This window comes from Burkholderia sp. Bp9140, assembly GCF_003853425.1.
Classification (GTDB): domain Bacteria; phylum Pseudomonadota; class Gammaproteobacteria; order Burkholderiales; family Burkholderiaceae; genus Burkholderia.
The window spans coordinates 56,988-114,658 of sequence record NZ_QTPQ01000014.1 but is presented as its reverse complement, the minus strand read 5'-3'; the positions used below and the strand labels follow the sequence as shown (position 1 = coordinate 114,658).

The window sequence follows — 57,671 nt, the reverse complement described above, 5'->3', positions numbered from 1 at the left end:
ACGTTCGCAATGCCGGAAAGAATCTCTTCGGCAGGCAGCTTGACTTGCGGATTCAGATGGATCGGATAGACGAAGTCGACATCGTCGTACCGGCTCGCCAGTTGCCTGATGGCATGGCAGATGTTCCGAATGCCGTCGCCGAAATTCTCGCGTCGATGCGCCGTGACCAGCACCATGCGGCGCGACGGGTCAAGCATCGGGAACGTTGCGCGCATCTGGCTTTGCAATGCGTCGTCACGTTCGAGACGTCGCGTCACGGCCAGCAATGCATCGATGACCGTATTGCCGGTGACGATGATGTTGTCGTCACGCACGCGCTCAGCAATGAGATTCTCGCGTGAAGCCTCGGTCGGTGCGAAGTGAAGATCGGCAAGCTGACCGGTCAACTTGCGATTCCCTTCCTCCGGCCACGGGGAATACATGTCTCCGCTACGCAATCCCGCCTCGATGTGTCCGACCTTGATTTTCAGATAGAACGAGGCCAGCGCACTCGCGAACGTCGTCGTCGTGTCGCCATGCACGAGTACGTAGTCCGGACGGAACGATTCCAGAACCGGCGTGATCTCGTTCACGATATCGCACGTGATCGATTGCAGCGTCTGTCCTGCCTTCATCAAGTTCAGATCGTAATCCGGCTTGATTTCGAAGAGGTCGAGGACCTGATCGAGCATTTGCCGGTGCTGTGCAGTGACGCATACGCGGCAATCCACACCCGACTTCCCCCTAAGCGCGTGCACCAGTGGCGCCATCTTGATCGCCTCCGGCCGCGTGCCAAACACGGTCAGAATTTTCATACTGTATTTTTTGCTTTTGTATAAGCCCGCTTCCGGGCAAACCGCCGAATTGCGCTCATATCAGTTCGCGCTGCGGCCCTCTTTTGCATTACGTAACGCGATCGCAACCGCGTTACGTAACGTCCTGCCTGTTACCACCAGAAGATCACCTTCGCCGCCACGGCCAGTTGATACAGGATTTGCGTAATCCCCCGGGTGATCTCAATATTCTTTGATTTCACCTTCGGCAAAACCATCAACTCGTCACCCGAAGCAATCTTCGTACCACTCTCCGCAATCTCAGCCTTGCCGTTCTGGTGAATCACGACGATCTTGCTGTTGTCGGCCTTCTGCGTATATCCGCCGACGTGCGAAATGTAGTCGTTCGCCGTCATGCCCGATTGCCACTCAACGGCATTCGGGAAGAGCACCTCTCCATGCACCATGACAACGCTCGTGCGCTCGGGAATATTGATGACATCCCCGTCCTCGAGAATCACGTCGCTCATCGTCTTTTCGTTGAGGACGACTTGCCCCTTGAACTCAGTCTTGCTGGCCAGCGCAGCAAACTTGGTAATCCCCTCGGCTTCCTTCGCGCGCAAATTCGCTTCCTCGCTCGTTGCGGAGGGAGCCGACAGTGCCGCCTCCTGCAGCTTCTGGAGCTCGACGGCCAGCATTTCCTTCTGCCGATCGGCGACCGACTTGCGGAACAGCTGGACCTCGTCGATGCGCGACAACGGATTCGCCCGGACTTGGGCGAGAACCTGCGCCATCGTCGCACCATAAGGCAATACCAGCGCGTGTTCGCCGGAATGAGCGCCCTCGACGCGAACCTGGATCGTGCCGGCGTAGCGATCCGCCGTAACGACGAGTTGATCGCCATCGTTTAACTTCACGTTCGTTGCGTCGGCAATCGGGTAGTACTCGGTCGTCTTTTTACTACCCTGGCGGCGCACGATGCTGACGTGCGTCGCACCGGGTTTGGGGCGCGCAATGGCGAGCGCCTGCTGCAATGAAATGATTGGTGCGCCGAATTCAAAATCGTAGGCGTTGTACACCTCGCCGCGCACCGAGAAAACGTGCTCGCGCGGCCCGACGACGACGACGTCGCCATCCGCCAGTTGAAGCTGGTCGATGACGCCGTTGAGCAGAAAGTCGTAGAGGTTGAAATGCTTGCGCACGATGCCACCGCGCTTGACCGTCACGTCGACGTAGCTGCCGCGCTCGACGTCGACGCCACCCGCCTTGTCGATATACGACAGGATGCTTTCGGACGCGATACCGCCGTACATGCCCGGCTGCTTGACGTATCCGGTGACATACACCTTGACCGGCTGCGCAACGTCGAGGCTCGCATAGACGTTCACGTTCGCCTTGTAGACCCTGCGCACCTCGGAAAGCACACGCCCGTTCAGGTCCGCGTTGCGCACGCCCGCAACGGTAACCGGGCCGACGTTCGGCACGAAGATATTGCCCTGCGGATCGACGATCAACTGACCGTCGAAGGCGAATGCGCCCCACATGCGCAGCGTGACCGTATCGCCGATGCTGACCTGATACCCCGGATTGAAGCCGGATCCTCGGCTGTTGTGGAACGTGCCGCCGAACAACTGCGAACCAAACATGTTGTTCGGCGCCTGCGGCATGACCGACACGTCGCCCGACGCCGGCGCCATTCCGCCCGGATTGCCCTGCTGCCGGCCAAGCTTCGCGTTCTGCATCGCCAGTGCCGCTGCCGCCAGCGACGCGTCGTCCGGGCTATAGCTGAACTGCTGAATATTGCCGGATGCCGAGCGGGATGATGTCGAGCCGCTGTCATTTGCGCCCGTCGAAATCCCGAACAGCGAGTCGGTCATTGCCGCCGACGCACCCACACTCGCGACGCTCAATACGAACATCGCCGATGCGATCCGGCTTCTTGATGAATTGGTCATGTTGATTTAATTGCACATGTCGACGGTCGGACGATTTCGCTACCCCGCAAACGACCGTGACATATACCCGCCAGTTTTGATTCAATGGAGTGTCGTGCGGCGCGAAACTCGCAACACGGCAACTATGGACAGCCCGCGTCAGGTCCGGTGATCTTCGATAATCGCCTGCGTCAATCTGACAACGCCGTACAACAGCAACAGTCCTACCGCGAGTGACGACAGGATGTGGAGCCTGCGCGGATATTCGGCCTCTTCCGGCAGGTTCGGCATCACGATCACCGAAAGACTCTTGGCCTTGTGAGCCGATTCGACCCGTGCCTTCTCGAAGGTCGACAATGAAACCTTGTACAGATCCGTCGCGAACTGCAGTCGCGCCTTCAGTTCCGCATATTGCGCGGCAGTGCGGTTCATCTTGCCGTCGCCGGGAGCACTCAACTTGGTCTTCTCGAGCGCAATTTGCGCGGTAAGCGAAGACAGCGCATTACGCTTGGCAACAACGGGCGGCGCATCTTCATTCATGTAGGTGAGCAGGTTGCGTAACTCCGCCTCAAGCTCCGCCTGCTTGACCTGCATTTCGGCCACCATGCGTCCGCCCGCTTCCGCGCTCGCAGTCGGATCCAGCATTCCCGTCTTGTTTTCAAACGCGATGACCGAATCGCGCGCGCTCTTCACTTCGTCGTACGAGCGATCGATTTCGTCCCGTGCGAACTGCATGTCGTTCCGCGCTACGCGATGCGACATCTCGTTCAGGAACGACTCACTCTCGGCCAACAGAATTCGATTGAATTGCTGTGCAAATTCCGGTGACATCCCCTGAGTGCGAATCGTCAGGATGCCGGCCTTTTCATCGATATTCACGCTGAGGCGCCGCAGATAGAACTTGAGCATCTGCTCGCGGGTCGCATGCGGTGACAGACGGTTCAGCCAGTCCAGGTCGACACTGCCGAACGCCTGCTTCAGGTTGAGTCGCGCGTCGACTTTCGCGAGCATGTCCGGCGATTCGATGTACTGCTTGAGAACGATCGCGTCGTCCCGCGCGGTTGCATCACTCGCGCCGCCCAGCAACGCCTGGATGTTCAGTCCCGAGGTGACCGACCTCCCGGCATCCTTCACCAGCACCTCCGACTCGCTGACGTAACGGCTGCGCGAGATCAAGCCGAGGTACAGGCCGCAAACCAGCAACGGTATCGCAATGAGAATCACGGGCAGGCGATGTTCACGCAGCCGCCCCAACCAATCAGACATCATTTGCTTGCTTATAGACTTCGATTGCCTCATTGACATCCGGGTAGTACGTTACTTTTCCGTCACCAATAAGCAATCCGACATCGCAGACCCGCCGAACCTCATCGAGACCGTGCGAAACGAAAATAAACTGACTGACCTCCCGCCGGGCCTCCATCAGCGCTTCACTCTTCTTGCGGAACACGGCATCCCCGACCGCAGTCACCTCATCAATCACGTAGTAATCGAAATCGAACGCCATCGACAGCCCGAAACCGAGGCGCGCACGCATGCCGGTCGAATAGCTGCGAATCGGCATGTCGAAGAATCGGCCAAGCTCGCAAAAGTCAGCGACAAACTTCACCTTGTCGTTCAGTTCGTGCTTGGCGGCGTACAACCGAGCGACGAACTTCACGTTCTCACGTCCGGTCATGCTGCTCTGGAAGCCGTTCGAGAGTCCGACCGGCCACGAAATGCGCTTGTTCGTAATCACGCGACCGCGATCGGGTCGATCGATCCCGCCGATAATGCTCAGCAACGTACTCTTGCCCGCCCCGTTCCGGCCGATCAGCCCGATGCTCTTCCCGGACGGGATCTCTACCGTCACGTCCTTGAATACGTAATGTCGACCGGAAGGCGTCCTATACGATTTCGTGAGATTTTCAATACGAATCATGATCGCAACAGAGACGGTTCGCGTGCCTTGTACAGGGCCAATCCGAAAAAGAAGATAAGGAACGTGCTAAAAGTCAGATACGTCAGACTTACCCGCTCGATGTTGTACTCGGAAACGACGCCGTGCCGCATCAACTCGAACGCATGAACGAGCGGATTCCAGAGCAACAATCCGCGATACTGCACTGGGATTGACGTCAACGGATACATGACCGAACTGATGAAATAAAGCGGCCGCATCAGCAACGGAATGATCTTTTCGCTTACCGCAAATTCATGGCCGATCACCATGAAAATAATACCGACGCCCAACCCGAGAATCGTCAGCAGAATCCAGATCGCGGCCAGTTCCGGGATATTGCTCAGCTCGACGGATTGCCCGCCCAGCGCAAGGATCAGGAGCAACACGGCAAACACGATGATGCTGATTACCAATTCAAGGACGGCACGCGCGATCAGCGTATCGATCGGATGAACGGGGCGATAGCTCAGCAGCCCGAGATTAGCCTCGAGCGCATTCAGCGACCGAAGCGTGATATTGAGGAACATGAAATACGGCACGAGCCCGCATATCAGGAACACCGGAAATGAAACAACCGGCATCGCATGTTTCGCGATCAACCCGAGAATGGCGAAGAGCACCAGCATGTGAACAACAGGCTCGAGAAACGCCCACAGGTAGCCGAGCCGCTGCTTGCCGAATCGTGTTTTCAGTTCGCGCAGGAACAGCGCATACACAACTCTGCGCTGAATGGAAAACGCTTTGCCCAGCGCACTGCCCCCAGTCGGCAGGCCTTCCATAATTACCCCGGTAACATTTTCTTGAATTGCATCGCGACGCGCACTGCTCAATGGCTTGCGACGCCTCCATAATGCCTCCGCGTGTCCACAATCGCGGCGCCGCATTCTAACTCGGATCGCTCAGTTCACCCGTAAATTTTTACGTTTTTAATCATCTTTACAACACGAGGCAGACTGGACGATCGATCAAACTTGCCATCCGATTTGATCCAAATGCGCCAAATCCGATAGTCCTCATGCGTGTCGATCCGATTGACACGGCGCTCGACACTTCACAACCAAACCGCTGAAACAGCAAAGCTGCGCGAAAAAGCAGCAGCTTCCTTCAACGAAAACGTTGCCGCGCGCAAAAGACCGAAAATGTCGGTACGCACCACGCGTGATCCGCTCTCAAACCCGACTGATACGGCCTCTCGATCTCGTAATATTTGGTAATCAACTTGAAGTGAAGCCGACTAATGCCATGTCTGCTCGAAGATGAAACGTCGTTTTAAATCACCGCCGACGACAGCTCGCTCGGCGTCAATGGCGCACCGAATCACGTCCGTTACAGCACCATGCGATGATCTCGGCATCGATTATTGGTGTGCAGTTTCGATACTGTCCGACATCCTGCCCGAGAATTTGCTGCCGCTTCCCCGGAGGTGCCATCCGGGACTTACGAACCCGGACGCTTGCCGCGTCCGGTTCAGCGCACATTCACTCGAACGTCGTCGGTTACCCTTGACTCACTATTGGTCGTGTCCATCTTTCCGATAGTCACGGCTTTCGGCATGTCGATCCCGGGACAGCGGCCCAGGCTTGCGCGGGCTGACCGATGTCGGGCTTGACACGATGGAGCCGTCGCCCTTCAACAATCCAACATCCATCGTCGTCATGTTCGGTTGCGCCACGTTTCGCACTCTCAGCGACGCGCTGGAGCTGACAAGGGAACAGTGGTTCAGATAGGACGGCTTGTCGTAGTTCGGGAAATTCCATGACAGCACCGTTGCCTGCGTCAACCGTCCGGTTGTATCGGTCAAAGTCAGTGCGAGATCGTCAATTTCGCACGCTCCGTGTCCGCTCGTCTGGCGAAACAGTTCGGTTGTCGACCCCGGCCCATAGAGGAGCGCGAGCTTGATACGACCGACTTTCAGGGTCGAGATATTTCCGTCGTAAAACTGAAAAACACCACCACCATTGGAGGCGGCCGTCAGCATGTACGTCCCTGTGACTTCGCCGATCTCGATCTCGCACGTTGTCGCCTTTTCACGCGCAACAGCCACCTGGTGGGCTTTTCGAGACGAGCGATTCTGAATCGAGTAATTTCCGATCTTCAGATCCCCCCCCTTGTCGACCGCGGCATAGCCCCACACGTCGCGCACGATCAACGATCCGATGGACACATCGCTTTCGCTGACGACCGTCTGCAGATTCAGGCCCAAATCATCTTCGAATATCGCGGTACCGACCTTGACCTTGCCGCCTGCGGCAATATCGTAAATGCCGTTGTTTCCGCATTTGTATGCGCGCAGGAGATTCACGACGACTTCGCCAGCCTGATTGACCCACAAAGCGGTCACGTTATTTCCCGTGACGCTGCCGAAAACGCATCCAGTAACGGCCCCGGTACTCAGGACCCGGGGCACCGACGGATTGGTGGCATGCGCCGCCGGCAGATTTTCTCCGTGCACGTCGATTCGGCAGTTATTACCGGTGACGAAAAGCACGCTCTGCATTCCCCCGCCAACCTTGACGTCGCTGCCGTAGATATTTTCTCCACGCACCCTGCCGTGTACGCCGTTCCCCGAAACCTTCACACCGACCAGCGAGCGTGTGTTGCCGTCGACATCGATATCGATGACGGATTGATCCGCGCCGATCACCAGCATGTTGCCGGCTTGCGGAAATGCACCAGACGCCTTTAGTCGGATCTTCAGATCGACCTGCCGGGAAAACGCGATCGGCTGCGATACGACATACGTCCGTCCCCGGCCATCTATTCGCAATGCGGCGGGCAATACGGCAAGCTTCAGCAATGCTTGCGTATCGTCGGTCACGCCATCGCCTTTTGCGCCGAAATCGACCGGATCCAGCGCCCGATCTGAATAGTCGGCTGCCGCGTCGCCAGTTGCAGCACCGGCCGGACGAGCAAATGCCGCCAGTACAGCGCTGCCACCGAACAGTGTATTCGCCAAGGTCGCAAGGATTTTTCTTCGCGTGTTGCCCATTTAATCTCTATCCCGGTTGAACCCTGCATCTCTCCGAATTGCAATCGACTGTCCCGGATCTCGCCCGCCAGCTATGCCAGTCGTTAAATCATCGACACCACGCAAGGCGCGCTTAAACGGCATTGAAACAGCCAATCGATCGTGCAAGATCAGAGTACAACACGAACGAGATAAATCGTGAATCGTGCACGCACCGAGATGCGCGACAACTCATGTGTCTGCGTTACAGGCGATTCGACCAATCGAACTGAGAGCAAACGTGCTACGAACGCGCCAGCCCGATTGTTTGACGAAGTTGCCAGAGTAAACCGGCTCGGTTATAAACGGTCCGACGTTTCCAAGGTCAGTCTCCCTTCACCTCACTGCGGAGCCCCCATGCCGAACCTAGCCACCGCCCAGCAATTCCTGATGACCCGCGGCCTCGACTTCGGCCTCAACCTCCTCGCCGCGATCGTCCTGTGGTTCATCGGCCGCTGGGCGATCCGCATCGCCACCCGCCTGCTCGGCAAGGTCGTGCGCCGCAGCGGCAAGGTCGACCCGACGCTGACCGACTACCTGACCTCGGTCGTCAGCGTGCTGCTGACGATCCTGCTGATCCTCGCGATCCTGCAGATCTTCGGCGTGCAGACCACGTCGTTCGCCGCGCTGCTCGCGGGCCTCGGCCTCGCGATCGGCACCGCCTGGGGCGGCCTGCTCGCGCACTTTGCCGCCGGCGTGTTCATGCAGGTGCTGCGCCCGTTCAAGATCGGCGACGTGATCAGCGCGGGCGGCGTCACGGGCACCGTGAAGGAACTCGGCTTGTTCGGCACGACGATCATCACGCCCGACAACATCGTGACGATCGTCGGCAACAACAAGATCTTCTCGGACAACATCGCGAACTACAGCGCGACGCCGCATCGCCGCGTCGACCTGACCGCGAAGATCGCGAACAGCGTCGACGCGGTCGATGCGATCAACCGCCTGAAGACGCAGATCCAGTTGATCCCGAACGTGATGAAAGTGCCGGCGCCGGACGTCGGCGTGCTGCAGTTCACGCCGGAAGGCCCGCTGTTGTTCGTGCGCCCGTCGACGCAGCCGGAGAACTACTGGCAGGTGTACTGCGATACCAACCGCGTGATCCTCGAGACGTTCCGCGACGCGCAATACCCGACGCCCGAAACGCCGATCTCGCATCGCAATACCTGAACCGCACGGACGAAAAAAAAGCGTGGCAGCTCACAGCCGCCACGCTTTTATTGCGAAGAAACGAAACCGTGCCGGCTCAGCGCCCGCCCGTCTTCGGCGCATTATCCGAGCGCCGCCCGCGCACCAGCTTCCACAGCGCGCCGAACGCGACCGGCACGATCGCCGCGCCGATCCCCACCAGCACGATCACGTTCAAATACTGGCGAATGAACGGGATATTGCCGAAGAAGTAGCCGAGCAGCACCAGCAGCAGCACCCAGACCAGCGCGCCGATCACGTTGAACAGCTGGAAGCGCGCGAAGCTCATCGACGACGCGCCGGCCACGAACGGTGCAAACGTGCGCACGACCGGGATGAAGCGCGCGAGCACGATCGTCTTGCCGCCGTGGTTGTCGTAGAACGAGTGGGTCTTCTCCAGCGCCGCGCGGTCAAGGAAGCGCTCGAGCACCGGGATATGGGTATTGAACACCTTCGGGCCGATCCAGCGGCCGATCACGTAGTTCACGGTGTTGCCGGCAATCGCCGCGACGAGCAGCAGCACGATCAGCGCGCCGACATTCATGTCGCCCGTCGCCGCGAACGCGCCGCCGATGAACAGCAGCGAATCGCCGGGCAGGAACGGCAACACGACGAGCCCCGTCTCGCAGAACACGATCAGGAACAACACCAGATATACCCACGCGCCGTATTGCCGGATGAAGTCGCCGAGGAACGCGTCGATATGCAGGACCAGGTTGACGAAATGAAGCAGCGTATCCAAATGCGATTCCTCGAAGGCGAAAAGGCCGGAACGGCCGGAGAATGCGGAAGCGCACCACCGGACAAGGCGGTGCGCGAGACGCAGTCATCATACCGAAAGTCCCTTAAGGCTCCGTGAAAAAGCGTAACCGACCACGGCGCCGGCACTCGCCCGCCGCCTCGCTATAATTCGGCCATGTCCGACATCACCGAAACGGCCGCGGGCGCCGTGCCCGCCCCCGCTCCGCGCCCGCTGCGCGCGATCCAGCCCCTGCCCGACCAGCTGATCAGCCAGATCGCCGCCGGCGAGGTCGTCGAACGCCCGGCGTCGGTCGTCAAGGAACTGCTCGAGAACGCGATGGACGCCGGCGCGACGACGCTGCGCATCGTGCTCGAGGAAGGCGGCGTCAAGCGCATCTCGATCACCGACGACGGCTGCGGGATTCCGCCCGGCGAGCTGCCGCTCGCGCTGATGCGCCACGCGACGAGCAAGATCCGCTCGCTCGAGGAGCTCGAGGCGGTCGCGACGCTCGGGTTTCGCGGCGAAGCGCTCGCGTCGATCGCGTCGGTGGCCGAGATGTCGATCACGAGCCGCACGGCCGACGTCGCGCATGCGACGAAGATCGACGCGACCACGGGCGCGCTGTCGCCGGCCGCCGGCGCGGTCGGCACGACGATCGAGGTGCGCGAGCTGTACTTCAACACGCCCGCGCGCCGCAAGTTCCTGAAAAGCGAGCAGACGGAGTTCGGCCACTGCCTCGAAATGATCCGCCGCGCGGCGCTCGCGCGGCCGGACGTCGCGATCTCGGTGCTGCACAACGGCAAGGCCGTCGAGCACTGGAACGCGACCGAACCCGCGCAGCGCGTCGCGAAGATCCTCGGCGACGGCTTCGCGACCGCGCACCTGCCGCTCGACGAGCAGGCCGGGCCGCTCGCCGTCTACGGCTGCGCGGGCTTGCCGACCGCGAGCCGCGGCCGCGCGGACCAGCAATACTTCTTCGTCAACGGCCGCTTCGTGCGCGACAAGCTGCTCACGCACGCGGTGCGCGCGGCGTACGAGGACGTGCTGCACGGCGACCGCTACCCGTCGTACGTGCTGTTCCTCGACCTGCCGCCCGAAGCGGTCGACGTGAACGTGCACCCGTCGAAGATCGAAGTGCGCTTCCGCGATTCGCGCTCGATCCACCAGTACGTCTTCCACGCGGTGCAGCGCGCACTCGCGCGCCATGCCGGCGCGTCGCCGGAAACCACCGCGGGTGGCCATGCCGCGCAACTCTCACCGGCGCCGGGCGGTCCCACGTCGTTCCTGAATACGCCGCTTGGCCAGGGCGCGGCCGCCGGCACGGGCGGCAGCGGTTTCTCGTCGCCGTCGTCGCCATCGTCGGCGGGCAACACGTGGATGCGCCAGGCACGCATGACGCAAGGCACGCTGCCGGTCGCGCAGCCGCTCGCCCTCTACGACGCGCTGTTCGGCCGCAAGGACACGGGCGCGGGCACGCCGGACGGCGCGACGATCGTCGCGCGCGATGCGGCGGATGCACCGGTCGCGCCGCTGCCGGGTTTCACGGCGACCCCGCTCGCTGCCGGCGCGCACGACGAGCAGCCGCTCGGCTTCGCGCTTGGCCAGATCCACGGGATCTACGTGCTCGCGCAGAACGCGCACGGCCTTGTGATCGTCGACATGCACGCGGCGCACGAACGGATCCTGTACGAACAGTTCAAGAACGCGCTGGCCGACCGCACGGTCGCCGTGCAGTCGCTGCTGCTGCCGATATCGATGACGGCGACGCCGGTCGAGATCGGCACGGTCGAGGAAGAACGCGACACGCTCGAATCGCTCGGCTTCGACCTCGCGGTGCTGTCGCCGACGACGCTCGCGATCCGCGCGGTGCCCGCGCTGCTGAAGGACGCAGACCTTCAATCGCTCGCACGCGCCGTGCTCGCCGACCTGCACGCGTTCGGCGGCTCGCGCGTGCTCACCGAGCGCCAGCACGAACTGCTCGGCACGCTCGCGTGTCACCACGCGGTGCGCGCAAACCGGCGCCTGACGCTCGACGAGATGAACGCGCTGCTGCGCCAGATGGAAGCGACCGAACGCGCGGATCAATGCAATCACGGCCGGCCGACGTGGTATCAGCTCACGCTGAACGATCTCGACCGCCTCTTCATGCGCGGGCAATGAGCGCTTCACTGCAATCCCCGCCAACGACGATCGCCTGCCTGCTCGGCCCCACCGCGTCGGGCAAGACGGCCGCCGCACTGGCGCTCGCCGCGCGCCGTCCGATCGAGATCGTCAGCGTCGATTCGGCGCTCGTCTACCGCGACATGGATATCGGCACCGCGAAACCGACGCGCGACGAGCGCGCGAGCGTGCCGCACCACCTGATCGACATCATCGACCCGGCCGATGCGTATTCGGCGGCCGAATTCCGCGCGGACGCGCTGCGCCTGATCGGCGAGATCGCCGCGCGCGGCCGCACGCCGCTGCTCGCGGGCGGCACGATGCTGTACTACAAGGCGCTGACGCAGGGTCTCAACGACCTGCCGACCGCCGATCCGGCCGTGCGCGCGGCGCTCGACGCCGACGCCGCGCGCGACGGCTGGCCCGCCCTGCATGCACGGCTCGCGCAGGTCGACCCCGCGACGGCCGCGCGGCTCGCGCCGAACGATTCGCAGCGGATCCAGCGGGCGCTCGAAGTGTTCCTGCTGAGCGGTCAGCCGATGTCGGTGCTGCTCGCCGCGCCGCGACGCGCGGACGACGAGGCCGCCGCGTACCGCTTCGTACCGGTCGCGCTCGAGCCGTCGGACCGCGCGGTGCTGCACGCGCGCATCGCCCAACGCTTCGACGCGATGCTCGACGCGGGCTTCATCGACGAGGTCGAACGGCTGCGCCGCCGCGAGGATCTGCATCTCGGCCTGCCGTCGATGCGCTGCGTCGGCTACCGGCAGGCATGGGAATTCCTCGACGGCGACACCGACTACCGGACCATGCGCGACAAGGGCATCTTCGCGACGCGCCAGCTGTGCAAACGGCAGATCACGTGGCTGCGCGCGATGCCGGAGCGGCTCGTCGTCGACTGCGTCGCGCCGGATTCGACGGCGCAGGCACTCGACACGCTCGAACGCGTGCTGGACGACCGCCTGCCGGCCTGATTCCCCGCATACGGTCCGGCCAGCCGCCCGGAAGCACTCACGCGGCCGCGCTCAGTGCGCGAGCGTCACGAGATTCGCGTCGCGCGTGAGCTGCCGGCGGCCATCCCGCTTGCGGAAGATCGTCAGCGTGTGGCCGGAGCGGCGCACGGTGTCGCCCCCCCCCCCCGGCGGCGTCACGTCGATCTCGAGGAAATTGCGCAAGTACGCCCAGTCGCCCATCACACGCAGTTCGTCGATCCGGTAACGGCCGTCGACCTTCGGCCCGTTGCCCGTCGCCGCGTTCGCGTCGCGCGACGCGGCCGCGAACGCCGCCTTGTCGAACGGCGGCTTGCCGGCCACCGCGAAAATCGCGTCGTCGGCGATCAGGTCGAGCACGGTCGCCAGATCGCCGCGCCGGCTCGACACGAACCAGGTTTCCACCAGGTCGCGAATCGCGCGTTCGTCTTCGGTCATCGTCGCTCCTCCTTCGGCGGCGTGCCGCTACACCAGGCCGCGCCAGAAAAAAAAGCCGCCCGGATCGACTCCGGGCGGCTTTCCTTGCTGCATCCTGCTTGCGGTGCGTCAGACCACGACCGTCTGCGCCTCGCCTTCACGGCTCGCACGCACGGTGCCGATCTTCCACACCTGTTCGCCGGCGGCCGTCAGGTCGGCGATCGCCGCGTCGGCGTCCGCCGCCGACACGATCACGGCCATCCCGATCCCGCAGTTGAACACGCGGTGCATTTCCGCGTCGGCGACGCCGCCGTGCTCCTGCAGCCACTTGAACAGCGGCGGCAGCGGCCATGCGTTCTGGTCGAGCTCGGCCGTGAGGCCTTCGCGCAGCACGCGCGGAATGTTCTCGACGAGGCCGCCGCCGGTGATGTGGGCCATGCCCTTCACTGACAGCTTCTGCATCAGCGCGAGCAGCGGCTTCACGTAGATGCGCGTCGGCGCCATCAGCGTGTCGGCCAGCGAGCGGCCGTGGAAATCGGCCGACAGATCGGGGTTCGCGCGCTCGATGATCTTGCGCACGAGCGAGAAGCCGTTCGAGTGGATGCCGCTCGACGCGAGGCCGAGCACGACATCGCCTTCGGCGATCGTGCTGCCGTCGATGATCTTGCTCTTCTCGACCGCGCCGACCGCGAAACCGGCCAGGTCGTATTCGCCGTCCGGGTACATGCCCGGCATTTCGGCCGTTTCACCGCCGATCAGCGCGCATCCCGACAGTTCACAGCCGTGCGCGATGCCCTTGACGACCGTGGCGGCCGTGTCGACGTCGAGCTTGCCGCACGCGAAGTAGTCGAGGAAGAACAGCGGCTCGGCACCCTGCACGAGGATGTCGTTCACGCTCATCGCGACGAGATCCTGGCCGACGGTGTCGTGTTTGTTCAGATGAAAGGCCAGCTTGAGCTTGGTGCCCACGCCGTCGGTGCCCGACACGAGCACCGGCTCCTTGTACTTCTTCGGCACTTCGAACAGCGCGCCGAACCCGCCGATGCCGCCGAGCACGCCGTCGCGCAGGGTTTTCTTCGCAAAAGGCTTGATCTTGTCGATGAGCGCGTCGCCCGCGTCGATGTCGACGCCTGCGTCGCGGTAGGACAGACCCTGAGCGTCGGGAGCGGATTTCGGAGGATTCATGGGGGAATGCGAGAAGGTCGGTAAAATGCGATTTTACCCGAAGCCGGCCCGTTGGCCGGAATTCCCAGCACCGAATCGTCAGGGATTGCATCTTGGTCGACACGTCCCCGTTTTCTTCGCTACGCGAGCCGCGCCGGAACCCGCGCGCCGCCGTGCGTGCGGCCGCGTGTGCAGGCACCGGAGCAGCCCCCCGCGCGTGCCCGGCGTTCGGCGCGCGCTTCATCAACCGACCCGCATTGTGACTGTTGTGTCCCGTCAACTGACGCTCGATCTCGGCACGCCGCCGCCGGCCACGTTCGACAACTTCATCATGAACGAGGAGAACGACGAGCTCATCTCGCGGCTCCAGAAGCTCGACCTCGCGCTCGCGGCGGGGCCCGTGCCGGACCGGTCGTTCTACATCTGGGGCGAGCCCGGCAGCGGCCGCACCCACCTGCTGCAGGCGCTCGTGAGCGATGCGTCGTACGGCTACGCGCGCTACCTGACGCCGCAGAGCCCGCTCGGCGCGTTCACGTTCGACCCGCGCATCGGCATCTACGCGATCGACGACTGCGACCGGATGAGCGACACGCAGCAGGTCGCGCTGTTCAACCTGTTCAACGAGGTCCGCGCGCACCCGTCGAGCGCGTTCGTCGCGGCAGGCCCCGCGGCGCCGCTCGCGCTCGACGTGCGCGAGGATCTGCGCACGCGCCTCGGCTGGGGGCTCGTGTTCCACCTGTCGCCGCCGTCCGACGCCGGCAAGATCGCCGTGCTGAAACTGGCGGCGAAGGAGCGCGGGATCGCGCTCACCGACGACATCGCCGCGTACCTGCTGACCCATTTCCGCCGCGACATGCCGAGCCTGATGGCGCTGCTCGACGCGCTCGACCGCTTCTCGCTCGAGCAGAAACGCGCCGTCACGCTGCCGCTGCTGCGCCGGATGCTGGCCCGCCCCGGCGACGACATCGCACCACCGGGCACAGGCCCGAACCGCTTCGAGTAAAATGCCCTTCCATGACTAATCTGGCACTCTTTGACCTCGATCACACGCTGATCCCGACCGATAGCGACCACGAATGGGGCCGCTTCATGGTGAAGCTCGGCATCGTCGACGCGGAAAGCTTCTCGCGTCAGAACGATCAGTTCTTCGCCGACTACAAGGCCGGCAAGCTCGACATCCATGCGTACCTGTGCGCGATGCTCACGCCGCTCGCGAAGTATTCGCGCGCGCAGCTCGCGCAATGGCACGAGCAATACATGCACGAGGTGATCCGCCCCGCGATGACGCCCGCCGCGCTCGAGCTCGTGCGCAAGCACCTCGATGCCGGCGACCTGTGCTGCGTCGTGACCGCGACCAACGAATTCATCACGCGTCCGATCGCGACCGCGTTCGGCGTCGACACGCTGATCGCGTGCGAGGTCGAAACGACCGACGGGCACCCCGACTCGCCGTACACGGGCCGGCCGACCGGCACGCCGAGCTATCGCGAAGGCAAGATCGTGCGCACCGAAGCATGGCTCGCGTCGCTCGGCAAGCACTGGGACGACTTCGAACACAGCTACTTCTACAGCGACTCGCACAACGACATCCCGTTGCTCGAGAAAGTCACCGACCCGATCGCGACCAACCCCGACGACACGCTGCGTGCGCATGCAAGCGACCGCGGCTGGCGCATCCTCGATCTTTTCTGAACGTCGTGATCAAAAAATTCATTCGCAAGCTGCTCGGCCAGGACGGCGCCGAACAAACGTCGCCCGTCGAGGCGCCCGCCGCCGACACGGCCCCTGCCTCGCGCCCCGCAAAGGGCAGCCGCGGCGCGAGCGCCAAAAAGCCGCGCGGCAATCACGAACCGACCGTCGTGCCGGCCAGCGTGCACCGGATCGACCCGTCGCTGATCTCGAAGAACGCGGTGCGCGTGACCGACACGCTGCAGCAGGCGGGCTTTCGCGCATTCATCGTCGGCGGCGCGGTGCGCGACCTGCTGCTCGGCATCGCGCCGAAGGACTTCGACGTCGCGACCGACGCGACGCCGACCGAGGTGCAGCGCCTGTTCCGCCGTGCACGCCTGATCGGCCGCCGCTTCCAGATCGTCCACGTGCAGTTCGGCCAGGAACTGATCGAGGTGTCGACGTTCCGCGCGCTGGTCGACGCCCCGCCCGAAGCCGCCGCGGCCGAGCCGCCGAAACGCCTGAAGCGCGACGAGCTCGACCGCCGCACGCACGCGGTGGACGCGAGCGGCCGCGTGCTGCGCGACAACGTGTGGGGCGAGCAGCACGAAGACGCCGCGCGCCGCGACTTCACGATCAACGCGATGTACTACGACCCGTCGACGCAGACGGTGCTCGACTACCACGACGGGATGGCCGACGTGCGCGCCCGCCTGCTGCGGATGATCGGCGACCCGGCCACGCGCTATCGCGAGGATCCGGTGCGGATGCTGCGCGTCGTGCGCTTCGCGGCGAAGCTCGGCTTCGAGATCGAGCCGCACACGCGCGAGCCGATCAACGCGCTCGCCGACCTGATCAACAACGTGCCGGCCGCGCGCCTGTTCGACGAAATGCTGAAGCTGCTGCTGTCGGGCCATGCGCTCGCGTGCCTGAAGCAGCTTCGCAAGGAAGGCCTGCACCACGGGCTGCTGCCGCTCCTCGACGTGGTGCTGGAACAGCCGCAGGGCGAGAAGTTCATCACGCTCGCGCTGAACAACACCGATGCGCGCGTGCGCGCCGGCAAGCCGGTGTCGCCGGGCTTCCTGTTCGCGACGCTGCTGTGGCACGACATGCGCCAGCGCTTCGAGCAATACACGGCCGAAGGCGAAATCCCGGTGCCGGCGCTCCATCGCGCGATGGACGACGTGCTCGACATGCAGACCGAGAAGCTCGCGATCCACAAGCGCTATTCGGCCGACATGCGCGAGATCTGGGGCCTGCAGCTGCGCCTGGAAAAACGCTCGGGCCGCAGCGCGATGCGGCTGCTGGAACACCAAAGGTTTAGAGCGGGGTATGATTTCCTCCTGTTACGCTGCGAATCCGGCGAGCTCGATGCGGAAGTCGGACAGTGGTGGACGGATTTCATCGAAGGCGACGCAGCCGCCCGCGAGGCCCTGCTCACGCAGGGCGGCTCGAAGGAAAAATCGCCCCGCAAGCGGCGCCGCCGCGGCGGTGCGCGAAACCGCAAGCCGGGCGAAGGCGCAGCCGAGCAGGCGCCGGACACCGCAGGCGGTTCCGACGACTGACGCGCTCGGCGGCGAACGACGTAGGAAGTGATGCCATGACGGTTGCATATATCGGACTGGGGGCGAATCTCGGCGATGCGCGCCAGACCCTGAAGGACGCGGTGGTGTGCCTTGCGCAGCAGCGCACCATCTCGATCCTCGGCAAATCGAGCCTGTATCGCACGGCGCCCTTCGAAGCGGGCGGCGACGATTACTACAACTGCGTCGTCAAGCTCGACACGACGCTGTCGGCCCGGGAGCTGCTCGCGCTCTGCCAGAAGATCGAACATCACTTCGGGCGCGAGCGCCCGTATCGCAACGCGCCGCGCACGCTCGACCTCGACATCCTGCTGTTCGGCACCGATTCGATCGACGAACCCGACCTGATCGTCCCGCATCCGCGCCTCACCGACCGCGCATTCGCGCTCGTGCCGCTCGTCGAAATCGAGCCGGCGCTCGACATCCCCGCGCGCGGCCGCGCCGATGCGTTCCTCGCCGCGGTCGCCGACCAGCGCGTCGAGAAGGTGCAGACCTGTCAATGCCTGATGCAGAAGGCCCTTGCCGCCGGCGCAGACGCCGACAAGAACCCCTGTCGATGAACACCACTCCGCTGACCGTCACCGCCCCCGACCTGCGCGCCCCGCATCGCTATCTCGTGATCGAAGGCCCGATCGGCGTCGGCAAGACGACGCTCGCGCGCCTGCTCGGCGAGCGCTGGTCGATGCAGATGCTGCTCGAACGCCCGCAGGACAACCCGTTCCTCGAACGCTTCTACCGCGATACCGCGCGCTACGCGCTGCCCGCGCAGCTGTCGTTCGCGCTGCAGCGCGCGCAGCAGGCGCGCGAACTGATCGGCGCGCTCGACACGGGCCGGCCCGTCGTCGCCGATTTCATGCCGCAGAAGAACGACATCTTCGCGCGGCTGAACCTGCCGGAAGACGAATGGCAGCTGTACCGGTCGATCGCGACCCACCTCGACGTGCCGCAGGCCCCCGCGCCCGATCTCGTCGTCTACCTTCAGGCGAGCCCCGAGGTGCTGTTCTCGCGCATCCAGAAGCGCGGGCTGCCGATGGAGCTGCAGATCAGCGACGCGTACCTGCGCTCGCTCGTCGACGCGTACAACGAATTCTTCTATCACTACGACCGCACGCCGGTACTGACGGTCGCAGCCGAACACCTGAACCCGCTGGATTCCCCCGAAGACCTCGCGCTGCTGGTCGAACGCATCGAGACGATGCGCGGCCGCAAGGAATTCTTCGTCAAGGGCGAAACGACGCGCTGACGCGTCCTCGCCCGTCGTTTTCACCATCGAACCGGATTTCCCATGACCTATCTCCAGGAATCGAGCCGGCCTGCCGTCACGGTGCCCAAGCTGCAGGCAATGCGCGACGCCGGCGAGAAGATCGCGATGCTCACCTGCTACGACGCGAGCTTTTCGTCGCTGCTCGATCGCTCGGGCGTCGACGTGCTGCTGATCGGCGATTCGCTCGGCAACGTGCTGCAGGGCCACACGACCACGCTGCCCGTGTCGCTCGACGACATCGCATACCACACCGCGTGCGTCGCGCGCGTGCAGCCGCGCGCGCTGATCATGGCCGATTTGCCGTTCGGCACGTACGGCACGCCGGCCGAGGCATTCGCGAGCGCCGTCAAGCTGATGCGCGCCGGTGCGCAGATGATCAAGCTCGAAGGCGGCGAATGGCTCGCCGAGACGATCCGCTTCCTCGTCGAACGCGCGGTGCCCGTGTGCGCGCACGTGGGCCTCACGCCGCAGTCCGTGCACGCGTTCGGCGGCTTCAAGGTACAGGGCAAGACCGAGGCCGGCGCCGCGCAACTGCTGCGCGACGCGCGCGCGGTCGAGGAAGCCGGCGCGCAGGCCGTCCTGCTCGAGGCCGTGCCGACCCTCATCGGCTCCGAGGTCACGCACATGCTGCGCGTTCCGACGATCGGCATCGGCGCCGGCGCCGACTGCTCGGGCCAGGTGCTCGTGCTGCACGACATGCTCGGCATTTTCCCCGGCAAGCGTCCGCGCTTCGTGAAGGATTTCATGCAGGGCCAGCCGACCATCCAGGCGGCCGTCGAAGCCTATGTGCGCGCGGTAAAGGACGGCTCGTTCCCCGGTCCGGAACACTCGTTCTGACGTGCGGCCGGCGGCTCGTTCGCCGGCGCCGTCCCGATACAAAAAAGCGCGGCGCCCTTCGCGGGGCGCCGCGCTTTTTTGATTGGATGCCGTGTTGCCGAATCTCGGCGGCGCCGGCTCGGGTTTGCGGCCCGATCGGTCATCGTGTCACTTCAATACCGCGTCGAGCGCGCCGCGCAATGCATTGGTCAGCAGCAGCGCTTCCGCGCGCGCAAGGTCGTCGCATATGACGACACGTTCCACCGCGCCGAACGCGCGGTCGTCGAGCAGCACGCCGCGCATCACGCCCGGCAGCACGCCGCTCGCCAGCGGCGGCGTCACCCACCGGCCGTCGAGCTTCACGAACAGGTTCGAGCGCCCGCCTTCCGTCACCTCGCCGCGTTCATTGACGAACAGCATGTCGAAGCCGCCGAGTGCTTCCGCCGCCTGCCATGCACGGTCGTATTCGGCACGGCGCGTCGTCTTGTGCAGCAGCAGCGCGTCGTCCGTGCGGGTCGGTGCGAAGCCGTGCGCGGACGCGAGCATCACGCCGACCGGCCCCGCAGGCAGCGGCTTCAGCACGGCTGCCGTGATGTCGACCGTGCCGTCCTTCGCGAGCGCGAGTTTCATCCGGTACGGGCCGTCGCCGTCGAGCGCCGCACAGCGCGCGCCGACCTCGCGGCGCAACGCCTCGGCGTCGAAGCGAAAACCGAACGCATCCGCGCTGCGCTGCAGCCGCGCAAGATGGCGCTCGAAATGCCGGATGCCGTCCGCACGCGTCGCGGCCGTGGTTTCGAACAGCTGGAAGCCGGGATCGGCGTCGGTCAGGAATCGCGCTTTCAATTCGCACTCCGCATATTCGTCGGCGGCGACGCTGTCGAGCACGATGCCCGCGCCGACGCCCATCGTGCCGCGCCGCCGGCCGGCAGCGGCCGTTGCCGCGTCGCGCGCGTCGATCGTCGCGGCGGCATCGACACCGACCGCTTCGAGCGTCAGCGTCCGGATCGCGACCGACAGGCAGAAATCGCCGCAGCCGGCCGCGCCGTCGGACGACGCATCGCCTGTCGACCGGTCTTCCTTCAGCGCATCGAGCCAGCCGATCGCGCCCGTGTAGAGGCCGCGCGGCGTCGACTCGATCGCGTCGATCAGTTCCATCGTCTTGTGCTTCGGCGCGCCGGTGATCGATCCGCACGGAAACAGCGCGCGCAGCATCTGCGCGAACGTGGTGCCGTCGCGCCAGCCGGCCTCGACCGTCGACGTCATCTGCCACACCGACGCATACGGCTCGACCGAGAACAGCGCCGGCACCTTGACCGTGCCCGTGCGCGCGATCCGCGACACGTCGTTGCGCAGCAGGTCGACGATCATCACGTTTTCCGCGCGGTTCTTCGGATCGTTCGCAAGAAACGCGGCCGCCGCCGCATCGTCGCGCGGATCGGCAGCGCGCGGCGCGGTGCCCTTCATCGGCCGCGCGCGCAGCACGTCGCCATGCCTCTCGACGAACAACTCCGGCGAGCACGACACGACCCACGCGCCGTCGGGCAGTGCGATCAGCGCGCCGTAACGCACGGGCTGACGCGCACGCAGCCGCCGGTACAGCGCCGGCGGCGTGCCGAACATGTCGAAATTCAGCCGGTACGTGTAGTTGATCTGGTACGAATCGCCCGCGCGCAGCGCGTCGTGCACCGCTGAGATCGCCGCGTCGAACGCGTCGCGCGACACGCTCTTCGCGACGTGCGCGACGCCCGCGATCGACGGCGGGCCGCCGCCATCCTGCCGCGCGAGCCACGCGTCGACTTCGTCGCGCGACAGGCGTTCGCAGCGCGCATACAGCAAAAAGCGCAGCGGGGCATGGCCCGGCTGCGCTCTTTCCAGATTGCGTCCGAATTCGTAATCGCCGACGACGACCGCATGCAGCCCGTCACGCAGATCCTGCGCCACCGCCGCATCGACTTCGTCGAGCCGTGCCGGATCCGTGCATACGCGTTCGCGCACGAAACCGGAATACAACCGGCTCGACCGCGCGGACGCGGTCGAGTCGCAATCGTCCAAGAGCGCGAACGACGCGCTCTCGTTGCCTTCAGTCATGCCGTTACTCGAAGAAGCTCTTCACCCGGTCGAACCAGCTCTTGCTCTGCGGGCTGTGACGCGCACCGCCCTCGGCCAGCGACTTCTCGAACTGCTTGAGCAGGTCGCGCTGCTGGTCGGTCAGCTTCACGGGCGTCTCGACCTGCACGTGCACGTACAGATCGCCCGCGATGCTCGAACGCAGACCCTTGATCCCCTTGCCGCGCAGGCGGAACGTCTTGCCCGACTGCGTGCCTTCCGGCACCGGGAACGACGCACGGCCGGCCAGCGTCGGCACCTCGATCTCGCCGCCGAGTGCGGCGGTCGTGAACGGGATCGGCATCTGGCAGTGCAGATCGTCGCCGTCGCGCTCGAACACCGAGTGCGGCTTGATGTGGATCTCGACGTACAGGTCGCCCGGCGGCCCGCCGTTGATGCCCGGCTCGCCGTTGCCGGCCGAGCGGATCCGCATCCCGTCGTCGATGCCGGCCGGGATCTTCACTTCGAGCGTCTTGGTTTCCTTCACCTTGCCCGACCCGTGGCAGTGCACGCACGGTTCAGGGATGTAGGTGCCGGTGCCGTGACACTTCGGGCAGGTCTGCTGGATGCTGAAGAAGCCCTGCGACATGCGCACCGTGCCCTGGCCGTGACAGGTCGGGCAGGTTTCCGGCTTCGTGCCGGGCTTCGCACCCGACCCGTGACAGACTTCGCACGACACCCAGCTCGGCACGCGGATCTGCGTGTCGTAGCCGTGCGCGGCCTGCTCGAGCGTGATTTCCATGCTGTAGCGCAGGTCGGCACCGCGATATACCTGCGGGCCGCCGCGGCCGCCGCGCGCGGCACCGCCCGCGGCCTGACCGAAGATGTCGCCGAAGATGTCGCCGAACGCATCCGCGAAGCCGCCGAAACCCTGGCCGCCCGCCCCACCCATGTTCGGATCGACGCCCGCGTGGCCGTACTGGTCGTACGCCGCCCGCTTCTGGCCGTCCGACAGCATTTCATAGGCTTCCTTCGCCTCCTTGAAATGCTCTTCCGCATCCTTGCTGTCCGGATTGCGGTCAGGGTGATACTTCATCGCAAGCTTGCGATATGCCTTCTTGATTTCGTCGTCGCTCGCATTCTTTGCGACGCCCAGAACCTCGTAGTAATCCCGTTTCGCCATATCGATTCACTGTGCCGTCGCGCGTCACGCACGCGGCGGCTCCTTTCGCCCGCAGTAAAGTCTCTCGACTCGTCTGGCGCTGCGCCGTCCGCGGACGGCTCGCGCAGCACCCGCCAAAAAACAAATGTGCCCGGAGGGCCGCGAAGCCCGCCAGGCGTGGAGTCGATCCGGCCATCCGGAAGGGAAAGACAGACCGCTGTTCAGCCGCGCCGCGCGCGTCTCGCGCGCGGCGTGCGGTGCCATGGCAACCCGGCTTAGTCCTTCTTCACTTCCTTGAATTCGGCGTCGACGACGTCGTCGGCAGCCTGCTGAGCACCGCCCGCGTGGGCCGCGCCTTCCGCTGCACCCGCCGCGCCGGCCGCACCGGCCTGCTGCGCCTGCATGTCGGCGTACATCTTTTCGCCGAGCTTCTGCGAAGCCTGACCGAGTTCCTCGACCTTCGCGTCGATCGCCGCCTTGTCGGCCGACGACTCTTTCAGGACGTCCTCGAGCGACTTCAGCGCCGCTTCGATCTTCTCCTTCTCGCCCGCGTCCAGCTTGTCGCCGTACTCGGTGAGCGCCTTCTTCGTGCTGTGGACCAGCGCATCGCCCTGGTTGCGCGAATCGGCCAGCTCGCGCAGCTTGTGGTCTTCCGCCGCGTTCGCTTCCGCGTCCTTGATCATCTGGTCGATTTCAGCGTCGGACAGGCCCGAGTTCGCCTTGATCGTGATCTTGTTTTCCTTGCCGGTCGCCTTGTCCTTCGCGCCGACGTGCAGGATGCCGTTCGCGTCGATGTCGAAGGTCACTTCGATCTGCGGCACGCCGCGCGGCGACGGCGGGATACCTTCGAGGTTGAACTCGCCGAGCAGCTTGTTGCCTGCCGCCATCTCGCGTTCGCCCTGGAACACCTTGATCGTCACGGCCGACTGGTTGTCGTCCGCCGTCGAATACACTTGGGCGTGCTTCGTCGGGATCGTCGTGTTCTTGCTGATCATCTTCGTCATCACGCCGCCGAGCGTCTCGATACCGAGCGACAGCGGGGTCACGTCGAGCAGCAGCACGTCCTTGCGGTCGCCCGACAGGACCTGGCCCTGGATCGCCGCGCCGACTGCGACTGCTTCGTCCGGGTTCACGTCACGGCGCGGATCCTTGCCGAAGAACTCCTTCACCTTTTCCAGCACCTTCGGCATGCGCGTCTGGCCGCCGACCAGGATCACGTCGTCGATGTCCGACACCTTGACGCCGGCGTCCTTGATCGCGATGCGGCACGGTTCGATCGTGCGCTCGACGAGGTCTTCCACCAGCGCTTCCAGCTTCGCGCGGGTGATCTTCAGGTTCAAGTGCTTCGGGCCCGACGCGTCCGCCGTGATGTACGGCAGGTTGATTTCGGTCTGCTGGCTCGACGACAGCTCGATCTTCGCCTTTTCAGCGGCTTCCTTCAGGCGCTGCAGCGCGAGCACGTCCTTCGACAGGTCGACGCCCTGCTCCTTCTTGAACTCGCCGATGATGTAATCGATGATGCGCTGGTCGAAGTCCTCGCCGCCGAGGAACGTGTCGCCGTTGGTCGACAGCACTTCGAACTGCATTTCGCCGTCGACGTCCGCGATCTCGATGATCGACACGTCGAACGTGCCGCCGCCAAGGTCATACACGGCGATCTTGCGGTCGCCCTTCTCGACCTTGTCAAGACCGAACGCGAGCGCGGCCGCGGTCGGCTCGTTGATGATCCGCTTGACTTCGAGGCCCGCGATGCGGCCGGCGTCCTTGGTCGCCTGGCGCTGGCTGTCGTTGAAGTACGCCGGCACCGTGATCACGGCTTCCGTGACCGGCTCGCCGAGGTAGTCTTCGGCCGTCTTCTTCATCTTGCGCAGCACTTCCGCCGAAACCTGCGGCGGTGCGAGCTTCTCGCCGTGTGCCTCGACCCATGCGTCGCCGTTGTCGGCCTTGACGATGGTGTACGGCATCAGGCCGATGTCCTTCTGGACTTCCTTCTCTTCGAAGCGGCGGCCGATCAGGCGCTTCACCGCGAACAGCGTGTTCTTCGGGTTGGTCACCGACTGACGCTTGGCCGGCGCGCCGACGAGCACTTCGTTATCATCCATGTAGGCGATGATCGACGGCGTCGTGCGCGCGCCTTCCGAGTTCTCGATGACCTTGACCTGGTTGCCTTCCATGATGGCGACGCACGAGTTCGTGGTGCCGAGGTCAATACCAATGATCTTTCCCATTTTTTCCTAATCTCCAGAAATGCTTGTTTGCTGCGCGAAACCCCGCGTTTTTGGGTGGTTTCGCGCGCCAGAATTCAACTCTGTTCCCGAAATGCGTCCGGCCGGTCCGTTTTCAAGACCCGCCAGGCGATGCGGATATTAAATTTTTTCAATCGCCGCCGGTAGCCGGATCGTGCGGACCGCCGTTGCCGTCCGACGGCGCGCCGGCCGCCGCCGCGATCTTCGCGCGCGCCGCCGACACCGCCGCCTGGAACTGCGCGAGGCCATGCCAGCCGGTCGCGCGGCCGAGCCGCTTGCCGCGGTGGAAAAAGAACCACGTCGGCACGCCGTGCAGGCCGAAGCGGCGCCCCAGCTCATGGTGTTCGTACACGTTGCAATGGAACCACTTCAGGCCCAGCGCGCGGATCGCGTCCGGCTGGGCGAGCAGCGCCTTCTTCGCGATCTCGCAGTTGAAGCAGTCGACGCCCCAGAAGAACACCACGGCGAGTGCATCGCCGGCGCCGGCGATCCCGGCGTCGAACGTGTCGGCGGCGAGCGCCTGCATGTCGAACGTGTCGAACGCGGCCGGATCGACGCCGGCGGGAACCATCGCGGCAGCCTTACTTCGGCTGCGCGACCGTGACGAGCGCCGGGCGCAGGACGCGGTCGGCGATCATGTAGCCCTTTTGCAGCACGGTGACGACGGTGTTCGGCTCCTGCTCGGCGGGCACCATCGAAATCGCCTGGTGCTGGTGCGGATCGAACTTTTCGCCGACCGGGTTGATCGCGACGACACGGCCCTTATCGAGCGCGCTCGTCAGCTGGCGCAGCGTCAGCTCGACGCCTTCGCGCACCTTCGCGATGTCGCCGGACGTGTCGCCGACGGCGGCCTCGAGGCTGTCCAGCACGGGCAGCAGGTGCTCGGCAAAGCTCTCGATCGCAAACTTGTGCGCCTTCGAGACGTCATCCTGCGCGCGGCGGCGCACGTTCTCGGTCTCGGCCTTCGCCCGGAGGAAGCTCTCCTGCAGCTCGGCGACCTTGGCTTGAGCGTCCGCGAGCGCCGCGTCGGCTGCTTCGGCGGCGGGAGCGGCGCCTTGCGCCGCCTGCTTCTCGCTGCCGATGTCTTCGGCCGATTGGGTAGCCGGGTTCTCTTGCGTGTTTTCCATGTCGCTGAAAGTCGATTAGAGGTTGAAGCCAAATCGGCAACCGCCGGACCGTATATCCGGCGGCACCGCACATTGTTGGGGCAAATAAGGGCGAAAACTGCAATTTCAAGAGGGTTATTCGCCGGCATTCGCCAATGCCGAGAAACAACCGCGCCGCATGCCGCCCGATTGCGCGCATTTGCCGCCAAATCGGCGGAAACGGCCTGTAACAACGCTTACCGGGCAAGTACTAGCCCGGCACAGGGCGCTGAACTACACTCCAGTGAAGCGTCGGAAAAGCGTGTTTACCCTAGCTGACCGCCGCCTGACATCCACCTGGCGCCGCATTCACCCGTCCCGAGAGGCGAGTACCGTGAAACTGACCTTTGCCATATCGGTGGTCGCGCTGGTACTGATTGCCGGCACCACCACCATCTGCCTGTCCGGAGCCGTCACCGACCGCACGACCGAATACGGAAGCGCGCGGGCGACGTTCGACCAGATGTTCAGCTCCCACCAGAAAATCTGTCGATGATGCGCCGGTCGCGCTTGGTCGGCCGGCCGTGCAGTTCCGCCGCCGGCTCGCGATACGTGCGGCGCCGTTCCAGTTCGGCGAGCCGCGCGACGCGCCCCGCTTCCATTTCCTGGTAAAGCGTCTGCGCGATGCTCGCGGGCCCGCGCACGTCGCAAATGCCCAGCACGGCAATGTGCCAGACGACACCATCGATCGCAATCTCGACCTCGTCGCCGACGCGCACGTCCTTCGCCGGCTTGACCGCCGCGCCGCCGATCTTCACGTGGCCCTTGTCGACCGCGTCGGACGCGAGCGAGCGCGTCTTGAAGAAGCGGGCCGCCCACAGCCATTTGTCGATGCGCAGCTTCGCTGCCGGGTTCCGTCGAAATCCTGTAGTTCATCGCGTTCAACTCACCGTTTCGGGCTGCGCGGCCTTCACCGGCCAGCCCTGCAGATTCTCGGCGACGATCTCGCCCACCGCGCCGATCCACGCGGGCGCGCCGTTCAGGCACGGAATCCGGTGGAACGCCTGGCCGCCGCCCGCGATGAACGCGTCGCGCACCTCCATCCCGATCTCCTCGATCGTCTCCAGGCAATCGGCCGTAAAACCGGGACAGAACACGTCCGCTCGCCGCACGCCGGCCTCGCCGAGCTCGCGCAGCGTCGGCGCCGTGTACGGCTGCAGCCACTCGGCCTTGCCGAACCGCGACTGGAACGTCACGCGGCACTCGAGCGTCGACAGCCCGAGCACGGCCATCAGCAGCGCGCCCGTCTGCTGGCACTGGTCATGATAGGGGTCGCCCAGGTCGAGCGTGCGTTTCGGCACGCCGTGAAAGCTCAGCACCAGCTTGTCGCCGGCCGCGAAATCGGGCCGGCCGTGCTGCGCCCAGTACTGGCGCACCTGCTCGGCCAGCGCGTGAATGTAGGCCGGATGGTCGGCGTACTGCCGCACCGTGCGCACTTCCGGCTGGTTGCGCATCCGCGCGAGCGCGGCGAACGCGGCATCGAATGCCGTCGCGGTGGTGGACGCCGAGTACTGCGGATACATCGGCATCAGCAGCACGCGCTCGACGCCGGCACGCTTGAAGTGCGCGAGCGCCTGTGCAATGTTCGGGCTGCCGTAGCGCATCGCGTAGTCGACCGTCACCTGATAGCCGTTCGAGGCCAGCAGGTGGCGCACGCCGTCGGCCTGGCGCTCGGTGTATACGCGCAGCGGCGAGCCCTCGGGCATCCAGACGGCCGCGTATTTCTTCGCGGACGCGCGGCCGCGCAGCGGCAGGATCAGCGCGCGCAGCAACACCTGCCAGACGACCTGCGGGATTTCGACGACGCGGGGATCCGACAGGAATTCGGCCAGATAGCGCCGCACCGCGCGCGGCGTCGGGGCGTCTGGCGTGCCGAGATTGATCAGCAGCACGCCGATGCGATGGGCAGCCGCGACGCTCGAAGGCGGCTCAAGATCGAAACGCATGGGCAGGAACGTGCTCGGGGCACGCAGTCGGACGGCCCTCAATTATAGCGGGCCGCCTCGCTCGGGTCGGCTGGCCGTTCGGCCGACTGGCGGCGCGCGCGGCGCCGCGGCACGATGGCGGGACGGTGTCGCTCCAGGTTACTGCTGGCTCAGCGTGAGCGACAGCAGGCGCGCGGTGATGTCGACGATCGGGATCACGCGGTTGTAAGCCATGCGGGTCGGCCCGATCACGCCGAGCGTGCCGACGATCTGGCCGTTCACCTCGTATGGAGCGGTGACGACGCTCATCTCCTCGATCGGCACGAGCGTCGATTCGCCGCCGATGAAGATCTGCACGCCCTGGGCGTGGCTCGACACGTCGAGCAGTTGCAGGAGGCCCGTCTTTTGGTCGAACACGTCGAACAGCTTGCGCAGCCGCGCCATGTCGGACGACAGATCCGCCACTTCGAGCAGGTTGCGCTCGCCGGAAATGAGCACGGTGTCCTCGGTGTCGGGCACCTCGGTGCTGGCCGTCACGGCCGCGTGCATCAGCGTGGTCATGTCGCCGCGCAACTGGTCGATCTCGTCACGCAGGCGGCGGCGCACCTCGTCGAACGACAGCCCGGCGAAATGCGCATTGATGTAGTTGGACGCCTCGGTCAGCTGCGACGGCGAATAGTCGCGCGGCGTCGCGAGCATCCGGTTCTGCACGTCGCCCTCGGGCGTGACGATGATCAGCAGGATGCGCTTGTCCGACAGGCGCATGAACTCGATCTGCTTGAACACGTGGCTGCGGCGCGGCGTCAGCACGACGCCCGCGAACTGCGACAGGTTCGACAGCACGCTCGCGGCGGCCGCCACGACCCGCTGCTGCGGCTCGCCGGCCTGCAGCGTGTTCTGTACCTGGCGCGCCACGGCTTCGGCGTCGATCGGCGCCTCGACCGTCAGCATCGTGTCGACGAACAGGCGGTAGCCGCGCGGCGTCGGCACGCGGCCGGCCGACGTGTGCGGGCTCGACACGAGGCCGAGCTCCTCCAGGTCGGACATCACGTTGCGGATCGTTGCCGGGCTCAGCTCGAGCCCGGAGTAACGGGACAACGTGCGCGAGCCGACCGGCTGACCGTCGGCGATATACCGTTCGATCAGGGTTTTCAGGAGGGTTCGTGCGCGAGGATCTAGCATGATGGAAAATTTTAGCGCAACCGCGCGAGCACGGCGAGTGGCCGCGGCCACAGTCGCGCGGGCTGACCGATCCGGCCCCGTCTGCGCACAGCCGGTTCTTTTCGTCAACGAGCTATGGTGTAATGCCGGCATGAAAACCGGTAATCAGTTCAACACCGTCGCGCTCGTCGGCCGGAGCAACACGCCCGGCATCGCCGAGCCGCTCGCCACGCTGGCTGGCTGCATCGCGAAGCTCGGCTTCGAGGTCGTGTTCGAAGCCGACACCGCGCGCGAGATCGGCATCTCCGGCTATCCGGCGCTCACCCCGGCGGAAATCGGGGCGCGCGCGGACGTGGCGGTCGTGCTCGGCGGCGACGGCACGATGCTCGGCATCGGCCGCCAGCTCGCGCCGTACAAGACGCCGCTGATCGGGATCAACCACGGGCGGCTCGGCTTCATCACGGACATCGCGGCCGCCGACATGCAGGCGCGCGTTCCAGTGATCCTGTCGGGCAAGTTCGAGCGCGAGGAGCGCTCGCTGCTCGAGGCCCGGATCGTGCGCGACGGTGAACCGATCTACCACGCGCTCGCGTTCAACGACGTCGTCGTGAACCGCAGCGGCTTTTCCGGGATGGTCGAGCTGCGCGCGTCGGTCGACGGCCGGTACATGTATAACCAGCGCTCGGATGGCCTGATCGTCGCGACGCCGACCGGCTCGACCGCGTATGCGCTGTCGTCGGCCGGCCCGATCCTGCATCCGCAACTCCAGGGCATCGTGCTCGTGCCGATCGCGCCGCATGCGCTGTCGAACCGGCCGATCGTGCTGCCCGACGATTCGAAGATCGCGATCCAGATCGTCGGCGGCCGCGACGTCAACGTGAACTTCGACATGCAGTCGTTCACCGCGCTCGAGCTGAACGACACGATCGAGGTGCGCCGCTCGAAGCACACGGTGCCGTTCCTGCACCCGGTCGGCTACAGCTACTACGCAACGCTGCGCAAGAAGCTGCACTGGAACGAACACGCATCGAACGAAGACGACAAGGCGTCCTGACGCACCCCCGCCCGACACCATGCTCCGCCACCTCTCGATTCGCGACTTCGTCATCGTCGCCGCGCTCGATCTTGAATTCGACAGCGGCTTTACCGTCTTTTCCGGCGAAACCGGCGCCGGCAAATCGATCCTGATCGACGCCCTCGCCCTCGCCCTCGGCGAACGCGCCGACGCGAGCGTCGTGCGCGCGGGCTGCGGCCGCGCCGACATCACCGCCGAATTCACGCCGCACGACCGCGTCGCGCGCTGGCTCGACGAACATGCGTTCGACGCCGAGGACACCGTGATGCTGCGCCGCGTGATCGACGCGAACGGCCGCTCGCGCGCGTTCATCAACGGCACCAGTGCGACGCTCGCGCAGCTGCGCGAGCTCGGCGAGATGCTGGTCGACATCCACGGCCAGCACGCGCACCAGTTGCTGATGCGGCCCGACGCGCAGCGCGAGCTGTTCGACACGCACGCAGGCCTCGTCGCCGATGCCGCGAACGTCGCCCGCGCGTGGCGCGTATGGCGCGACGCGACGCAGGCGATCGACGCCGCGAAGGCGCACGAGCGCGAACTGCAGCTCGAACGCGAAAAACTCGCCTGGCAGCTCGCCGAGCTCGACAAGCTCGCGCCGCAACCGGGCGAATGGGACGAGGTCGGCAGCGAGCACAAGCGGCTGTCGCACTCGGCGAACCTGATCGCCGGCGTGCAGGGCGCGCTCAACGCGCTGTCGGAAGCCGACGACGCGATGCTCCCGCAGCTCGGCGCGATCGTGTCGAAGCTGCGCAGCCTGGCCGACTACGACACGGGGCTCGGCGATGCGCTCGCGTCGCTCGAGCCGGCCGAGATCCAGCTGCAGGAAGCCGTCTATTCGCTGTCGCACTACGCGCAGCGCCTCGATCTCGACCCGGCCCGGCTCGCGCAGGTCGAAACGCGCCTCGACGCGCTGCACTCGACCGCCCGCAAGTTCCGGCTGCCGCCCGGCACGCTGCACGAGGAACATGCGGCACGCCGCGCGCAACTGGCCGCGCTCGACGCGGCTGCCGATCTCGGCGCGCTCGATGCCGCACAGTCGAAGGCATGGGACGCCTATCTCGCCGACGCGAGGCACCTGTCGAAAGCGCGCGCGCAGGCCGCGAAGGCGCTCGGCACGGCCGTCACGGCCGGCATGCAGGAACTGTCGATGGCGGGCGGCAGCTTCGAAGTCGCGCTCGTGCCGCTCGCCGACGGTGGCCCGCACGGGCTCGAGCAGGTCGAATTCCGGGTCGCCGGGCACCCCGGCGTGCCGCTGCGGCCGCTCGCCAAAGTCGCGTCGGGCGGCGAACTCGCGCGGATCAGCCTCGCGCTCGCGGTGATCGCGAGCGCGGCAAGCCCGACGCCGACGCTGATTTTCGACGAAGTCGACACGGGGATCGGCGGCGGCGTCGCCGAAGTGGTCGGCCGCCTGCTGCACCAGCTCGGGCGCGACCGCCAGGTGCTGTGCGTGACGCACCTGCCGCAGGTCGCCGCGCGCGGCGATCATCACTTCCAGGTCGCGAAGGGCGCCGACGACCGCGGCGGCACCGTCTCGTCGGTCGTCCCGCTCGACAAGGCGAGCCGGGTCGAGGAAGTCGCGCGGATGCTCGGCGGGCTCGAGATCACGGCGACTACGCGCAAGCACGCGAAGGAAATGCTGGCGGCCTGACGCGCCCACCCCGCTATCCGTTCGTCGAATGCGAAAAGACCGGCGCATGCGCCGGTCTCCTGATGCGGAAAGCGGCCGCTCGATCGGCGCCCGCCCTGCCCCGCAGAGTCGAACGTTCGACTCAAACGCCCGTTTCGACCGCCCCGAACACGCGCTCCCACAGCGCCGTCACGGCCGCCCGCTCGTCGGCCACCAGGCCCGGATCGACCCGCGCCTTCTCCATCCCGTCGAGCCGCAGCTTGTGCTGCAGCTTCCGGTACTGGCGGTACGCGGCGCCGACACGCTCGGCCTCGTCCTCGCCCATCAGCCCGAACCGCGCGACCTCGCGCAGCAGCGCGATGTTGCCGGTGTTGCGGATCAGCTCGGCATCGCTCGACGCATGCAGCAGCACCCAATACTGGACGATGAACTCGATGTCGACCATCCCGCCGCGATCGTGCTTCAGGTCGAACAGCTCGGTCTGGTTCGGATGGCCCGCGAACACCTTGCCGCGCATGTCGACGATTTCCTTCGCGAGCACCGCCCCGTCGCGCGGCGTCGTCAGCACCTGCTGGCGGATCGCCTCGAAGTCCGCGCCGATCTGCGCGTCGCCCGCGCTGTAGCGGGCGCGCGTCAGCGCCTGGTGCTCCCACACCCACGCGGTGTTCGCCGCATCACCCTCGCGCAGCTGGTAGCGGCGGAACGCGTCGAGATCGGTCACGAGCAGCCCGGCCTCGCCGTTCGGCCGCAGCCGCAGGTCGATGTCGAACAGCGCGCCCGCGCCGGTCGCGGTCGTGAGCCACGTGATCAGCCGTCGCGTGAACGTCGTGTAGACGTCCGCCGAGCGCTCGTCGGAGTCGTCGTACAGGAAGATCAGGTCGAGATCCGATGCGTAGCCGAGCTCCTTGCCGCCGAGCTTGCCGTACGCGATCACCGCGAACTTCGGCACGTCGCGATGGCGCTTCGCGAGCTGCGACCAGACCACTTCGATCGTCACGTCGAGCACCGCGTCGGCGAGTTCGGACAGGCGGTCGCTCACGTGCTCGACCGACAGCTGGCCCGCCAGATCGATCAGCAGGATGCGGAACACCTCCGCATGCTGCGCATGCCGCAGCAGGTCCATCTGCTGCTCGGGGCCGTCGGCTGCCGCCAGGCGCGCACGCAGTGCATCCTTGAATGCGGGCCAGTCGAACGGGCTCGCGATCGCTTCGTCGTCGAGCAGTTCGTCAAGCAGCTGCGGATGGCGGATCAGGTAGCCGCCGCCCCAGCGCGTCGCGCCGAGCACCGACAGCACGCGGTCGAGCGCGGCCGGGTACTCGGTCAGGAGCGCGAGATAGACGCCGCGCCGGCTGACCGTCTCGAGCAGGTCGAACAGCCGCACGATGGTGTCGTCGCGGCGCGCGGCGTCGATTCGCGGCGCGGCCTCGAGCGCGCGCTGCGCGACGCTGTCGAAGCGCTGCCGGCTCTTTTCCGGCAGGCCCGCGTAGCGCGACGACTGCCAGATCGCGCGCAGCCGCGCGAGCACGGTCGCCGGATCGGCGAAGCCCAGGCCATCGAGGCGCGCGAGCAGCGTGTCGTCTTCGCCGTCGTCGGCGAGCGCCCCGCTCCAGATCCACCCGGCCGACGTGTCCTCGCCCGCCGCACAGGGGCCACCGCTCACCTTGTCCGCGAAAATCTGGTCGAACTGCGCCTCGACGAAGGTGCGATAGCCATCGAGCACCGTCATCAGCGCCGCGTAGTCCGCAAAGCCGAGCGACGCGGCCAGCGCCGCGCGCTCGTCCGGATCGACCGGCATCGCGTGCGTCTGCGCGTCGTCGCGGTACTGGAGCCGGTGCTCGAGCGTGCGCAGGAAGTTATAGGCGCCGGTCAGGCGCTCGCGCACGTCCTCGCCGATCAGCCCCCGCGCCTGCGCATGGCGCAGCACCGCGAGCGTGGGCCGCACGCGGAATTCCGCATCCTGGCCGCCGCGGATCAGCTGGAACACCTGCGCGCTGAATTCGATCTCGCGGATCCCGCCGCGCCCGAGCTTGATGTCGTCGGCCTTGTCGGGCCGCATCGACGCGCGGCGCGCGGCTTCCTGGCGAATCTGCTGGTGCAGCGAACGGATCGCGCCGATCACGCCGAAGTCAAGATAGCGGCGGTACACGAACGGCTTGACGATCGATTCGAGCTGCGCCTCCAGCCGCTGCGCCGCGTCGCTGTCGCCTTCCGACACGAGCCGGCCCTTGATCCACGCGTAGCGCTCCCATTCGCGCCCCTGCACGTAGAAATATTCCTCGAGCATCCCGAGGCTGCAGACGAGCGGCCCCGAATCGCCGTTCGGACGCAGCCGCATGTCGACGCGAAACACATAGCCGTCGGCCGTGACCTCGGACAGCACGCCGATCAGGCGCCGCCCGAGCCGCGTGAAGTACTCCTGGGTGGACAGCGGCGAGCGCGTGCCGCCGGCCGTCTCGCCGTCGTCCTCGTAGACGAAGATCAGGTCGATGTCCGACGACACGTTCAGCTCGCGGCCGCCGAGCTTGCCCATCCCGACCACGCCGAGCACGACGCGCTGGCCGTCGGCGCCACGCGGCTCGCCGTACATCGCCTCGAGCTCGGCCGACAGCAGCGCGAGCGAGCGCTGCACGGCCACTTCGGCGAGATCGGTCATCGCGGCCGTCACCTCGGCGACATCGGCGAGGCCGCGCAGGTCGCGCTCCGCGACCGCGCCGAACACCTCGACACGCAACTGCCGCAGCGCGCGCTTCAGCTGCTCGTCGCCCGGCGCGGCCGTGCCGGCCGGCGGCGCGAGCAGCTCGGTCAGGCGCGCGTCGAGCCGCGCGCGGGAAAGCGGCGCGGCGGCCCACGCGGCGATCTGGTCGGACAGCGCAGGACGCGCGGCGGCCGCGCGGGCGATGTAGCGGGAGTAGGACGGGCTGATCAGGGTGGAAGCGTCGGTCATCGAAAAGCGGGCCTGGCGGTAAGGCCCGCCGCCGCGGGGCGACACGTGCGCGCCCCGCTGCCGACAGGCCCCTTGGACTCGGCGCGGTGTCGCGACGCGGATGCGCCGCCGCGAAACCGCGCGCCGGAAAGCCCGTGCCGTGCTGCCGCAACGGCCGCCGGCACGAACCCCTGTGATACATTTCAACGTCAGTCTGCAAAACTACCATATCGCCGCCCTTCCGCCGCATGTCCGACCGTCAGGAATCCGCCGTAGCTGCGCCCGAAGCGGGACCTCCGAAGCACGATCACCCGGTCTTGCGTCGCGTGTTCAGGGTGACGCTGGCAGTCGGGATCGGCACCTACTTCATCGCGTCCGGCGCATTCCTCGGGCTGCGCTACGTGCTGCTGCCGCGCATCGACGAATACCGGCCGCGCATCGAGCGCGCGGTGTCCGACAAGCTCCACGCGCAGCTTTCGATCGGCAAGCTGTCTCCGAACTGGTCCGGCATGCAGCCGGGCGTCGAAGTCACCAACCTCACCATTCGCGGCCGTGACGGCCGGATCGCGCTGTCGGTCCCGCACGCGACGGCCGCGCTGTCGTGGATGTCGCTGCTGCGGCTGTCGCCCGCGCTGTCGAGCCTGATCGTCGACCACCCCGACCTCGTCGTCGCCCGCGCGGCCGACGGCTCGCTGACCGTCGCGGGCGTCGGCGTCGCGACCACCCACGGCGGCAACGACACGTTCAGCACGTGGCTGCTGAAGCAGGAAGCGATCGTGCTGCGCAACGGCACGCTACGCTGGCGCGACGCGCAGCACGACGCGCCGGAGCTCGCACTGTCGGGCATCCGCCTCGCGGTGCTCAACCACGGCCGCGAACACAAGGCCGCGCTTCAGGCCCCCGCGAACGGCACCTTGCTGCTCGGCCCGCTCGACTTCCGCGCGCGCTTCAGGCACAAGCCGCTCGCGCCGATCGGCAAGCCGACGAACTGGACCGGCGACGCCTATCTGTCGACCGGCCCGGTCGACCTGCAGACGCTCGGCCGCTATCTCGACATCCCGCTCACGATCCACGCGGGCCGGATCGACAACGCGATCTGGGCGACCTTCCAGGACGGCCACCTGCGCTCCGCGGGCGGCGACCTGCAGGGCGCCGACGTCGTGCTGCGCGTGCGGCCGACCCAGCCGCGCCTCGACGTGCCGACGGTCGGGTTCGGCTGGGACATGGCGCTGAACGCCGGCCGCGACTACACGCTGCACCTGACGCGCTTCAACGCGGCGCTCGGCCAGCCGCCGCTGCCGGACGGCACGCCGCTCGCCCGCTCGCTCGCGCTGTCGACGCTGACCGCCCGCTACCGCGTGCCGGCCGCCGACCAGGGGCAGTTGCTGAGCGTCGTCGGCGACCGCGTCGATCTCGGCATCCTCAGCGAGTTCATCCGCGGGCTGCCGCTGCCGGCGCGCCTGCGCAACGAGCTGATCAAGCTCGACCCGCGCGGGATGGTGTCGAACTATCACATCGAGGTCGAACGCGCGAAGCCGGCGCGGGCCGATCTCGCCGACGAAGAACGGCGCACGGGTTCCGCGCCGATCGTCCGCTACCGCTTTCTCGGCGATCTGCAGGGCATCAGCATCGCCGCGCAGGAGCCACCGCCGGGCCTGTCGCCGCGCGGCCATCCGCGCGCCGGCTGGCCGGGCGTCGAGAACCTGTGGGGCCGCATCGACGCGAACGAAACCGGCGGCAGCGCGCACTTCGACACGGTCAACGCGGCGGTCACGGTGCCCGGCGAATTCGACGAGCCGCGCCTGACCTTCGACCGGCTGCGCGGCAACGCGAAATGGGTGATCACGCCGGCGCCGGGCGAGAAGCACGCGCGCGTCGACGTGACGTTGCCCGACCTCTTCGTCACGAACCCCGATGCCGAGATCGCGGTGTCGGGCTCGTACACGAACCCCGGCCACGGCCGCGGCACGCTCGACCTGCGCGCGGATTTCGCGCGCGCGTCGGTGGCGCGCATTCCGCGCTACCTGCCGACCGGGATGTCCGAGCATCTGCGCGACTATCTCGGCCATGCGCTACAGGCCGGCCAGGTGACCAAGGGCGCGTCGATCGTCGCGCGCGGCCCGCTCGAGAAATTCCCGTTCGAACACCAGCCGGATGCCGGCGTGTTCCATATCGTCGCGCCGTTCACCGGCGGGCGCTTCGAGCCGACGCCGTACCCGCCGCGCAAGCTCGCGAACGGCACACCGAGCGTCTGGCCGGCGCTCGACGGAATCGACGGCGTGTTCGAGCTCGCGCAGAACAAGCTGCGCTTCGACATCGCGCGCGCGCGCTACAAGCGCGTCGCGCTGACGAAGGTCGCCGGCCGGATCGACGATCTCGGCAACCCGTCGAAGTCGCCGCTCGTCATCGACGGCCATGCGCAAGGCCCGCTCGCGGATCTGATCGACTACGCGGACAACAGCTCGCTCGGCACGATGAGCGGGCACATCGGCCAGCGGATCGATGCGCAGGGGCCCGCGGCGCTCGCGCTCAAGATCACGATTCCGCAGCACGTTCCGCATCCGCATACGCACGTCGAAGGCGCGCTTGCATTCGGCGGCAACACGCTGTCGACCGACGGCGTGCCGCCATTGTCGGCGCTGCGCGGCAGCGTGCGCTTCACCGAAGCCGGCGCGTCGCTGCACGACCTGTCAGGGCGCTTCCTCGGCGGCCCGGTGCACGCGAACGGCAACTTCCAGTCGCACGGCCCGTACGCGGTGAACGTCGACGGCAAGCTCGCGCTCGACGCCGCGCGCGGGCTGAACCTGCGCGGCACGGCCGCGGCGCTGCTCGAGCACGTGGTCGGCGACGCGCCGTACCGGCTCGCCGTGCGCGGCGCGCCGGGCCGCCTGCCGGAAATCGCCGCGCATTCCGACCTGACGGGCGTCGCACTGAACTTCCCGGCGCCGTTCGCGAAGCCGGCCGGCACGCCGATGCCGTTCCGCTTCACGCTGCAGCCGGCCGCGCAGGCGGACGGCAAGCGCCTCGAACACGCCGACCTGACGCTCGGCCCCGTGTCCGCGACCTACCTGCTCGACGCGACGCGCGGCCAGCCGCTGCGCGCGGTACGCGGCGCGATGGGCATCCACCGGATGCCCGACCTGCCGCAGGACGGCGTGAGCGCCGCCGTCGACGTCGACGAACTGGACGCCGACGCGTGGCTCGCGCTGGCTCACACGCTGCAGCGCGACACGCCGCGCGCGCCGGAGCAGGCCGCGCCGCGCATCGACGTCGCGAGCTTCACGCCGAAGCGCTTCGCGCTCCACTTCGGCACGCTGAAGCTGCTCAAGCGCAACTGGGAGAACGTGATCATCGGCGCGTCGCACGTCGACGAGCTGTGGCAGGCGAACATCGCGTCGAACCAGGTCTCGGGCTACCTGTCGTGGGCGCCGGGCGGCGGCCACAACGGCGCGGGCGTGCTGAACGCGCGGCTCGCGAAGCTCGTGATTCCGCAGAGCGCGCAGCACGACCTCGTCGGCCGCGCGATGAACCTGCCGACGCCGACCGACCGGCCGATACCGTCGGTCGACCTGATCGTCGACCAGGTCGTCGCGCGCGATCACGACATCGGCCGGCTCGTCGTCAATGCGCGCAACATCGACGAGGACGGCGCGCCCGTGTGGCAGCTCGACAAGCTCGAGCTGGCGAACCCGGCCGCGAAGCTGACGGCGACCGGCAACTGGCGCACGTCGCGCCGCGCGCTGGCGCGCGGCGTCGACGAAAACGACGCGCCGCGCCGCAGCGTGTTCGACTTCAAGCTCGACATCGGCAACGCGGGCGCGCTGCTCGACCGCGTCGGCCTGCCGCGCACGCTCGCGGACGGCCACGGCACGGTGACCGGCAAGGTCGGCTGGCGCGGCGGCCCGACCGCGGTCGATCTCCCGTCGTTCGGCGGCCAGGTCGCGCTGGATCTGGAGCACGGCCAGATCCTGAAGGTCGATCCGGGCGCCGCGAAACTGCTCGGCGTGCTGAGCCTGCAGAGCCTCGCGCGCTTCCTGACGCTGAATTTCCGCGACGTGATCGGCAAGGGGCTGCCGTTCGACAGGATCACGGGCACCAGCCGGATCTCGAACGGGATCGCGCGCACCGACGACTTCTCGATGACGACGGCGCCGGCGAACGTGACAGTGCGCGGCGCGGTCGATCTCGGCACCGAGACGCAGGACCTGCGTGCGCACGTCGCGCCGAAGATCAGTGCGGGCGCGGCCGCGATCGGAGCGGCCATCATCAATCCGCTGCTCGGCGTCGGCGTGCTGGCCGCGAACTACGCGCTGTCGGAGACGCTGTCGCACGCGTTCGCACTCGACTACACGATCACGGGCTCGTGGGCGCATCCGCACATCGAGCGGGTGCGGGGCGATCAGGGTAAGATGAATCACGGTCCGGCCGATGCGGCGACCCATTGATCGCTCGATGGTGCCGGGCCGCACCCCATTTATGACGCAACCGATCCTGCGATGACCGATCACACCCGTTCCGCCACGCCCTTTCGGGTCGCCGCGCTGCAAATGGTGAGCACGCCGGACGTCACGCGCAATCTCGCCGAAGCCGGCCGCCTGATCGCGGAAGCGGCCGGCGACGGCGCGCAGCTCGTGCTGCTGCCCGAGTATTTCTGCTTCATGGGCCACCGCGACACCGACAAGCTCGCACTCGCCGAACCTTACCGCGACGGTCCGATCCAGCGGTTTCTCGCGCAGGCCGCGCACCGTCACGGCATCTGGGTGATCGGCGGCACGCTGCCGCTGAAGGCGCCGGAACCCGATCGCGTGCTGAACACGACGCTCGTGTTCGACCCGAACGGCCAGGAGGCGGCCCGCTACGACAAGATCCACCTGTTCAACTTCGAGAAAGGCGACGAATCATTCGATGAGGCGCGCACGATCCGCGCGGGCGATACGGTCGTCGCGTTCGACGCGCCGTTCGGACGGGTCGGCCTGTCGGTCTGTTACGATCTGCGCTTTCCGGAGCTGTATCGCAGGATGGGCGACTGCGCGCTGATCGTCGTGCCGTCCGCGTTTACGTATACGACGGGCCGCGCGCACTGGGAAATGCTGCTGCGCGCGCGGGCCGTCGAGAACCAGTGCTACGTGCTCGCGGCCGCGCAGGGCGGCAAGCACGAGAACGGCCGGCGCACCTGGGGCCACAGCATGCTGATCGACCCATGGGGCGAGATCGTCGCGGTCCGCGACGAGGGCGCGAGCGTCGTGTCCGGCGCGCTCGATCCGCAGCGCATCGCCGACGTGCGCCAGAGCCTGCCCGCGTGGCGGCATCGCGTGCTGGCCTGAACCGCTGAAACGCCTCGGCGCTTGAAACGCCGCCCGGCCAACCCATCTGCCCAGAACGCACCCGACAACTTTTTGAGAACCCTCGATACCCGCATGAACATCATCGAACCCGGCATCCGCAATCTTGCGCTGGCGAAGGACATCCTCCTCACGCCGTACGGCCTCGACGAGAGCCTGCTCACGCGCACGATCGCCGACATCTTCACGCATCGCGTCGACTACGCGGACCTGTACTTCCAGGCGACCCGCAGCGAAGCGTGGAGCCTCGAGGAAGGCATCGTGAAGTCGGGCAGCTTCAGCATCGACCAGGGCGTCGGCGTGCGCGCGGTCGCGGGCGACCGCACCGCGTTCGCTTACTCGGACGACCTGTCGCCGGAAGCCATCGCGCAGGCGGCCGCGGCCACCAAGGCGATCGCGGCGGCCGGCGGCGGCCGCCAGAAGATCAAGGCCGCGACGTCGCTGAAGGGCATCTCGGGCCGCGACCTGTACCTGCCGTCCGATCCGCTCGCATCGCTCGACGCGACCGCCAAGGTCAAGCTGCTCGAGCGCATCGAGCAGATGGCGCGCGGCCGGGATCCGCGCGTCACGCAGGTGATGGCGGGCCTCGCCGGCGAATACGACGTCGTGCTGGTCGCGCGCAGCGACGGCGCGCTCGCGGCCGACATCCGCCCGCTCGTGCGCGTGTCGGTCACGGTGATCGCCGAACAGAACGGCCGCCGCGAGATCGGCTCCGGCGGCGGCGGCGGCCGCTTCGACTACGGCTACTTCACCGATGACGTGCTGTCGCGCTACGTCGACGACGCCGTGCACGCGGCGCTCGTGAACCTCGACGCGCGCCCCGCGCCGGCCGGCGCGATGACGGTCGTGCTCGGGCCGGGCTGGCCGGGCGTGCTGCTGCACGAGGCGATCGGCCACGGTCTCGAGGGCGACTTCAACCGCAAGGGTTCGTCGGCATTCGCCGGCCGGATCGGCGAGCAGGTTGCCGCCAAGGGTGTGACGGTGGTCGACGACGGCACGCTGCCGAACCGCCGCGGCTCGCTGAACATCGACGACGAAGGCAACCCGACGCAGTGCACGACGCTGATCGAGGACGGCATCCTGAAGGGCTACATCCAGGACACGCTGAACGCGCGCCTGATGAAGATGCCCGTCACCGGCAACGCGCGGCGCGAGTCGTATGCGGCGCTGCCGATGCCGCGCATGACCAACACGTACATGCTGAACGGCGACAAGGATCCGCAGGAAATCATCGCGTCGGTGAAGAACGGCCTGTACGCGGTGAACTTCGGCGGCGGCCAGGTCGACATCACGAACGGCAAGTTCGTGTTCTCGGCGTCCGAGGCGTACATGATCGAGAACGGCAAGGTCACCTACCCGGTGAAGGGCGCGACGCTGATCGGCAGCGGCCCGGAATCGCTGAAGTACGTGAGCATGATCGGCAACGACATGTCGCTCGACTCGGGCGTCGGCGTATGCGGCAAGGAAGGCCAGAGCGTGCCGGTCGGCGTCGGCCAGCCGACCCTGCGGATCGACAAGATGACGGTCGGCGGTACGGCATAACCGCATCGCGGCGCAGACAATCCGCGCATTTTGACGAATACGCGCGGATTGTCCGCATTTTTGAGCATCCCCGGTTGCCAGCCGACCGGCGACGCGGTATAAATTCCGAATCAACTTTTTTGACGAACCGAATCTCCGTCATGTCCGCCAAGTTTTATTTTTACTTTTTTTGGCATCTCAGACCGCTGGCGGATCGAGAGGGTTGATGGCGCGTGAAGCGCAACCGAAATTCCCGAAAAAACCGCCGGCGAACCCGGCGGTTTTTTTTCGCCCTTCGCCACCCGGTCGCTGCGCAGCGGGCCCCGCGGCCCCGACCGAAACCACTGAATCAGCTGAATTGATGAATCTGCCGCACGCCCACTGACCGAACGGCGCCCGGAAACAAGGAGAAACAGCATGCCCCCGCACAATACCGACGACGTCCGCATTCGCGAACTCAAGGAACTGACGCCGCCCGCCCACCTGATCCGCGAATTCGCGTGCTCCGAGGCCGCGTCCGAGCTGATCTACAACTCGCGCCAGTCGATGCACCGCATCCTGCACGGGATGGACGACCGGCTGATCGTCGTGATCGGGCCGTGCTCGATCCACGATACGAAGGCGGCGATCGAGTATGCGGGGCGGCTCGTGAAGGAGCGCGAGCGCTTCGCGGGCGAACTGGAAATCGTGATGCGCGTGTACTTCGAGAAGCCGCGCACGACGGTCGGCTGGAAGGGGCTCATCAACGATCCGCACCTGGACAACAGCTTCAAGATCAACGAAGGGCTGCGCACCGCACGCGAACTGCTGCTGCAGATCAACGAGATGGGGCTGCCGGCCGCGACCGAATACCTCGACATGATCAGCCCGCAGTACATCGCCGACCTGATCTCGTGGGGCGCGATCGGCGCGCGCACGACCGAGTCGCAGGTGCACCGCGAGCTGGCGTCGGGGCTGTCGTGCCCGGTCGGCTTCAAGAACGGCACCGACGGCAACGTGAAGATCGCGGTCGACGCGATCAAGGCCGCGTCGCAGCCACACCATTTCCTGTCGGTGACCAAGGGCGGCCACTCGGCGATCGTGTCGACGGCCGGCAATGAAGACTGCCACGTGATCCTGCGCGGCGGCAAGACGCCGAACTACGACGCGGACAGCGTGAACGCCGCGTGCGCGGACATCGGCAAGGCCGGCCTCGCCGCGCGCCTGATGATCGACGCGAGCCACGCGAACAGCTCGAAGAAGCACGAGAACCAGATCCCCGTGTGCGCGGACATCGGCCGCCAGGTCGCGGCCGGCGACGAGCGCATCGTCGGCGTGATGATCGAGTCGCACCTCGTCGAGGGGCGTCAGGACCTGAAGGAAGGCTGCCCGCTGACCTACGGCCAGAGCATCACCGACGCGTGCATCGCGTGGGACGACAGCGTGAAGGTGCTCGAAGGCCTCGCGGAATCGGTGAAGGCACGCCGCGTCGCGCGCGGCAGCGGCAACTGACGGGCGCAAACAGGCTGAACCGCATGACCCCGCCTGGCGGCGGATTGGTCATGCGGCCAGCCTGCGGTCGTCGTTTCGCTCTGCTAGACTAGCTAACATTATCTAGCTAACCAAGGAGGGTGACCATGCCGACCGTCAACATGCACGATGCCAAGTCGCGGCTCTCAAGCCTTGTCGAAGCGCTTGAACTGGGGCGCGAATCCGAAGTCGTGATCGCCCGCAATGGTCATCCGGTTGCCCGGATCGTTCCTTATGCTGCGCCAAAACGGATCGGTGCAGCCCGTCAGTTGCTTGCCGGGCTGAACATCCCGACAACCGTCGAGGCATTCAATGCCGGCGATGAATCGATCGCCGCCGACTTCGACGCGAGCTCGAAAGAGGGACTCGCACCGTGAAGCTGCTGCTCGATACGCACATCGCACTATGGGCGGCTGAAGGCGTGCCTCAACTTTCGGCGACCGCGGCCGCATTGATCGAACATCCTGAAAACACGCTGTACGTTAGCGCCGCGTCCATCTGGGAAATCGCGATCAAATACCGCAAAGGCAATCTGCCCGTCCATCCACGCGATGCGCGTTCGGCATTCCGGCTCGCCGGTTTTGCGGAATTGCCGATCAGCAGCGATCACGTCGAAGGTGTCGCCGCACTGCCCGATTTTCCGGATCATGCCGATCCGTTCGACCGCGTGATGGTCGCGCAGGCACTCCATGAAGGCATGCCGCTCGTCAGCGCCGATCCCAAGGTGTGGCGCTATCACGCCACGCTGATGCTGCGCGCCTGACGCGCTGCCCGCCACAAAATCAAAACCCGGCTCGCGCCGGGCTTTCTCATTGCCTTGGCCGAAACCGGCCGTCAGGCTCTCACTCGAGCGCACCCGAGCCGAAGATCTCGGTATTGATGCGCTCCGGCGCGACGCCGAGCGCGACCAATGCATCGCGTTGCGCCTTCATGAACGCGATCGGGCCGCAGATGTAGTAGTCGGCATCCGGCACCAGCGCATAGTGCTTCACGCGCTCCGGCGTCAGGCGCCCCTCGAGGTCGTGATCGACGCCGACACGGTCGTTCGGGCCGACCAGTTCGTACAGCACCGTGCGCTTGAAGTTGGCGTGTTCGCGCACCGTATCGTTCAGCCAGTCGCGGAACGCATGCACCGCGCCCGACCGGCATGCGTGGACGAACCGCACCTCACGCCGGCTGCCCTCGCCGGCCAGCGTCGATACCATCGACACCATCGGCGTCAGGCCGACGCCGCCGGAGATCAGCACGACCGGCGTATCGACGCCGCGCTTCAGCGAGAATTCGCCCATCGGCGCGGTCACCTCGACGATCGCGCCCTCCTCCACGCCGTCATGCATCAGCGTCGATACCTTGCCGGCCGGGATCGCTTCCGGCTGGCCGGCCTCGCGCTTCACCGAGATGCGCAGCCACTTGCCGTGCGGCGCGTCGGACAGGCTGTACTGGCGCGGCTGGTCGACGCCGAGATCGCCCACGAAGCGCTTCACCGTGATGTACTGGCCCGGCTCGAAGGTCGGCGCCTCGCCGCCGTCGGCGGGCGTCAAGTAGAACGACGTGATCTCGTCGCTTTCACGCACCTTGCGGGCGACCTTGAACGGACGGAAGCCGCTCCACGCGGCGCCCGCGTACAGGTCGGCCTCGGCGCCGATCAGGATCTGCGCGAGCTGGCCGTACGCGACGCGCCATGCCTCGAGCGTCTCCGCATCGACCGCGTCGCCGAGCACCTCGACGATCGACGCGAGCAGGTTCTCGCCGACGATCGGGTAATGCTCCGGGCGGATGTTCAGGCTCGCGTGCTTGTGCGCGATGTGCGACACCGCACCGCCGAGCGCGCCGAGGTTGTCGATGTTCGCCGCATACGCATAGACCGCCTTCGCGAGCGTTTCCGGCTGGCTGCCGGTCTTCTGGTGCGTCTGGTTGAACAGGTTCTTCAATTCCGGATGCCGCGCGAACATGCGCTGGTAGAAATGCTTCGTGATCGTCGCGCCATGCACGGCGAGGACAGGGGCAGTGGCCTTCACGCGAGCCATCTGATCAGCGGTGATGTGGGTCATGTTCGTTCTCCGTTAAACATGCACATACGATACATCTTTAAAAATCGACGCCCCTCGGGCAAATTGTCGCAGCGCGGAAAAACGACACCGGGCGTCAGCGGACGCGCCCGCGCTCCCACAGCACGTCCGAGCCGCCACCCGCGCGGTTCAGCACGCGCGCCAGCACGAACAGCAGGTCCGACAGCCGGTTCACGTACCGCCGCGGCGCATCATTGAGCGTGTCGGTGCGCCCGAGCGCGACGATCGAGCGCTCGGCGCGGCGGCACACCGTCCGGCAGACATGCGCAAGCGACGCCGCGCGCGAGCCGGCCGGCAGGATGAACTCCTTCAGCGGCGGCAGCGTCGCGTTGTAGTCGGCGAGCCACCGGTCGAGGCGCGCGAGGTGCGTGTCGTCGAGCACCGCGTGGCCCGGAATGCACAGCTCGCCGCCGAGATCGAACAGGTCGTGCTGGATCGTGACGAGCGCGGTGCGAATGTCGTCCGGCAGCGGCTCGGCAAGCAGCACGCCGAGGGTCGAGTTCAATTCGTCGACGTCGCCGATCGCGGCGATCCGTACATCGTCCTTGCCGACGCGCCGCCCGTCGCCGAGGCCGGTGGTGCCGTCGTCGCCCGTGCGCGTGGCGATCTTGCTCAAGCGGTTGCCCATGCGAATGTCCTCTCGTGCGCGGCCGCGACGCGGCCCGGTTGCGTTGCAACGCAATTATCGCAGCCCGCGGCGGGGGCCGCAGCGGACGTTGCAGCGTAGAATGAACCGAAACTTTGACAAGCAGTCGTCAGGAGACATTCGTGAATCACGCTGCCCCGCCAGCCGCCACGCGCCGCCCCCTCCCGCCCGCGATGCTCGACGCGCTGCGCGCCGCCTTCGGCGCGCGCGTGTCGACCGCCGACGCCGTCCGCGCCCATCACGGCCGCGACGAATCGCCGTTCGATCCGCAACTGCCCGACGCCGTCGTGTTCGCGCACAGCGCCGATGAAGTCCGCGAAGTCGTGTCGCTGTGCGCGCTCTACAGCGTGCCGCTGATCCCGTACGGCGCCGGCTCGTCGCTCGAAGGCCACTTGCTCGCCGTGCGCGGCGGCGTATCGCTCGACCTGTCGGAAATGAACCGCGTGCTGTCGATCAACGCCGAAGACCTGACCGTCACGGTCGAACCGGGCATCACGCGCAAGGCGCTCAACGAGGCGCTGCGCGACACCGGCCTGTTCTTCCCGATCGATCCGGGCGCCGACGCCAGCATCGGCGGCATGACCGCGACCCGCGCATCGGGCACCAACGCCGTGCGCTACGGGACGATGCGCGAGAACGTGCTCGGCCTGACCGCCGTGCTCGCCGACGGCCGCGTCGTGAAGACGGGCTCGCGCGCGCGCAAGTCGTCGGCCGGCTACGACCTCACGCGCCTGTTCGTCGGTTCCGAAGGCACGCTCGGCGTGATCACCGAGATCACGCTGCGCCTGCATCCGCTGCCCGAAGCCGTGTCGGCCGCGATCTGCACGTTCCCGTCGATGGGCGACGCGGTGCGCACCGTGATCGAGACGATCCAGATCGGCGTGCCGATCGCGCGCGTCGAATTCGTCGACGCGCTCGCGGTGCGCTCGATCAACCGCCACTCGAACCTGACGCTCGCCGAAGCGCCGACACTGTTCTTCGAATTCCACGGCACCGAAGCCGGCGTGAAGGAACAGGCCGAGCTCGTGCAGGCGCTCGCGGGCCAGAATCACGGCCAGGGCTTCGAATGGGCGACCCGCCCCGAGGACCGCACGCGGCTCTGGGCCGCGCGCCACAACGCGTACTTCGCGATGCTGCAGCTGAAACCCGGCTGCCGCGCGGTGACGACCGACGTGTGCGTGCCGATCTCGCAACTCGCCGCGTGCGTCGAGGAGACCGAAACCGACCTGCGCGCATCGTCGCTGCCCTGCCCGATCGTCGGCCACGTCGGCGACGGCAATTTCCACGTCGCGATCCTGATCGATCCCGACAAGCCCGAGGAACTCGACGAAGCCGAGCGCATCAACGACCGGATCGTCGAACGCGCGCTGCGCCTCGGCGGCACCTGCACGGGCGAGCACGGCGTCGGGCTGCACAAGATGCGCTTCCTGCCGAAGGAGCACGGCGAGCATGCCATCGACGCGATGCGCGCGATCAAGCTCGCGCTCGATCCGCGCAACCTGATGAATCCCGGCAAGATCTTCACGTGCTGACACGCCGGCGCGCCGCTGCGCCGCCCGCAGGAGACCCCATGAACGCTTCCGTCGAACTGTCGAGCGCGACTCGCGCGCAGCGCCAGCGCGAAGTCGTGCAGGCGCTGATGGCCGTGCTGCCGACGCATTGCCTGCTGTTCCGTGACGAAGACACCGCGCCGTACGAGTGTGACGGCCTGTCCGCGTACCGCCGGCTGCCGCTCGCGGTCGCGCTGCCCGAAACCGAATCGCAGGTGCAGCGCATCGTGCAGATCTGCCGCCGCATGGAAGTGCCGATCGTGCCGCGCGGCGCGGGCACGAGCCTGTCCGGCGGCGCGCTGCCGGTCGCGAACGGCGTCGTGCTGTCGCTCGCGCGCTTCACGCGCATCGTCGAGGTCGATCCGTACGCGCGCACGGCCACCGTGCAGCCCGGCGTGCGCAACCTCGCGATTTCGGAAGCCGCCTCACCGTACGGGCTGTACTACGCGCCCGATCCTTCGTCGCAGATCGCCTGCACGATCGGCGGCAACGTCGCGGAAAATTCCGGCGGCGTCCACTGCCTGAAATACGGGCTGACCGTGCACAACGTGATGCGCGTGCGCGCGGTCACGATCGACGGCGAGATCGTCGAATTCGGTTCGCTCGGCCTCGATACGCCGGGCCTCGACCTGCTCGCGGTGATGATCGGCAGCGAAGGGATGTTCGCGATCGTCACCGAGGTCACGGTGAAGCTGATCCCGAAACCGCAGACCGCGCAGCTCGTGATGGCGAGCTTCGACGATGTCGTGAAGGGCGGCGAGGCGGTCGCCGCGATCATCGCGTCGGGCATCATCCCGGCCGGGCTCGAGATGATGGACAAGCCGGCCACGCAGGCCGTCGAGGCGTTCACGCACGCGGGCTACGACCTCGACGCGAAGGCGATCCTGCTGTGCGAATCGGACGGCACGCCGGAAGAAGTCGCGGAGGAGATCGTCCGCATGACGGCGGTGCTGCGCGAGCACGGCGCGACGCGCATCCAGGTGTCGCGCAACGAAAGCGAGCGGCTGCGCTTCTGGTCGGGCCGCAAGAACGCGTTCCCGGCCGCCGGGCGCATTTCCGCCGACTATTACTGCATGGACGGCACCGTGCCGCGCCGCGCGATCGGCCCGCTGCTCGCGCGCATCGAGCAGCTCGAGACGCGCTACGGGCTGCGCTGCATCAACGTGTTCCATGCCGGCGACGGCAACATGCATCCGCTGATCCTCTACAACGCGAACGATCCGGACGAGCTGCACCGCGCCGAGCAGTTCGGCGCGGAAATCCTCGAATGCTGCGTGGAATTCGGCGGCAGCGTGACGGGCGAGCACGGCGTCGGCATCGAAAAGCTCAACTCGATGTGCGTACAGTTCTCGCCGCAGGAGCGCGATGCGTTCTTCGCGGTCAAGCGCGCGTTCGATCCGGCCGGGCTGCTCAATCCCGACAAGGGCATCCCGACCCGCGCGCGCTGCGCGGAGTACGGTCGCCAGCACGTGCGCGGCGGGCTGCTGCCGCACCCCGACCTGCCGCGCTTCTGAGCGCCGCGCGGTTGCGCGGGCCGCGACGTATCGCCCTGCCCGCGCGTCGGCCGTGCGCGCGGCGGTGCCTGCATGCCTTCGTGATACGGGGCTTAGGGATAGTCGCGATGTGGATTCGCGCCACCCCGGTACAATCGACCGGACAACAAGACGAGGCAGCAACAGAACATGGAAGAGGACGACATCGTCGCCGGATGGGCCGAGCGCATTCGCGCCGCCAGTGCCGACGGTCAGCCGCTGCGGATTCGCGGCGGCGGCACCAAGGACTGGTACGGCCAGGCGCTGGACGGCGAAATACTCGACACGCGCGCGTTTCAGGGCATCGTGTCGTACGACCCGGCCGAACTCGTCGTCACGGTCCGCGCGGGCACGCCGCTCGCGCAGCTTGAAACCGTCCTCGACGAGTGCGGCCAGATGCTGCCGTTCGAGCCGCCGCACTTCGGCCGCGCGGCCACCGTCGGCGGCTGCATCGCGGCCGGCCTCGCGGGCCCGCGCCGCGCGGCCTGCGGCGCGCCGCGCGATTTCGTGCTGGGCGTCACGCTGATGAACGGCCGCGGCGAAGTGTTGCGCTTCGGCGGGCAGGTCGTGAAGAACGTGGCCGGCTACGACGTGTCGCGGCTGATGGCCGGCGCGCTCGGCACGCTCGGGCTGATGCTCGACCTGTCGATCAAGGTGCTGCCCGTGCCGGTCGCCGAAGTCACGCTGAAGTTCGAGATGACCGCGACCGACGCGGTGCGCAAGCTCAACGAATGGGGCGGCCATCCGCTGCCCGTCAGCGCGAGCGCCTGGCGCAACGGTACGCTGGTGCTGCGGCTGTCGGGGGCCGAGGCCGCCGTGAAATCGGCGAAGACGCTGCTCGGCGGCGAAGTCGTCGACGCGGTCGAGGCCGAACGCTTCTGGGCCGGCGTGCGCGAGCACACCGACCCGTTCTTCAACGGGATCCCGCCCGGCTATGCGCTGTGGCGCCTCGCGCTGCCGTCGATCACCGAACCGATGCACCTGCCCGGCACCCAGCTGATGGAATGGGGCGGCGCGCAGCGCTGGTGGATCACCGACGCCGATGCGCAGACGGTACGCATGAGCGCGAAGCAGGCCGGCGGCCATGCGACGCTGTTCCGCGCGGGCGAGTCCTACGACCGCAGCGCGGGCGTGTTCACGCCGCTGCCCGCGCCGCTGATGAAAATTCACCGCGGGCTGAAGGCTGCGTTCGATCCCGCGCGCATCTTCAACCGCGGCCGGCTCTACCCCGATCTCTGAGGGCTCGATGCAAACGAACCTCGCCGATTTCATCCGCAACACGCCCGACGGCGACGAGGCCGACGCGATCCTGCGCAAGTGCGTGCATTGCGGCTTCTGCACCGCGACGTGCCCGACCTACCAGCTGCTCGGCGACGAACTCGACGGCCCGCGCGGGCGTATCTACCTGATCAAGCAGATGGTCGAAGGCGCGCCGGTCACGCGCAGCACGCAGCAGCACCTCGACCGCTGCCTCACCTGCCGCAGCTGCGAGACGACCTGCCCGTCGGGCGTCCAGTACGGCCGGCTCGTCGAAATCGGCCGCAAGCACGTCGAGGCGCAAGTGCAGCGCCCCGTGCAGCAGCGGCTCGTGCGCCGCCTGCTCGCGAGCGTCGTGCCGAACGCGGCGCTGTTCTCGCCGCTCATGCGGCTCGGCCAGCACGTGCGGCCGCTCTTGCCGAAGCGGCTGCGCGACAAGGTGCCGCCGCGCACGAGGCTGCTCGAATGGCCACAGCGCACGCATCCGCGCAAGATGCTGATGCTCGGCGGCTGCGTGCAGCCGTCGATGCTGCCGAACATCAACATCGCGACCGCGCGCGTGCTCGACGCGCTCGGCGTCGAAACGATCGTCGCACCCGACGCGGGCTGCTGCGGCGCGATCCGCCTGCACCTGAACTATCACGACGAAGCGCTCGCCGACGCACGCCGCAACATCGATGCATGGTGGCCGTATGTCGAGCAAGGCGCCGAAGCGATCGTGATGAACGCATCGGGCTGCGGCGCGACGGTGCTCGAATATGCGCACCTGCTGCGCGACGATCCGGCCTATGCGGAGAAGGCGCGGCGCATCGTCGCGCTCACGCGCGACATCTCCGACGTGCTGCTCGCGTTCGAGGCCGAGATCGCGACGCTCGCGCGGCGCCGCGCGATCCATACGGTCGCGTACCACCCGCCGTGCACGCTGCAGCACGGCCAGCAGTCGCGCGGCAAGGTCGAGCGCCTGCTCGAGACGCTCGGCATCGAGGTGCGGCTGCCGGCCGACAGCCATCTGTGCTGCGGGTCGGCCGGTACCTATTCGCTGACGCAGCCGTCGCTGTCGTACCGGCTGCGCAAGCAGAAGCTGCTGAAGCTGCAGGCACTCGAGCCGCAAATGATCGTGTCCGGCAACGTGGGCTGCATCGCGCATCTGCAAAGCGGCACGCAGATTCCGGTCGTGCACTGGATCCAGCTCGTCGAGCATCTGCTGTACGGCTAGCGCGGCGCCGGCCCGGCCGGTCGCGCACGGCATCCCGTCCGTATAATGAGCGAATCGATGCGGCGCGTGCCGTGCCGCATCCGCCGCGGTATTCGCCGCCGCATTCGCTTCCCGTGCCTGCTTCCGTGCCCGTCATGTCCGATTTCGCCGCCCGTCTCGACTCCGTTCACCGCCGCATCGCCGACGCCGCCCGCGCGGCCGGCCGCGATCCCGCCACCGTCACGCTGCTCGCCGTGTCGAAGACGTTTCCCGCCGACGACGTGCGCGCCGCCCATGCGGCCGGACAACGCGCGTTCGGCGAAAACTACGTGCAGGAATCGATCGACAAGATCGACGCGCTCGCGGATCTGCGCGCCGGGCTCGAATGGCATTTCATCGGGCCGCTGCAATCGAACAAGACGCGCCCGGTCGCCGAGCGGTTCGACTGGGTCCATTCGGTCGACCGGCTGAAGATCGCGCAGCGCCTCGCCGAACAGCGCCCCGCGCACCTGCCGCCGCTCAACGTGTGCGTGCAGGTGAACATCAGCGGCGAGGCGTCGAAGAGCGGCGTCGCGCCGGCCGACGTGGCCGAGGTCGCGCGCGCGGTCGCCGCGCTGCCGATGCTGCGCCTGCGCGGCCTGATGGCGATTCCCGAACCGGCCGGCGATACCGACGCGCAACGCGCGCCGCATCGTGCGCTGCGTGCGCTGTTCGATACGCTGCGTGCGGAAGGCCTGCCGCTCGACACGTTGTCGATGGGCATGTCCGCCGATCTCGAAGCCGCGGTGCTCGAAGGCGCGACGATCGTGCGCGTCGGCACCGCAATCTTCGGCGCACGCGACTATTCGCACTGAGCGCCGCCCTTTTCCGCCTTTCCGTTCACTCACCTGCTCAATCGGACATCATGAAAATCGCATTCATCGGCGGCGGCAACATGGCCGCGGCCCTGATCGGCGGCCTGATCAAGCGCGGCGTCGCGGCTGACGGCCTGTATGCCATCGACGTCAACGAGGACGCCCGCGCGCGCGCCGCGCAGCAATTCGGCATCCGCACCGGCGCGGCCGTCGACGCGACGCTCGCGGACTACGACGCGATCGTGCTCGCGGTGAAGCCGCAGGTGCTGAAGGACGTCGCGCAGGCGCTCGCGCCGCATCTGAAATCGCAGCTCGTGATCAGCATCGCGGCCGGCATCCGCGGCACCGACCTCGCCCGCTGGCTCGGCGACTACGCGCGTGTCGTGCGCACGATGCCGAACACGCCCGCGCTCGTCGGCATGGGCGTGACGGGTCTCGCCGCGCTGCCGGGCGTCGACGCGGCCGGTCGCGAGCTTGCATCGAACGTGCTCGGCGCGGTCGGCGAGATCGTGTGGTTCGACGACGAAGCGCAGCTCGACGCGGTCACGGCGATCTCGGGCAGCGGTCCGGCCTACGTGTTCTATTTCATCGAAGCGCTGCAGGAAGCCGCGCGCCGCCTCGGCATGAACGACGAACAGGGCCGCGCGCTCGCGGTCGCGACGTTCGCGGGCGCCGCGCAGCTCGCCGCGCAATCGGGCGAGCCGGCAAGCGTGCTGCGCGAGCGCGTGACGTCGAAGGGCGGCACGACGGCCGCCGCGCTCGCGTCGTTCGACGCGCAGGGCGTGAAGGAAGCGATCGTGCGCGGCGCGCTCGCAGCCGAGGCGCGTGCGAAGGAAATGGGCGACGAGCTCGGCCGCGCGTAAGGGCAGCGACCTTCGCCGTGCTTACGGCACCGGCAACAAAAAAGCGGCCTCGGCCGCTTTTTTGTTGGCATCGCGCGCCGGGGGCGCGCAGCCGTTTCAGTTGCCCGCCGGACCCGCCAGCAGGTAGTGCGCGGCGATCCCCGCGAACAGCACGCCGCCGAGCCAGTTGTTGTGCCGGAACGCCGCGAAGCACGGCATCCGCTCGCGGCCCTTGATCAGCGTGTAGTGATACAGCGCGCAGCCGACCGCCGCGGCCCAGCCGGCCCAGTATGCGAGGCCGAAGCCGAGCGTCACGCCGATCCACACGTAGATGCCGAGCGTCACCGCATAGCACAGCATGACGGCCGCGACGTCGAAGCGGCCGAACGTGAGCGCGGACGTGCGAATGCCGATCTTGATGTCGTCGTCGCGGTCGACCATCGCGTATTCGGTGTCGTACGCGACCGACCAGAAGATGTTCGCAACCAGCATCACCCACGCGAGCATCGGCACCGTGTCCTGCACGGCCGCGAACGCCATCGGGATGCCGAAGCCGAACGCGATGCCGAGATACGCCTGCGGAATCGCGAAGAAACGCTTCATGAACGGATACGAGCCGGCGACGAACAGCGCGACGACCGACAGCTCTTTCGTCAGCGTATTGAGCGGCAGGATCAGCAGGAACGAGATGAACGCCAGCACCACCGCGATCGCGACGGCTTCCCATGCGCGGATCTTGCCCGACGTCAGCGGCCGGTCGGCCGTGCGCTTCACGTGGCGATCGAAATCGCGGTCGGCATAGTCGTTCATCGCGCAGCCGGCCGAGCGCATCAGCAGCGTGCCGAGCACGAAGATCACGAGCAGCGGCCAGCGCGGATGGCCGTCCGACGCGATCCACAGTGCGTTGAGCGTCGGCCAGAGCAGCAGCAGGCTGCCGATCGGCTTGTCCATCCGGACGAGCCGCAGATACAGGGGAAAGCGGGCAAGCATGGCGAAGCACCGGGAAGATAACCCCGGCATTTTAGAGCCGAGCGGCCGTCCGCGTCATGTCGGGACGGCCCGCGACCGGGTGCCGCTGCGCGCGCGGCCCGCCCGGGCCCGCTGCAGGCGGCCGGGCAATCCCGCGCGTCAATCAAGGGACAGATGCCTGGCAGGTGGTACCCGGCCCCGGTCCGAGGTCGGACACCCGCTCGTGCCGGCCGCATGGCGCGGGACCGGCCGCACCGACTTACGCGAGGAGCGACCGCAGCATCCACGCGGTCTTTTCATGCGTCTGCAGGCGCTGCGTCAAGAGGTCGGCGGTCGGCTCGTCGCTCGCCGCGTCGGCGATCGGGAAGATATCGCGCGCGGTGCGCACGACGGTTTCGTGCCCTTCGACGAGCTGGCGGATCATCTCTTCGGCTGCCGGCACGCCGTTCGCTTCCGGCACCGACGACAGCTTCGCGAAATCCGCGAACGTGCCCGGCGCGACGACACCGAGCGTGCGAATGCGCTCGGCGACCGAGTCGACCGCGAGCCACAGTTCGTTGTACTGCTCCTCGAACATCAGGTGCAGCGTATTGAACATCGGCCCCGTGACGTTCCAGTGGAAGTTGTGGGTCTTCAGATACAGCGAAAACGTATCGGCAAGCAGGCGCGACAGGCCGTCCGCGATCTTCCTGCGGTCCTTGTCGCTGATGCCGATGTTGATCTGCGTGGCGTTGCCTTTCTTGGCCATCTTCGGGACTCCTCATTCGAAACGTTGAACCGGCGAAGTGCGTCGAGCAATCCGCATGCCGCGTCGCGCGGCATCCGTTCGCGACTCGCCAGTCTAGCGCGGCAGGCCAATCCCTGCGCTCAGCCGCCGGCACCCGAGACGATCGGCGCGAGCGCGTGCAGCGCCTGCGCGGCCAGCTCGGCCGCACCGCCGATGACGATCGCGAAACCGACGATGCGCCGCGAACGCGGCGCGCATGGTCAGCATCATGTGCGTCATGGTCGTCACTCCTTCGACAAGACCTTGAACCGGAAGAAAAAACGGCCGGTCGTGCGACCGGCCGTTTCACGTTGCAACGTGACTGCGCTAACGCATCACGACATTCACGCGAGGTCGAAGCGGTCGAGGTTCATCACCTTGTTCCAGGCCGCGACGAAATCGCGCACGAACTTCTCGTTCGCATCCGCGCTGCCATACACCTCGGCCAGTGCACGCAGCTGCGAGTGCGAACCGAAGATCAGGTCGACGCGCGTGCCGGTCCACTTGACCTGGCCCGTCGCACGATCACGCCCTTCGAACACGTCGTTCGCGTCCGACACCGCCTTCCACTCCGTGCCCATGTCGAGCAGGTTGGCGAAGAAGTCGTTCGACAGCGTGCCCGTGCGATCGGTGAACACACCGTGCTTCGAGTCGCCGACGTTCGCGCCGAGCACGCGCAGGCCGCCGACCAGCACGGTCATCTCCGGCGCCGTCAACGTCAGCAGCTGGGCCTTGTCGACCAGCAGCGCTTCGGCCGGCGTCTGGTACGCGTGCTTCAGGTAGTTGCGGAAACCGTCCGCAACCGGCTCGAGCACGGCCATCGCCTCGCCGTCGGTCTGCTCCTGCGACGCGTCCATCCGACCCGGTGCGAACGGCACCGTCACCGTCACGCCCGCGTCCTTCGCGGCCTGCTCGACGCCGGCCGCACCGGCCAGCACGATCAGGTCGGCGAGCGACACCTTCTTGCCGCCCGTCTGCGCGGCGTTGAACGCCTTCTGCACGCCTTCGAGCGTCTCGAGCACCTTCGCGAGTGCGGCCGGCTGGTTCACGTCCCAGTCCTTCTGCGGCGCCAGGCGGATGCGCGCACCGTTCGCGCCGCCGCGCTTGTCCGAACCGCGGAACGTCGAGGCCGACGCCCATGCGGTCGACACGAGCTGCGCAACCGACAGGCCCGACGCGAGCACCATCGCCTTCAGCGCCGCGACGTCCGCGTCATCGATCAGCGTGTGGTCGACGGCCGGGATCGGGTCCTGCCACAGCAGTTGCTCGGCCGGCACTTCCGGGCCGAGATAGCGCGCACGCGGCCCCATGTCGCGGTGCGTGAGCTTGAACCAGGCGCGCGCGAACGCGTCGGCGAACTCGGCCGGGTTCTCGTAGAAGCGGCGCGAGATCTTCTCGTAGGCCGGATCGAAACGCAGCGACAGGTCGGTCGTCAGCATCGTCGGGCGATGCTTCTTCGACGCATCGAACGCATCCGGAATCACTTCGTCGGCGCCCTTCGCGACCCACTGGTGCGCGCCGGCCGGGCTCTTCGTCAGTTCCCATTCGTAGCTGAACAGGTGCTTGAAGAAGTCGTTGCTCCACTTCGTCGGCGTCGACGTCCACGTGACCTCGAGGCCGCTCGTGATCGCATCGCGGCCCTTGCCCGATGCGTACGCGCTCTTCCAGCCGAGACCCTGCTGCTCGATGCCCGCCGCTTCCGGCTCGGCACCGACGTCCGATGCAGGGCCCGCGCCGTGCGTCTTGCCGAACGTGTGGCCGCCGGCGATCAGCGCGACCGTCTCTTCGTCGTTCATCGCCATCCGCGCAAACGTCTCGCGGATGTCGCGTGCCGCCGCGACCGGGTCGGGGTTGCCGTCCGGGCCTTCCGGGTTCACGTAGATGAGGCCCATCTGCACGGCCGCGAGCGGGTTCTCGAGATCACGGTCGCCCGAGTAACGGCTGTTCGGGCCGCCGCTCAGTTCCAGCCAGATCTTTTCCGAACCCCAGTAGACGTCGTCCGGTTCCCATGTGTCGACACGGCCGCCCCCGTAACCGAAGGTCTTGAAGCCCATCGATTCGAGCGCGACGTTGCCGGTCAGGATCAGCAGGTCGGCCCACGAGATGTTGCGGCCGTACTTCTGCTTGATCGGCCACAGCAGCCGGCGCGCCTTGTCGAGGTTCGCGTTGTCCGGCCAGCTGTTCAGCGGTGCGAAGCGCTGCTGCCCGCCGCCCGCGCCGCCGCGGCCGTCGGCGGTCCGGTACGTGCCGGCGCTGTGCCAGGCCATCCGGATGAACAGGCCGCCATAGTGGCCGAAGTCGGCCGGCCACCAGTCCTGCGACGTCGTCATCAGCGCCTGCAGGTCGCGCTTCACCGCCGCGAGGTCGAGCTTCTTGAACGCTTGCGCGTAGTCGAAATCCTTGTCCATCGGATCGGACAGCGCCGAGTGCCGGTGCAGGATGTCGAGGTTCAGCTGGTTCGGCCACCAGTCCTTGTTCGACGGGCCGCCGGCCGCCGTATGGTTGAACGGACATTTCGATTCGGTCGACATGCTTTTTCTCCTTTACTTGCTCGTAGGCCCCCACTTGCCGGACGCGGTTCGTGGAGCCTTGCGGGGAATAAAACGGAACGGGGTGGTTCTGTCGTGCCGCGGGGTGTCGGGTGCGGAACACCGGACCGGCGTGCGGCGGCACTCATCCACCGTAT

The 57,671-nt window shown here is 66.8% G+C and carries 47 protein-coding genes and 1 pseudogene (1 of these 48 only partly in view); 24 read left to right on the top strand and 24 right to left on the bottom strand.

Annotated elements, in window-relative coordinates; genetic code table 11:
• The 6 genes from wecB to DIE21_RS14070 form a co-directional block, all read right to left on the bottom strand.
• Positions 1-794: the 5' portion of a non-hydrolyzing UDP-N-acetylglucosamine 2-epimerase gene (wecB, locus tag DIE21_RS14095; RefSeq protein ID WP_124498276.1), read on the bottom strand. It extends 367 nt beyond the left edge of the window; only the first 794 of its 1,161 coding nucleotides appear in the window; it begins with the start codon at positions 792-794; the stop codon falls past the left edge of the window.
• Positions 795-925: 131 nt separating this feature from the next.
• Positions 926-2,707 carry a polysaccharide biosynthesis/export family protein gene (locus tag DIE21_RS14090; RefSeq protein ID WP_260432477.1) on the bottom strand — a complete coding sequence of 594 codons (1,782 nt, stop codon included), beginning with the start codon at positions 2,705-2,707 and terminating at the stop codon, positions 926-928.
• A gap of 138 nt (positions 2,708-2,845) precedes the next feature.
• A complete protein-coding gene (locus DIE21_RS14085; RefSeq protein WP_260432476.1) occupies positions 2,846-3,952 on the bottom strand; it encodes a lipopolysaccharide biosynthesis protein in 1,107 nt (368 codons plus the stop codon).
• Positions 3,945-4,607, bottom strand: a complete 663-nt coding sequence (locus tag DIE21_RS14080; RefSeq protein ID WP_124498274.1) for an ABC transporter ATP-binding protein — start codon at positions 4,605-4,607, stop codon at positions 3,945-3,947. Before DIE21_RS14080 ends, DIE21_RS14085 begins: the two co-directional genes overlap by 8 nt.
• On the bottom strand, positions 4,604-5,458 hold the full coding sequence (locus tag DIE21_RS14075) for an ABC transporter permease (protein WP_260432475.1): 855 nt from the start codon (positions 5,456-5,458) through the stop codon (positions 4,604-4,606). The genes DIE21_RS14080 and DIE21_RS14075 overlap by 4 nt, the downstream gene beginning before the upstream one ends.
• Positions 5,459-6,138: 680 nt before the next feature.
• Positions 6,139-7,617: a hypothetical protein gene (locus tag DIE21_RS14070; protein WP_124498273.1), complete on the bottom strand. Its 1,479-nt coding sequence runs from the start codon at positions 7,615-7,617 to the stop codon at positions 6,139-6,141.
• Between the two features lie 375 nt (positions 7,618-7,992).
• On the opposite strand from DIE21_RS14070, the gene DIE21_RS14065 reads away from it, so the two are divergent.
• On the top strand, positions 7,993-8,805 hold the full coding sequence (locus DIE21_RS14065; protein ID WP_124498272.1) for a mechanosensitive ion channel family protein: 813 nt from the start codon (positions 7,993-7,995) through the stop codon (positions 8,803-8,805).
• A 76-nt stretch (positions 8,806-8,881) separates the two neighbouring features.
• Here DIE21_RS14065 and DIE21_RS14060 read toward each other — a convergent pair whose 3' ends face one another.
• A complete protein-coding gene (locus DIE21_RS14060) occupies positions 8,882-9,565 on the bottom strand; it encodes a DedA family protein (protein ID WP_124498271.1) in 684 nt (227 codons plus the stop codon).
• A 174-nt stretch (positions 9,566-9,739) separates the two neighbouring features.
• Between DIE21_RS14060 and mutL the strand changes: the two genes are divergently transcribed.
• Positions 9,740-11,725, top strand: coding sequence for a DNA mismatch repair endonuclease MutL (mutL, locus tag DIE21_RS14055; protein WP_124498270.1), 1,986 nt, complete (start codon positions 9,740-9,742; stop codon positions 11,723-11,725).
• The gene (gene miaA / locus DIE21_RS14050; protein ID WP_124498269.1) at positions 11,722-12,696 is read left to right on the top strand and encodes a tRNA (adenosine(37)-N6)-dimethylallyltransferase MiaA; all 975 of its coding nucleotides are present in this window, start codon (positions 11,722-11,724) and stop codon (positions 12,694-12,696) included. The genes mutL and miaA overlap by 4 nt, the downstream gene beginning before the upstream one ends.
• Before the next feature lie 51 nt (positions 12,697-12,747).
• Here the strand turns inward: miaA and DIE21_RS14045 are convergent, their stop codons facing one another.
• Both DIE21_RS14045 and purM read right to left on the bottom strand, forming a co-directional pair.
• Complete coding sequence (locus tag DIE21_RS14045; protein ID WP_124498268.1) at positions 12,748-13,149, bottom strand: SgcJ/EcaC family oxidoreductase; 402 nt, start codon at positions 13,147-13,149, stop codon at positions 12,748-12,750.
• A 108-nt stretch (positions 13,150-13,257) separates the two neighbouring features.
• Positions 13,258-14,313 carry a phosphoribosylformylglycinamidine cyclo-ligase gene (gene purM / locus DIE21_RS14040; RefSeq protein WP_057926698.1) on the bottom strand — a complete coding sequence of 352 codons (1,056 nt, stop codon included), beginning with the start codon at positions 14,311-14,313 and terminating at the stop codon, positions 13,258-13,260.
• Between the two features lie 247 nt (positions 14,314-14,560).
• On the opposite strand from purM, the gene hda reads away from it, so the two are divergent.
• The 6 genes from hda to panB are packed head-to-tail and all read left to right on the top strand — an operon-like array spanning position 14,561 to position 19,644.
• Positions 14,561-15,295, top strand: a complete 735-nt coding sequence (gene hda, locus DIE21_RS14035) for a DnaA regulatory inactivator Hda (RefSeq protein ID WP_006760485.1) — start codon at positions 14,561-14,563, stop codon at positions 15,293-15,295.
• 11 nt (positions 15,296-15,306) lie between these two features.
• Positions 15,307-15,984 carry an HAD family phosphatase gene (locus DIE21_RS14030; protein WP_124498266.1) on the top strand — a complete coding sequence of 226 codons (678 nt, stop codon included), beginning with the start codon at positions 15,307-15,309 and terminating at the stop codon, positions 15,982-15,984.
• Between the two features lie 5 nt (positions 15,985-15,989).
• Positions 15,990-17,525: a polynucleotide adenylyltransferase PcnB gene (pcnB, locus tag DIE21_RS14025; RefSeq protein ID WP_124498265.1), complete on the top strand. Its 1,536-nt coding sequence runs from the start codon at positions 15,990-15,992 to the stop codon at positions 17,523-17,525.
• A gap of 35 nt (positions 17,526-17,560) precedes the next feature.
• Positions 17,561-18,103, top strand: coding sequence for a 2-amino-4-hydroxy-6-hydroxymethyldihydropteridine diphosphokinase (folK, locus tag DIE21_RS14020; protein ID WP_124498264.1), 543 nt, complete (start codon positions 17,561-17,563; stop codon positions 18,101-18,103).
• Positions 18,100-18,786, top strand: a complete 687-nt coding sequence (locus tag DIE21_RS14015) for a deoxynucleoside kinase (RefSeq protein WP_124498263.1) — start codon at positions 18,100-18,102, stop codon at positions 18,784-18,786. The genes folK and DIE21_RS14015 overlap by 4 nt, the downstream gene beginning before the upstream one ends.
• 42 nt (positions 18,787-18,828) lie before the next feature.
• Positions 18,829-19,644, top strand: coding sequence for a 3-methyl-2-oxobutanoate hydroxymethyltransferase (gene panB, locus DIE21_RS14010; RefSeq protein ID WP_124498262.1), 816 nt, complete (start codon positions 18,829-18,831; stop codon positions 19,642-19,644).
• A 147-nt stretch (positions 19,645-19,791) separates the two neighbouring features.
• Here panB and DIE21_RS14005 read toward each other — a convergent pair whose 3' ends face one another.
• The 5 genes from DIE21_RS14005 to grpE all read right to left on the bottom strand — a co-directional run bounded on the left by DIE21_RS14005 (position 19,792) and on the right by grpE (position 26,204).
• Positions 19,792-21,711: a chorismate-binding protein gene (locus tag DIE21_RS14005; RefSeq protein ID WP_124498261.1), complete on the bottom strand. Its 1,920-nt coding sequence runs from the start codon at positions 21,709-21,711 to the stop codon at positions 19,792-19,794.
• A 4-nt stretch (positions 21,712-21,715) separates the two neighbouring features.
• Complete coding sequence (gene dnaJ, locus DIE21_RS14000) at positions 21,716-22,852, bottom strand: molecular chaperone DnaJ (protein WP_011656039.1); 1,137 nt, start codon at positions 22,850-22,852, stop codon at positions 21,716-21,718.
• Positions 22,853-23,106: 254 nt separating this feature from the next.
• The gene (gene dnaK / locus DIE21_RS13995; protein WP_124498260.1) at positions 23,107-25,059 is read right to left on the bottom strand and encodes a molecular chaperone DnaK; all 1,953 of its coding nucleotides are present in this window, start codon (positions 25,057-25,059) and stop codon (positions 23,107-23,109) included.
• 148 nt (positions 25,060-25,207) lie between these two features.
• Positions 25,208-25,648, bottom strand: coding sequence for a thioredoxin family protein (locus DIE21_RS13990; RefSeq protein WP_124498259.1), 441 nt, complete (start codon positions 25,646-25,648; stop codon positions 25,208-25,210).
• 10 nt (positions 25,649-25,658) lie between these two features.
• Positions 25,659-26,204, bottom strand: a complete 546-nt coding sequence (gene grpE, locus DIE21_RS13985; protein WP_124498258.1) for a nucleotide exchange factor GrpE — start codon at positions 26,202-26,204, stop codon at positions 25,659-25,661.
• A 352-nt stretch (positions 26,205-26,556) separates the two neighbouring features.
• On the opposite strand from grpE, the gene DIE21_RS37200 reads away from it, so the two are divergent.
• Positions 26,557-26,718, top strand: coding sequence for a hypothetical protein (locus tag DIE21_RS37200; RefSeq protein WP_006476841.1), 162 nt, complete (start codon positions 26,557-26,559; stop codon positions 26,716-26,718).
• Here the strand turns inward: DIE21_RS37200 and DIE21_RS13975 are convergent.
• The 3 genes and pseudogenes from DIE21_RS13975 to hrcA form a co-directional block, all read right to left on the bottom strand.
• Positions 26,690-27,098 (bottom strand): annotated as a pseudogene (locus DIE21_RS13975) (RNA-binding S4 domain-containing protein). The gene DIE21_RS37200 and the pseudogene DIE21_RS13975 overlap by 29 nt on opposite strands.
• Before the next feature lie 5 nt (positions 27,099-27,103).
• On the bottom strand, positions 27,104-28,168 hold the full coding sequence (gene hemH / locus DIE21_RS13970; RefSeq protein ID WP_124498257.1) for a ferrochelatase: 1,065 nt from the start codon (positions 28,166-28,168) through the stop codon (positions 27,104-27,106).
• A 138-nt stretch (positions 28,169-28,306) separates the two neighbouring features.
• A complete protein-coding gene (hrcA, locus tag DIE21_RS13960) occupies positions 28,307-29,329 on the bottom strand; it encodes a heat-inducible transcriptional repressor HrcA (protein ID WP_011544637.1) in 1,023 nt (340 codons plus the stop codon).
• 130 nt (positions 29,330-29,459) lie between these two features.
• On the opposite strand from hrcA, the gene DIE21_RS13955 reads away from it, so the two are divergent.
• Positions 29,460-30,362: an NAD kinase gene (locus DIE21_RS13955; protein ID WP_124498255.1), complete on the top strand. Its 903-nt coding sequence runs from the start codon at positions 29,460-29,462 to the stop codon at positions 30,360-30,362.
• Positions 30,363-30,381: 19 nt separating this feature from the next.
• Positions 30,382-32,031, top strand: coding sequence for a DNA repair protein RecN (gene recN / locus DIE21_RS13950; RefSeq protein WP_124498254.1), 1,650 nt, complete (start codon positions 30,382-30,384; stop codon positions 32,029-32,031).
• A 121-nt stretch (positions 32,032-32,152) separates the two neighbouring features.
• Here recN and glnE read toward each other — a convergent pair whose 3' ends face one another.
• Positions 32,153-34,954, bottom strand: a complete 2,802-nt coding sequence (gene glnE, locus DIE21_RS13945) for a bifunctional [glutamate--ammonia ligase]-adenylyl-L-tyrosine phosphorylase/[glutamate--ammonia-ligase] adenylyltransferase (protein WP_124498253.1) — start codon at positions 34,952-34,954, stop codon at positions 32,153-32,155.
• Between the two features lie 227 nt (positions 34,955-35,181).
• Here glnE and DIE21_RS13940 point away from each other — a divergent pair, with 227 nt between their 5' ends.
• The 3 genes from DIE21_RS13940 (at position 35,182) to tldD (ending at position 41,817) form a co-directional block, all read left to right on the top strand.
• Entirely contained in the window at positions 35,182-39,378 is a 4,197-nt protein-coding gene (locus tag DIE21_RS13940; protein ID WP_124498252.1) for a YhdP family protein, read from the top strand.
• A gap of 51 nt (positions 39,379-39,429) precedes the next feature.
• Entirely contained in the window at positions 39,430-40,257 is an 828-nt protein-coding gene (locus tag DIE21_RS13935; RefSeq protein WP_124498251.1) for a carbon-nitrogen hydrolase family protein, read from the top strand.
• Between the two features lie 93 nt (positions 40,258-40,350).
• Positions 40,351-41,817 (top strand): metalloprotease TldD, encoded by a 1,467-nt coding sequence (gene tldD, locus DIE21_RS13930; RefSeq protein ID WP_124498250.1) that lies wholly within the window; start codon positions 40,351-40,353, stop codon positions 41,815-41,817.
• 110 nt (positions 41,818-41,927) lie between these two features.
• Here the strand turns inward: tldD and DIE21_RS37195 are convergent, their stop codons facing one another.
• Positions 41,928-42,215 carry a hypothetical protein gene (locus DIE21_RS37195; RefSeq protein WP_185640573.1) on the bottom strand — a complete coding sequence of 96 codons (288 nt, stop codon included), beginning with the start codon at positions 42,213-42,215 and terminating at the stop codon, positions 41,928-41,930.
• On the opposite strand from DIE21_RS37195, the gene aroG reads away from it, so the two are divergent.
• From aroG to DIE21_RS13915, 3 genes are all read left to right on the top strand, one after another.
• Positions 42,214-43,287: a 3-deoxy-7-phosphoheptulonate synthase AroG gene (gene aroG, locus DIE21_RS13925; protein ID WP_124498249.1), complete on the top strand. Its 1,074-nt coding sequence runs from the start codon at positions 42,214-42,216 to the stop codon at positions 43,285-43,287. The two genes, DIE21_RS37195 and aroG, sit on opposite strands and share 2 nt — an antisense overlap.
• A 125-nt stretch (positions 43,288-43,412) precedes the next feature.
• Entirely contained in the window at positions 43,413-43,682 is a 270-nt protein-coding gene (locus tag DIE21_RS13920) for a type II toxin-antitoxin system Phd/YefM family antitoxin (protein ID WP_124498248.1), read from the top strand.
• The gene (locus DIE21_RS13915; protein ID WP_124498247.1) at positions 43,679-44,068 is read left to right on the top strand and encodes a type II toxin-antitoxin system VapC family toxin; all 390 of its coding nucleotides are present in this window, start codon (positions 43,679-43,681) and stop codon (positions 44,066-44,068) included. The genes DIE21_RS13920 and DIE21_RS13915 overlap by 4 nt, the downstream gene beginning before the upstream one ends.
• Positions 44,069-44,147: 79 nt before the next feature.
• Here DIE21_RS13915 and hmpA read toward each other — a convergent pair whose 3' ends face one another.
• Both hmpA and DIE21_RS13905 read right to left on the bottom strand, forming a co-directional pair.
• Positions 44,148-45,356: an NO-inducible flavohemoprotein gene (hmpA, locus tag DIE21_RS13910; protein WP_124498246.1), complete on the bottom strand. Its 1,209-nt coding sequence runs from the start codon at positions 45,354-45,356 to the stop codon at positions 44,148-44,150.
• Positions 45,357-45,450: 94 nt separating this feature from the next.
• Positions 45,451-46,002 (bottom strand): cob(I)yrinic acid a,c-diamide adenosyltransferase, encoded by a 552-nt coding sequence (locus DIE21_RS13905; RefSeq protein ID WP_124498245.1) that lies wholly within the window; start codon positions 46,000-46,002, stop codon positions 45,451-45,453.
• Positions 46,003-46,142: 140 nt separating this feature from the next.
• On the opposite strand from DIE21_RS13905, the gene DIE21_RS13900 reads away from it, so the two are divergent.
• The 6 genes from DIE21_RS13900 (at position 46,143) to proC (ending at position 53,271) form a co-directional block, all read left to right on the top strand.
• Positions 46,143-47,552 carry an FAD-binding oxidoreductase gene (locus DIE21_RS13900; protein ID WP_124498244.1) on the top strand — a complete coding sequence of 470 codons (1,410 nt, stop codon included), beginning with the start codon at positions 46,143-46,145 and terminating at the stop codon, positions 47,550-47,552.
• Positions 47,553-47,590: 38 nt separating this feature from the next.
• Entirely contained in the window at positions 47,591-49,084 is a 1,494-nt protein-coding gene (locus DIE21_RS13895; protein ID WP_124498243.1) for an FAD-linked oxidase C-terminal domain-containing protein, read from the top strand.
• 168 nt (positions 49,085-49,252) lie between these two features.
• Entirely contained in the window at positions 49,253-50,341 is a 1,089-nt protein-coding gene (gene glcE / locus DIE21_RS13890; protein WP_124498242.1) for a glycolate oxidase subunit GlcE, read from the top strand.
• A 7-nt stretch (positions 50,342-50,348) separates the two neighbouring features.
• Positions 50,349-51,575, top strand: coding sequence for a glycolate oxidase subunit GlcF (gene glcF / locus DIE21_RS13885; RefSeq protein ID WP_124498241.1), 1,227 nt, complete (start codon positions 50,349-50,351; stop codon positions 51,573-51,575).
• Between the two features lie 134 nt (positions 51,576-51,709).
• A complete protein-coding gene (locus tag DIE21_RS13880) occupies positions 51,710-52,408 on the top strand; it encodes a YggS family pyridoxal phosphate-dependent enzyme (RefSeq protein WP_124498240.1) in 699 nt (232 codons plus the stop codon).
• Positions 52,409-52,458: 50 nt separating this feature from the next.
• The gene (gene proC / locus DIE21_RS13875; protein ID WP_124498239.1) at positions 52,459-53,271 is read left to right on the top strand and encodes a pyrroline-5-carboxylate reductase; all 813 of its coding nucleotides are present in this window, start codon (positions 52,459-52,461) and stop codon (positions 53,269-53,271) included.
• A gap of 96 nt (positions 53,272-53,367) precedes the next feature.
• Here the strand turns inward: proC and ubiA are convergent, their stop codons facing one another.
• The 3 genes from ubiA to katG all read right to left on the bottom strand — a co-directional run bounded on the left by ubiA (position 53,368) and on the right by katG (position 57,516).
• Complete coding sequence (gene ubiA, locus DIE21_RS13870) at positions 53,368-54,240, bottom strand: 4-hydroxybenzoate octaprenyltransferase (RefSeq protein WP_124498238.1); 873 nt, start codon at positions 54,238-54,240, stop codon at positions 53,368-53,370.
• A gap of 238 nt (positions 54,241-54,478) precedes the next feature.
• The gene (gene dpsA, locus DIE21_RS13865; protein WP_124498237.1) at positions 54,479-54,967 is read right to left on the bottom strand and encodes a non-specific DNA-binding protein DpsA; all 489 of its coding nucleotides are present in this window, start codon (positions 54,965-54,967) and stop codon (positions 54,479-54,481) included.
• Positions 54,968-55,329: 362 nt separating this feature from the next.
• Positions 55,330-57,516 (bottom strand): catalase/peroxidase HPI, encoded by a 2,187-nt coding sequence (gene katG, locus DIE21_RS13860; RefSeq protein ID WP_124498236.1) that lies wholly within the window; start codon positions 57,514-57,516, stop codon positions 55,330-55,332.
• Positions 57,517-57,671 lie beyond the last annotated feature (155 nt).

Excerpts from the sequence above, each read along its gene's own strand:
- DIE21_RS14030 (WP_124498266.1), top strand. The coding sequence starts at position 15,307 with ATGACTAATCTGGCACTCTTTGACCTCGATCACACGCTGATCCCGACC.
- DIE21_RS13880 (WP_124498240.1), top strand. The coding sequence starts at position 51,710 with ATGTCCGATTTCGCCGCCCGTCTCGACTCCGTTCACCGCCGCATCGCC.
- glcF (WP_124498241.1), top strand. The coding sequence starts at position 50,349 with ATGCAAACGAACCTCGCCGATTTCATCCGCAACACGCCCGACGGCGAC.
- DIE21_RS14045 (WP_124498268.1), bottom strand. The coding sequence starts at position 13,149 with ATGACCGAAGACGAACGCGCGATTCGCGACCTGGTGGAAACCTGGTTC.
- DIE21_RS13920 (WP_124498248.1), top strand. The coding sequence starts at position 43,413 with ATGCCGACCGTCAACATGCACGATGCCAAGTCGCGGCTCTCAAGCCTT.
- glcE (WP_124498242.1), top strand. The coding sequence starts at position 49,253 with ATGGAAGAGGACGACATCGTCGCCGGATGGGCCGAGCGCATTCGCGCC.
- DIE21_RS14005 (WP_124498261.1), bottom strand. The coding sequence starts at position 21,711 with ATGACTGAAGGCAACGAGAGCGCGTCGTTCGCGCTCTTGGACGATTGC.
- DIE21_RS13990 (WP_124498259.1), bottom strand. The coding sequence starts at position 25,648 with ATGGTTCCCGCCGGCGTCGATCCGGCCGCGTTCGACACGTTCGACATG.
- DIE21_RS14090 (WP_260432477.1), bottom strand. The coding sequence starts at position 2,707 with ATGACCAATTCATCAAGAAGCCGGATCGCATCGGCGATGTTCGTATTG.
- DIE21_RS14070 (WP_124498273.1), bottom strand. The coding sequence starts at position 7,617 with ATGGGCAACACGCGAAGAAAAATCCTTGCGACCTTGGCGAATACACTG.
- hemH (WP_124498257.1), bottom strand. The coding sequence starts at position 28,168 with ATGCGTTTCGATCTTGAGCCGCCTTCGAGCGTCGCGGCTGCCCATCGC.
- dpsA (WP_124498237.1), bottom strand. The coding sequence starts at position 54,967 with ATGGCCAAGAAAGGCAACGCCACGCAGATCAACATCGGCATCAGCGAC.
- DIE21_RS13895 (WP_124498243.1), top strand. The coding sequence starts at position 47,591 with ATGAACGCTTCCGTCGAACTGTCGAGCGCGACTCGCGCGCAGCGCCAG.
- DIE21_RS13940 (WP_124498252.1), top strand. The coding sequence starts at position 35,182 with ATGTCCGACCGTCAGGAATCCGCCGTAGCTGCGCCCGAAGCGGGACCT.
- glnE (WP_124498253.1), bottom strand. The coding sequence starts at position 34,954 with ATGACCGACGCTTCCACCCTGATCAGCCCGTCCTACTCCCGCTACATC.
- mutL (WP_124498270.1), top strand. The coding sequence starts at position 9,740 with ATGTCCGACATCACCGAAACGGCCGCGGGCGCCGTGCCCGCCCCCGCT.
- DIE21_RS37195 (WP_185640573.1), bottom strand. The coding sequence starts at position 42,215 with ATGCTGTTTCTCCTTGTTTCCGGGCGCCGTTCGGTCAGTGGGCGTGCG.
- folK (WP_124498264.1), top strand. The coding sequence starts at position 17,561 with ATGACGGTTGCATATATCGGACTGGGGGCGAATCTCGGCGATGCGCGC.
- DIE21_RS14065 (WP_124498272.1), top strand. The coding sequence starts at position 7,993 with ATGCCGAACCTAGCCACCGCCCAGCAATTCCTGATGACCCGCGGCCTC.
- hmpA (WP_124498246.1), bottom strand. The coding sequence starts at position 45,356 with ATGACCCACATCACCGCTGATCAGATGGCTCGCGTGAAGGCCACTGCC.
- DIE21_RS13955 (WP_124498255.1), top strand. The coding sequence starts at position 29,460 with ATGAAAACCGGTAATCAGTTCAACACCGTCGCGCTCGTCGGCCGGAGC.
- recN (WP_124498254.1), top strand. The coding sequence starts at position 30,382 with ATGCTCCGCCACCTCTCGATTCGCGACTTCGTCATCGTCGCCGCGCTC.
- miaA (WP_124498269.1), top strand. The coding sequence starts at position 11,722 with ATGAGCGCTTCACTGCAATCCCCGCCAACGACGATCGCCTGCCTGCTC.
- DIE21_RS14080 (WP_124498274.1), bottom strand. The coding sequence starts at position 4,607 with ATGATTCGTATTGAAAATCTCACGAAATCGTATAGGACGCCTTCCGGT.
- hrcA (WP_011544637.1), bottom strand. The coding sequence starts at position 29,329 with ATGCTAGATCCTCGCGCACGAACCCTCCTGAAAACCCTGATCGAACGG.
- grpE (WP_124498258.1), bottom strand. The coding sequence starts at position 26,204 with ATGGAAAACACGCAAGAGAACCCGGCTACCCAATCGGCCGAAGACATC.
- tldD (WP_124498250.1), top strand. The coding sequence starts at position 40,351 with ATGAACATCATCGAACCCGGCATCCGCAATCTTGCGCTGGCGAAGGAC.
- dnaK (WP_124498260.1), bottom strand. The coding sequence starts at position 25,059 with ATGGGAAAGATCATTGGTATTGACCTCGGCACCACGAACTCGTGCGTC.
- ubiA (WP_124498238.1), bottom strand. The coding sequence starts at position 54,240 with ATGCTTGCCCGCTTTCCCCTGTATCTGCGGCTCGTCCGGATGGACAAG.
- aroG (WP_124498249.1), top strand. The coding sequence starts at position 42,214 with ATGCCCCCGCACAATACCGACGACGTCCGCATTCGCGAACTCAAGGAA.
- DIE21_RS13935 (WP_124498251.1), top strand. The coding sequence starts at position 39,430 with ATGACCGATCACACCCGTTCCGCCACGCCCTTTCGGGTCGCCGCGCTG.
- purM (WP_057926698.1), bottom strand. The coding sequence starts at position 14,313 with ATGAATCCTCCGAAATCCGCTCCCGACGCTCAGGGTCTGTCCTACCGC.
- proC (WP_124498239.1), top strand. The coding sequence starts at position 52,459 with ATGAAAATCGCATTCATCGGCGGCGGCAACATGGCCGCGGCCCTGATC.
- dnaJ (WP_011656039.1), bottom strand. The coding sequence starts at position 22,852 with ATGGCGAAACGGGATTACTACGAGGTTCTGGGCGTCGCAAAGAATGCG.
- DIE21_RS13905 (WP_124498245.1), bottom strand. The coding sequence starts at position 46,002 with ATGGGCAACCGCTTGAGCAAGATCGCCACGCGCACGGGCGACGACGGC.
- panB (WP_124498262.1), top strand. The coding sequence starts at position 18,829 with ATGACCTATCTCCAGGAATCGAGCCGGCCTGCCGTCACGGTGCCCAAG.
- katG (WP_124498236.1), bottom strand. The coding sequence starts at position 57,516 with ATGTCGACCGAATCGAAATGTCCGTTCAACCATACGGCGGCCGGCGGC.
- DIE21_RS14085 (WP_260432476.1), bottom strand. The coding sequence starts at position 3,952 with ATGTCTGATTGGTTGGGGCGGCTGCGTGAACATCGCCTGCCCGTGATT.
- DIE21_RS14015 (WP_124498263.1), top strand. The coding sequence starts at position 18,100 with ATGAACACCACTCCGCTGACCGTCACCGCCCCCGACCTGCGCGCCCCG.